Source organism: Kitasatospora sp. NPDC057015 (assembly GCF_042673745.1).
Lineage (GTDB): Bacteria > Actinomycetota > Actinomycetes > Streptomycetales > Streptomycetaceae > Kitasatospora.
The window spans coordinates 57,672-115,342 of sequence record NZ_JBHUSG010000030.1; the positions used below are offsets into that span (position 1 = coordinate 57,672).

At 75.9% G+C, this 57,671-nt stretch carries 36 protein-coding genes (2 of these 36 cut by a window edge); 27 read left to right on the forward strand and 9 right to left on the reverse strand.

Features of this window, described 5'->3' with window-relative positions:
* The 7 genes in view from ACFTWP_RS25250 to ACFTWP_RS25280 are tightly spaced (at most 43 nt apart) and all read left to right on the forward strand, a layout consistent with a single transcriptional unit that may run on beyond the window.
* Window positions 1-467 carry the 3' portion of a 3-oxoacyl-[acyl-carrier-protein] synthase III C-terminal domain-containing protein gene (locus tag ACFTWP_RS25250; protein WP_380267044.1) on the forward strand. It extends 463 nt beyond the left edge of the window, so only the last 467 of its 930 coding nucleotides appear in the window; its start codon lies beyond the left edge, outside the window; its stop codon occupies window positions 465-467.
* Between the two features lie 33 nt (window positions 468-500).
* Window positions 501-797 carry an acyl carrier protein gene (locus ACFTWP_RS25255; protein WP_380267045.1) on the forward strand — a complete coding sequence of 99 codons (297 nt, stop codon included), beginning with the start codon at window positions 501-503 and terminating at the stop codon, window positions 795-797.
* The gene (locus ACFTWP_RS25260) at window positions 794-1,807 is read left to right on the forward strand and encodes a hypothetical protein (RefSeq protein ID WP_380267046.1); all 1,014 of its coding nucleotides are present in this window, start codon (window positions 794-796) and stop codon (window positions 1,805-1,807) included. Before ACFTWP_RS25255 ends, ACFTWP_RS25260 begins: the two co-directional genes overlap by 4 nt.
* Window positions 1,804-2,922, forward strand: coding sequence for an alpha-hydroxy acid oxidase (locus ACFTWP_RS25265; RefSeq protein WP_380267047.1), 1,119 nt, complete (start codon window positions 1,804-1,806; stop codon window positions 2,920-2,922). Before ACFTWP_RS25260 ends, ACFTWP_RS25265 begins: the two co-directional genes overlap by 4 nt.
* A 14-nt stretch (window positions 2,923-2,936) precedes the next feature.
* On the forward strand, window positions 2,937-4,274 hold the full coding sequence (locus ACFTWP_RS25270; RefSeq protein WP_380267048.1) for a PLP-dependent aminotransferase family protein: 1,338 nt from the start codon (window positions 2,937-2,939) through the stop codon (window positions 4,272-4,274).
* Complete coding sequence (locus ACFTWP_RS25275) at window positions 4,271-5,017, forward strand: 4'-phosphopantetheinyl transferase family protein (protein ID WP_380267049.1); 747 nt, start codon at window positions 4,271-4,273, stop codon at window positions 5,015-5,017. Before ACFTWP_RS25270 ends, ACFTWP_RS25275 begins: the two co-directional genes overlap by 4 nt.
* Before the next feature lie 43 nt (window positions 5,018-5,060).
* Window positions 5,061-5,999, forward strand: coding sequence for an alpha/beta hydrolase (locus tag ACFTWP_RS25280; protein WP_380267050.1), 939 nt, complete (start codon window positions 5,061-5,063; stop codon window positions 5,997-5,999).
* A gap of 135 nt (window positions 6,000-6,134) precedes the next feature.
* Here ACFTWP_RS25280 and ACFTWP_RS25285 read toward each other — a convergent pair whose 3' ends face one another.
* The 4 genes from ACFTWP_RS25285 to ACFTWP_RS25300 form a co-directional block, all read right to left on the reverse strand.
* Window positions 6,135-6,380, reverse strand: a complete 246-nt coding sequence (locus ACFTWP_RS25285; RefSeq protein WP_380267051.1) for a hypothetical protein — start codon at window positions 6,378-6,380, stop codon at window positions 6,135-6,137.
* On the reverse strand, window positions 6,359-7,531 hold the full coding sequence (locus tag ACFTWP_RS25290) for an anion permease (protein ID WP_380267052.1): 1,173 nt from the start codon (window positions 7,529-7,531) through the stop codon (window positions 6,359-6,361). The genes ACFTWP_RS25285 and ACFTWP_RS25290 overlap by 22 nt, the downstream gene beginning before the upstream one ends.
* Before the next feature lie 213 nt (window positions 7,532-7,744).
* Window positions 7,745-8,491, reverse strand: coding sequence for an MBL fold metallo-hydrolase (locus ACFTWP_RS25295; protein ID WP_380267053.1), 747 nt, complete (start codon window positions 8,489-8,491; stop codon window positions 7,745-7,747).
* Window positions 8,492-8,705: 214 nt separating this feature from the next.
* On the reverse strand, window positions 8,706-9,683 hold the full coding sequence (locus tag ACFTWP_RS25300) for a GlxA family transcriptional regulator (RefSeq protein WP_380267054.1): 978 nt from the start codon (window positions 9,681-9,683) through the stop codon (window positions 8,706-8,708).
* A gap of 459 nt (window positions 9,684-10,142) precedes the next feature.
* Between ACFTWP_RS25300 and ACFTWP_RS25305 the strand changes: the two genes are divergently transcribed.
* From ACFTWP_RS25305 to ACFTWP_RS25325, 5 genes are all read left to right on the forward strand, one after another.
* On the forward strand, window positions 10,143-11,384 hold the full coding sequence (locus tag ACFTWP_RS25305) for a DUF1996 domain-containing protein (RefSeq protein WP_380267055.1): 1,242 nt from the start codon (window positions 10,143-10,145) through the stop codon (window positions 11,382-11,384).
* An 86-nt stretch (window positions 11,385-11,470) separates the two neighbouring features.
* A complete protein-coding gene (locus ACFTWP_RS25310) occupies window positions 11,471-12,079 on the forward strand; it encodes a DUF305 domain-containing protein (RefSeq protein WP_380267056.1) in 609 nt (202 codons plus the stop codon).
* A gap of 292 nt (window positions 12,080-12,371) precedes the next feature.
* Entirely contained in the window at window positions 12,372-12,623 is a 252-nt protein-coding gene (locus tag ACFTWP_RS25315; protein WP_380267057.1) for a hypothetical protein, read from the forward strand.
* Between the two features lie 190 nt (window positions 12,624-12,813).
* Complete coding sequence (locus ACFTWP_RS25320; RefSeq protein ID WP_380267058.1) at window positions 12,814-14,856, forward strand: glycosyl hydrolase; 2,043 nt, start codon at window positions 12,814-12,816, stop codon at window positions 14,854-14,856.
* Between the two features lie 189 nt (window positions 14,857-15,045).
* Window positions 15,046-15,813, forward strand: a complete 768-nt coding sequence (locus ACFTWP_RS25325; RefSeq protein ID WP_380267059.1) for an SDR family oxidoreductase — start codon at window positions 15,046-15,048, stop codon at window positions 15,811-15,813.
* A 71-nt stretch (window positions 15,814-15,884) separates the two neighbouring features.
* Here ACFTWP_RS25325 and ACFTWP_RS25330 read toward each other — a convergent pair whose 3' ends face one another.
* Window positions 15,885-16,214, reverse strand: a complete 330-nt coding sequence (locus ACFTWP_RS25330; protein ID WP_380267060.1) for a winged helix-turn-helix transcriptional regulator — start codon at window positions 16,212-16,214, stop codon at window positions 15,885-15,887.
* A gap of 340 nt (window positions 16,215-16,554) precedes the next feature.
* Between ACFTWP_RS25330 and ACFTWP_RS25335 the strand changes: the two genes are divergently transcribed.
* From ACFTWP_RS25335 to ACFTWP_RS25405, 15 genes are all read left to right on the forward strand, one after another.
* Window positions 16,555-19,659 (forward strand): ATP-binding protein, encoded by a 3,105-nt coding sequence (locus ACFTWP_RS25335; RefSeq protein WP_380267061.1) that lies wholly within the window; start codon window positions 16,555-16,557, stop codon window positions 19,657-19,659.
* 197 nt (window positions 19,660-19,856) lie between these two features.
* Window positions 19,857-20,264 (forward strand): hypothetical protein, encoded by a 408-nt coding sequence (locus ACFTWP_RS25340; RefSeq protein ID WP_380267062.1) that lies wholly within the window; start codon window positions 19,857-19,859, stop codon window positions 20,262-20,264.
* Window positions 20,264-20,656 (forward strand): hypothetical protein, encoded by a 393-nt coding sequence (locus ACFTWP_RS25345; protein WP_380267064.1) that lies wholly within the window; start codon window positions 20,264-20,266, stop codon window positions 20,654-20,656. The genes ACFTWP_RS25340 and ACFTWP_RS25345 overlap by 1 nt, the downstream gene beginning before the upstream one ends.
* Before the next feature lie 262 nt (window positions 20,657-20,918).
* On the forward strand, window positions 20,919-21,791 hold the full coding sequence (gene argB, locus ACFTWP_RS25350) for an acetylglutamate kinase (protein ID WP_380267088.1): 873 nt from the start codon (window positions 20,919-20,921) through the stop codon (window positions 21,789-21,791).
* Between the two features lie 109 nt (window positions 21,792-21,900).
* Window positions 21,901-23,256 (forward strand): lysine N(6)-hydroxylase/L-ornithine N(5)-oxygenase family protein, encoded by a 1,356-nt coding sequence (locus tag ACFTWP_RS25355; protein WP_380267065.1) that lies wholly within the window; start codon window positions 21,901-21,903, stop codon window positions 23,254-23,256.
* 62 nt (window positions 23,257-23,318) lie between these two features.
* Window positions 23,319-23,567, forward strand: coding sequence for a phosphopantetheine-binding protein (locus ACFTWP_RS25360; RefSeq protein ID WP_380267066.1), 249 nt, complete (start codon window positions 23,319-23,321; stop codon window positions 23,565-23,567).
* 90 nt (window positions 23,568-23,657) lie between these two features.
* Complete coding sequence (locus tag ACFTWP_RS25365; RefSeq protein ID WP_380267067.1) at window positions 23,658-24,668, forward strand: ABC transporter substrate-binding protein; 1,011 nt, start codon at window positions 23,658-23,660, stop codon at window positions 24,666-24,668.
* Between the two features lie 113 nt (window positions 24,669-24,781).
* Window positions 24,782-37,189: an amino acid adenylation domain-containing protein gene (locus tag ACFTWP_RS25370; RefSeq protein ID WP_380267068.1), complete on the forward strand. Its 12,408-nt coding sequence runs from the start codon at window positions 24,782-24,784 to the stop codon at window positions 37,187-37,189.
* Window positions 37,190-37,278: 89 nt separating this feature from the next.
* Window positions 37,279-46,935: an amino acid adenylation domain-containing protein gene (locus ACFTWP_RS25375; RefSeq protein ID WP_380267069.1), complete on the forward strand. Its 9,657-nt coding sequence runs from the start codon at window positions 37,279-37,281 to the stop codon at window positions 46,933-46,935.
* Between the two features lie 88 nt (window positions 46,936-47,023).
* A complete protein-coding gene (locus ACFTWP_RS25380) occupies window positions 47,024-47,248 on the forward strand; it encodes an MbtH family protein (protein WP_380262620.1) in 225 nt (74 codons plus the stop codon).
* 107 nt (window positions 47,249-47,355) lie between these two features.
* Window positions 47,356-49,209: an ABC transporter ATP-binding protein gene (locus tag ACFTWP_RS25385; RefSeq protein ID WP_380267070.1), complete on the forward strand. Its 1,854-nt coding sequence runs from the start codon at window positions 47,356-47,358 to the stop codon at window positions 49,207-49,209.
* A complete protein-coding gene (locus ACFTWP_RS25390; RefSeq protein ID WP_380267072.1) occupies window positions 49,202-50,995 on the forward strand; it encodes an ABC transporter ATP-binding protein in 1,794 nt (597 codons plus the stop codon). The genes ACFTWP_RS25385 and ACFTWP_RS25390 overlap by 8 nt, the downstream gene beginning before the upstream one ends.
* A gap of 109 nt (window positions 50,996-51,104) precedes the next feature.
* A complete protein-coding gene (locus ACFTWP_RS25395) occupies window positions 51,105-51,935 on the forward strand; it encodes a siderophore-interacting protein (protein ID WP_380267073.1) in 831 nt (276 codons plus the stop codon).
* The gene (locus tag ACFTWP_RS25400) at window positions 51,932-52,993 is read left to right on the forward strand and encodes a FecCD family ABC transporter permease (RefSeq protein WP_380267074.1); all 1,062 of its coding nucleotides are present in this window, start codon (window positions 51,932-51,934) and stop codon (window positions 52,991-52,993) included. The genes ACFTWP_RS25395 and ACFTWP_RS25400 overlap by 4 nt, the downstream gene beginning before the upstream one ends.
* The gene (locus ACFTWP_RS25405; protein WP_380267075.1) at window positions 52,990-54,105 is read left to right on the forward strand and encodes a FecCD family ABC transporter permease; all 1,116 of its coding nucleotides are present in this window, start codon (window positions 52,990-52,992) and stop codon (window positions 54,103-54,105) included. Before ACFTWP_RS25400 ends, ACFTWP_RS25405 begins: the two co-directional genes overlap by 4 nt.
* An 84-nt stretch (window positions 54,106-54,189) precedes the next feature.
* Here the strand turns inward: ACFTWP_RS25405 and ACFTWP_RS25410 are convergent, their stop codons facing one another.
* The 4 genes from ACFTWP_RS25410 to ACFTWP_RS25425 all read right to left on the reverse strand — a co-directional run.
* The gene (locus ACFTWP_RS25410; RefSeq protein WP_380267076.1) at window positions 54,190-54,672 is read right to left on the reverse strand and encodes a GNAT family N-acetyltransferase; all 483 of its coding nucleotides are present in this window, start codon (window positions 54,670-54,672) and stop codon (window positions 54,190-54,192) included.
* Entirely contained in the window at window positions 54,669-55,487 is an 819-nt protein-coding gene (locus ACFTWP_RS25415; RefSeq protein ID WP_380267077.1) for an ABC transporter ATP-binding protein, read from the reverse strand. Before ACFTWP_RS25415 ends, ACFTWP_RS25410 begins: the two co-directional genes overlap by 4 nt.
* Complete coding sequence (locus ACFTWP_RS25420) at window positions 55,484-56,116, reverse strand: isochorismatase family protein (RefSeq protein WP_380267078.1); 633 nt, start codon at window positions 56,114-56,116, stop codon at window positions 55,484-55,486. The genes ACFTWP_RS25415 and ACFTWP_RS25420 overlap by 4 nt, the downstream gene beginning before the upstream one ends.
* 126 nt (window positions 56,117-56,242) lie before the next feature.
* On the reverse strand, window positions 56,243-57,671 hold the 3' portion of the coding sequence (locus tag ACFTWP_RS25425) for a (2,3-dihydroxybenzoyl)adenylate synthase (protein ID WP_380267079.1). The gene runs 161 nt beyond the window's last position; the window shows 1,429 of its 1,590 coding nt (coding positions 162-1,590); its start codon lies beyond the right edge, outside the window; it ends in the stop codon at window positions 56,243-56,245.

Here is a 57,671-nt window from a genome sequence, read left to right on the forward strand (position 1 = left end):
TCCCCGACACCTCCTTCTTCGGCGAGGGCGCGTCGGCCTGCCTGGTCAGCCCCACCGGGGACCGCGACCGGGTGCTGTCCTACGCGGCCGACCTCAGGGGCGAGTTCGACAGCGACGAGCCGGAGCGGGCCCTGGAGTTCCAGCGGATCTACGCCGACGCGCTGGCCGAGGCGATCCTCGCCGCCGTCGGACGGGCCGGCCTGGCCATGGAGGAGATCGGGGTGATCCTGCCCCACAACGTCAACAACGTGGCCTGGCACCAGGTCTGCCGCACCCTCGGCTACCCCCGCGAGCGGGTCGTGCTCGACAACGTGGCGACCTCGGGTCACGTCTTCTGCGCGGACAACCTCGTCAACCACCGCACCGCGCGGGAGCGGGGGCTGCTCCGGCCGGGCGAGCCCTACGTGATGGCCGCCGCGGGCGCCGGACGCGGCGCCACCTTCGCGGCCATGGTCCTCCAGCACTGACCCGCCACCCCACCCACCACCGAAGGATCAACGATGACGGAGCGGGACACCGCACTCCCAGCCATCGACCCCGCCCTGCGCGAGCAACTGGTCGAGAACATCTGCGCCCTGCTCCCGCAGGTGCTCAAGCGCGAGGTGACCGGGGCCACCGCCGCGACCACGCTGATGGAGGCCCTCGGCATGAGCTCGACCAGCGGCCTCGAACTCATCCTGGAGCTGGAGGACCGCCTGGACGTGGAGATCAGCGTGGAGGAGCTCGGCCGGCACGACTTCGGCACGGTCGGCTCGCTGGCCGACTACGTCGCCGGAAACCTGCTCCCGGAAGCATGACGATGCGCACCTTCACCCCGGACGCCGGCACCCCCGCCGACGGACCGTCGCCGGCCTGGGGCATCCGCCGCGCCGTGCGGCTGGCCTTCCCCGAGCCGGCGGCGCTGGCCGGCGACCCCGTCCACACCGAGCGCCTGCGGCGCTACCTGACCGACCTGCTGCGCCCGTACGGCCGCGACCCGGGCCGGGGAGAACCGGCCCCGGAAGCGGGCGTCCCGGCCGTGGGCGCGCTGGAGACTGGTGCCCCGGAGACCGGTGCCCCGGACGTGGGCACCCTGGACGTGGGCGCCCTGGGGCGCGGCGGCCAGTCCTACGGCGAGATGGCCGAGGCGCTGATCCGGGCGACGCTCCCCGCCGGCGAGTCGGTCGACCTGCTGGTGCTGGCGCACTCGATCCCCGACATCACCCCGGGCCGCGCCACGTCCACCTACCTCAGCCACGTCTGCCCCGGCACCCCGATGGCCTTCGCGGTCAGCGACCAGGGCGCCGCGAGCGCGTTCACCGCCCTGCGACTGGTGGACGCCTACGCGCGCTCCGGCGGGCTCCGGCGGGCGCTGCTGCTGGTGGTCGAACAGTGCTCGCTGCCCTACGACCCCGGAGTACCGGTCAGCGTTCCGGCCGAAAGCCGCGGCGTGGCACTGCTGTTCGGCGAACCGCTGCCGGGCGAGCAGGTGGCCGGGGTCTCCGGGGTCGCCACGCACGCCCTGGCCGCGGACTCCCCCGCCGCCGCGCTGGCCGCCGAACTCGGCCGGCTCGGCGACGCTCCGGCGTCGCCGACCGTGATCATCGGCGCCACGGCGGCGGCCGGCTCCGCCCACGCGTGGCCGGTGCCGCCCGGGCTCGCCGACGCCGGGCAGCCCGGCACCGGCGTGTGGTGGGAGCTGGCCGGCGAGCTGGCCGGGCCGCCGGCCGGACCGCGCCGGCTGCTGCTGGCCGACTACGACGCCGGGCCGCGCCACCTCTCGCTGGCCACGATCGGCCTGCCCGGCGAGGGCGGGGTACCCGGGTGACCGCGCAGACGAACACCGCGCGCCCGCTCCGCGTCGAGGACTACCGGGACCAGGCACGGGGCCGACTCGACTCCCGGGTCTGGGACTTCATCGAGGGCGGCGCCGGCACCGAGCGCACGGTCGAGGCCAACCGGCGCGCCTTCGACCGGGTGACGCTGCGGCCGAGGGTGCTGGTCGACGTCTCGGCCTGCGACACCACGACGGAGCTCCTCGGCGCCCCGCTGGCCACCCCGGTGGGAGTCGCACCCACCGCGTACCACCGGCTGGCGCACCCCGACGGCGAGGTCGCCACCGCCCGCGGTGCGGGGGCGGCCGGCGCCCTCTACGTGGTCAGCCTCTTCGCCAGCCGCACCCTGGAGGACGTCGCCGCCGAGGCCGCCGGGCCGCTGTGGCTCCAGCTCTACTGGCTGCGCCGGCGCGAGGTGCTGGCGGGTCTGGTCGACCGGGCCGCCGCGGCCGGCTACCGCGCGATCGTCCTGACCCTGGACGCGCCGCGGCTGGGCCGGCGCCACCGGGACGCCCGCAACGGCTTCGCGATCCCGTCCGGCATCGGCGCCGTCAACCTCGACCCGGCGCTGATGGCGTCCGCGCACCGCTCCGACGCCGGCCGCTCCGCGCTGGCGGTGCACACCGCGGAGGCCGTCGACCCGTCGGTGACCTGGGCGGACCTGGCCTGGCTGCGCGGGCTCAGCCGGCTGCCGCTGGTCCTGAAGGGCATCCTCACCGCCGAGGACGCCGTGCTCGCCGTGGAGCACGGGGCCGACGCGATCGTGGTCTCCAACCACGGCGGCCGGCAGCTCGACGGCGCGGCGGCGAGCCTGGACGCCCTGGCCGAGGTGGTGGACGCGGTCGGGTCCGCGGCCTGCCCGGTGCTGTTCGACGGCGGGGTCCGCAGCGGCGCCGACGCCTTCGCGGCGCTGGCCCTCGGGGCCCGGGCGGTCCTGCTCGGCCGCCCGGTCCTCTGGGGGCTGGCCGCCGGCGGCGCCGGCGGCGTGGCCGGGGTGCTCGACCTGGCCACCGAGGAGCTCGCCCACACCATGGCCCTCACCGGACGGCCGGCCCTGCCGGCCGTCGACCGGTCCGCGGTCGCGGTCGCCCGCGACACGGGAATCTGAAAGGCGGTCGGACGATGCCGACAGAACTGGCACGCGAGGACCTGCACGCGGCGGTGTCCGACCCGGCGTCGGCGTCGATGAACTTCCTCAACGAGGTCTCGGCCCGCTTCCCCGACGCCGTCTCGCTGGCGGCCGGACGCCCCTACGACGGCTTCCACAGCACCGAGGACCTGGACCGCTACCTGCGGACCTACCTCGACCACCTGCGGCGGATCGGCCTCGATGAGGAGCAGCGGCAGCGCCAACTGCTGCAGTACGGGCGGACCAACGGCTACCTCGGCCCGCTGATCGCCCGGATGCTGTCGCTGGACGAGGGGATCGAGGTGCCCGAGCAGGCGGTGATGGTCACCACCGGCGCCCAGGAGGCGATGGTCGTCGCACTGCGCGGGCTGTGCGCGCGGCCAGGCGACGTGGTGCTCGCCGTCGAGCCCTGCTACGTCGGGTTCACCGGGGCGGCCCGGCTGCTCGGCATCGAGGTCGTCCCGGTGCCCGAGGCGCCGGACGGCCTCGATCCGGAGGCGGTGCTCGCCGTCGCCCGCGCCGTGCGGGCCGACGGCCGGCGACCGCGCGCCCTCTACCTGGTGCCGAACTTCGCCAACCCGTCCGGGGTCTCGATGCCGGTGCCGGCGAGGCGCCGGCTGCTGGAGGTGGCGGCGGAGGCCGACCTGCTGGTCCTGGAGGACGACCCGTACGGGCTGTTCGGGCTGGACGACGAACCCCGGCCCGCGCTCAAGGCGCTGGACACCGAGCAGCGGGTGGTCTACCTCGGGTCCTTCGCCAAGTCCTGCTTCCCGGGCGCCCGGATCGGGTTCCTGGTCGCCGACCAGGCCGTGATCGACGCCCGGGGTCGGCGCACGCTGCTGGCGGAGGAGCTGTCCACGGTGAAGAGCCTGCTCACGGTCAACACCTCGCCGGTCGCGCAGGCCCTGGTCGGCGGGTTCCTGGTCGAGTCCGGGGGCAGTCTCAGGGCGGCCGTCCGGGAGAAGGTCCGGTTCTACCGCGGCAACATGCGCACCCTGCTGGCGGCGCTGGAGCGCTCCTTCGCCGACGAGCCGAGGGTCCGTTGGAACGCGCCCGACGGCGGCTTCTTCGCGGTGGTCGAGGTGCCGTTGACCGCCGACGAGAGCCTGTTGGAGACCTCCGGCCGCGACTACGGGGTGCTGTGGACCCCGATGAGCTTCTTCCACAGCGGCGACGGCGGCCGGCGTGCCATCCGGCTGTCCTGCAGCGCCCTGGAGCCGGCGGAGATCGAGGAGGGGGTGCGCCGGCTGGCCCGGCTGGTCGGGGACCGCGCGGAGCCGCCGGACCAGCTGCGCCGCCCGGATCCCGCGGTCGCGGGGGTGACCGGATGACCGAGGCCCAGGACACCGTCCGGCTGTGGCTGGTGCCCGACCAGCGGTCCGGACGGGCCCCGGCGGAGCTGCTGGCCGTGCTGGACCCGGGCGAGCGGCTCCGCGCCGAGGCCTACCGCTCGGCCGTCGACCGCCGCCGCTTCGTCCTCGCCCACGCCGCCGTCCGCTGCATCCTCGCCCGGCGGCTCGGAGTCGGACCGGAGGAGATCCGCTGGCGACGCGGGCCGCACGGGAAGCCCGAACTGGCCGGTCGCTGCACCGGGGTCGAGGTCAACCTCTCGCACTCGGACGCCGTCGCCATGGTCGCGCTCTCCGCGTCGCGCCGGGTCGGCGTGGACGTCCAACGCGTGCTGCCCCGGCTGGACGCCACCGCCATGGCGGAACGCTACTTCCCGCCGGAGGAGGCCCGTTTCGTCCGGGCCGCGGCCGACCCCGACGCCCGGGCCGACCGCTTCGCCCGGCTCTGGGCCCGCAAGGAGGCCCTGGTCAAGGCCCACGGCGGCCGGCTCACCCAGGGCCTGCGGATACCGCTGCACGACAGCAGCACCGGGTCGGGCTCGCACCCCGACGACGACTGGTCCCGCGGGTACCGCGTCACCGACGTCCCCGCACCCCGCGGGTACCGGGCGGCCGTCGCGCTGTCCGGCACCGGGGCCTTCCGGGTGGCCCTGCACCGCTGGACCTGGCCCGACCGGAGCGGTCAGCCCGCCGACCCCACCCGCGCCCGCACCCGGAACACCTGAGCCGCACGGCACGCGACGAACCGACGATCGGAGCACCACCGCCATGCCCCTGGACCCCCAGCTGCGGACCCTGCGCGAGCAGCGCGCCCGCCGCGGCGCGGCCCCGCTCTACACCCTGTCGGTGGAGCAGGCCAGAGCTGCCGACCTGGCCTCGATCCGGGCCGCCGGCGGCACCCCCCGCGCGCTGTACGAGGTGATCGACCGCCACCTGCCGGGCCCCGGCGGCGAGTTGCCGGTACGGATCTACCGGCCGAGCGCCGAGCGGCCGCTGCCCGCGCTGCTCTACTACTTCGGCGGCGGGTGGACGCTCGGCAGCATCGACACCGCCGACGTGCTCTGCCGCGACCTGGCCGCGGAGGCCGGCTGCCTGGTCGTCACCGTCGGCTACCGGCTCGCCCCGGAGCATCCCTTCCCGGCCGCGGTGCACGACTGCCTCGCGGCCCTGCGCTGGGTCGCCGACCACGCCGGGGAGCTGGGCGTCGACCGGGCCGGGATCGCGGTCGGCGGCGACAGCGCCGGCGGCAACCTCGCGGCAGCGGTGACCCTGCTCGCCCGCGCGGACGGCGACCTCCCGCTGGCCGGGCAACTGCTGGTCTATCCCAACACCGACCAGCTGGCCGACGACGCGTCGATGCGCGACAACGCCGACCCGTGGCTGTTCAACCACCACTCGGTGGCCTGGTACGGCCGGCACTACCTGACCACGCCGCAGGACGCCGAGAACCCGCTGGCCTCCCCGCTCCGGGCGGCCGACCTGGGCGGCCTGCCGCCGGCCCTGGTCGTCACCGCCGAGTACGACCCGCTGCGCGACCAGGGCGAGGCGTACGCGGCACGGCTCGCCGCCGCCGGGGTGCCGGTGGAACTGACCCGCTACCCCGGCATGGCCCACGGCTTCTTCGCCATGGCGGGCGCCGTGGACGCCGCGCGCACCGCCAACCTGCAGGCCGCCCGGTTCCTGCGCGACCGCTTCGAGGGCCGCTGACGGCCCACGGGCCCCGTACCCGGCCGGGTGGACCGGGCCGGTGGACCGGGCCGACTCCGCCGGCCCGGCGGGGTCAGGTTCGGCGGGTCAGTCGGGAGAGGTCAGTCCGGAGAGGTCACTCCGGAGGGGCCACCGTCAACTGTGGTCGATGATGACGGCGATGCCCCAGCCGATCGCCGCGAGCACCACCGCGAAGCACAGGCCGGCCAGGGCGTAGCCGGCCGGCCCGGCGGTGGGCCGGCCGACCGCGGCGTCGCCCGCCCGGGCCGGCGGGTTGAGGACGCGCAGGCCGATCGCGAAGAGCGCGGGCAGGCCGGCGCCGGTGAGCAGGCCGACCACGGCGATCTTCCAGAGCGCGTTCAGGTTGATCCAGGAGTCCATGAGGTCGCCTCCTTCGACTCCGGTGCCGGGAGCACCGATCCGGTCCATTCGGCGTTGACGTTCGCCGGTGTCACCGCCGCGCGGCGGGAGGCGGCGAAGAAGGCGACCGAGGCCAGCACCAGCAGGACGAAGATCACCACGACGCCCTCGGTCCCGCCGATCCCGTGCGCCGTCCAGTACGCGAGCGCCCCGACCAGCGCGGCGGCCGGCAGGGTGAGCAGCCAGGCCGCCACCATCCGGCGGGCGACGTGCCAGCGCACCACGGCGCCCTTCTTGCCCACCCCCGCGCCCAGGATCGACCCGGTGGCCACGTGGGTGGTGGAGAGCGAGTAGCCGAAGTTGGTGGAGCAGAGGATCACCGCGGCCGAGGCCGACTCGCTCGCCATCCCCTGCGGCGACTCGATCTCCATCAGCCCCTTGCCGAGCGCCCGGATGACCCGCCAGCCGCCGAGGTAGGTGCCCAGCGCGATCGCCACCGCACACGAGACGATCACCCAGGTCGGGGCCTGCGCCCCGGACTCCAGGGTGCCGTTGGCGATCAGTGCGAGCGTGATGACGCCCATGGTCTTCTGCGCGTCGTTGGCGCCGTGGGCGAGCGAGACCATGGAGGCCGAACCGACCTGGCCGATCCGGAATCCGTGACCGCGCGGGCCCTCGGAGACCCCACGGGTGAGGCGGTACACCAGGTAGGTGCCGATCGCGGCGACCGAGCCGGCGATGAACGGGGAGAGCGCGGCGGGCACGATCACCTTGGACACCAGGCCCTGCCACTTGACGGCCGAGCTGCCGGCGGCCGCCATCGTGGCGCCCACGACACCGCCGATCAGCGCGTGCGAGGAGCTGGAGGGGATCCCGAAGAACCAGGTGGTCAGGTTCCACAGGATGCTGCCGGTCAGCCCGGCGATGACGACGGTCAGGGTCACGTCCTGACTGTCGACCAGGCCGCTGGCGATGGTCGCCGCGACGGCGGTCGACAGGAAGGCCCCGCCCAGGTTCAGGACGGCCGAGATGGCGACCGCGACCCGAGGGGGCAGGGCGCCGGTGACGATCGAGGTGGCCATGGCGTTTCCGGTGTCGTGGAATCCGTTGGTGAAGTCGAACCCCAGCGCGGTGACGACCACCAGCACCAGGACCGCATCGTTACTGGTCACACATTCGAACCTAGCCCGTCCGTCCGAGCGGCCACGGCCGACGACCACCCGGCGCGCCGGGCGCCGCGGGTCCGCCATCCGATCGGACCAGCCCGTTCCGTCCGCTCCACCCCGCCGCCGTCGCTCCGCCGCGTGACCGCACCCCCGCCGGCCTCCGGACCTTCACCCCGTCCGGACCTTCACCCGCTGCGGACCCTCACCCGCTCCGGGCCCTCACTCGCTCCGGCGGGCGAGGCGGCCGGCCGACTCCAGCCGGGAGAGACGCTCGTGCTCGCGCTCCGCCCAGCGCCGCACCCGGTCCGGGTCCAGCGCGACGCCGTGCCCGACGTGCAGTCGGCCGGGGCGGAGGGCGAGCATCGCGCGGAGGCTGGCGAGGTTCTGCCGGGGGTCGTCGTGGAAGGGCGGGTTCGCCGGCCTGCCGGGGATCAGGCCCATGAAGGAGTTGGCGACCAGGTCGCCGGCGACGAGGTCCCCCTCGTCGGTGAGGACGGAGATCGATCCGGCGGTGTGACCGGGGGTCGGCATGATGCGGCCCGCGATCCCGAACTCCTCCAGGCTGGTCTCGCCGGTGATCAGCACGCCGGGCTCCACGGGTTCGACCTGCTCGTGCAGCTTCCGGTTCCGGTCCATCAGGCGGCCCATCGGGCCGGTGGGCAGGTACGGTTCGCGGACCCGGCCGGTGCGCAGCGGCCCGAGGTCGGCCACGTGGCAGGCCACCGGCGCGCCGGTCAGTCGGTGCAGCTCGGCGGCGGAGCCGAAGTGGTCGAGGTGGCCGTGGGTGATGACGATCAACGCGACGTCGGCGGGGTCGACGCCGTGCGCGGCGACCTGCTCGTGGATCCGCCGGCCGCTGCCGGGCATCCCGGCGTCGACGACGACGGGCCGTCGGCCGAGCAGCAGGTAGGCGTTGACGGCGTGCCGGCCCAGGACGGGGATCGGGACGACCTTCGTACGGGACATGGTTCTCTCCGGGGTGTGGGTGGGACGGGCGGTGCCCGCGCGGGCATGACCGGGTGCCGCCGACGGCGGGGCCGGGGTGGACGGCGGACGGCGGACGGCGGACGGCGGACGGCGGACGGCGGACGGCGGGCGGCGGGCGGCACGAACGGGCAGGGCCACGGGGTGCCGGGGGCGGACGGCGCGGGTGGTGAGGGGGCCCGGGCGGCGCGGGCGGTCAGAAGCGGCGGCGGTACTCGGCGGGGGTGGTGCCCAGCCTGCGCTGGAAGGAGCGGTGCAGCGTCTCCACGGAGCCGAGACCGCTGGCGGCGGCGATCTCCGGCAGGCTGCGGTCGCTCTCCTCCAGGAGACGGCGGGCGGCCTCCAGTCGGGCGGCCTCCACGTAGGCGGCAGCGGTGGTGCCGGTGCGCTGCCGGAACAGCCGGGAGAAGTGGCGCACGCTCAGGTTCAGTCGGGAGGCGAGCGCCTCGGCCGACAGGTCTCCGGGCAGGTGCTCGGCGATCCACACCCGCAGTTCGTCGATCCGGTCGCCGGTGTCGGTCTGGACGGAAAGCGGGACGCTGAACTGGCTCTGCCCGCCGGAGCGCTTCACGTACATGACCATCATCCGGGCGGTGGCCAGGGCGAGGGCCTGGCCGTGGTCCTCGGCGACCATGGCCAGCGCCATGTCCATCCCCGAGGTGACGCCGGCGCAGGTCCACACCCTCCCCGACCGCACGAAGATCGGATCGGAGTCGACCCGGACCCGCGGGTGTTCGGCCGCCAACCGGGCCGCGGTGAGCCAGTGGGTGGTGGCGGGCCGGTCGTCGAGCAGCCCGGCCGCGGCCAGCAGGTGCGCGCCCGCACAGATCGATCCGATCCGGTGGGCCCGGGGCGCCGCCGTGCGCAGCCAGTCGGTGACCTCGCGGTCGACCACCGGCGCCACGCCGCCGCCGGACAGGTCGATCGCCCCGGAGACCAGCAGGGTGTCCACCTGCCCGTCCACCGCGTCGAGGGTGAGGTCGGCCAGCAGCCGGACGCCGCTGGAGGTGGCCACCGGTCCGCCGTCCGCCGTCGCGACCTGGACGAGGTAGCCGGGCCGATCGGAGCCGGCCACCCGGGTGGCGACCGAGAAGACCTCGGCGGGGCCGGTGACGTCGAGCAGTTCGACGCCGGGGAAGGCGGCGACGACGACGCGGTGGGGTGGCTGGGGCATGCCCCGATCATGTCGCCCGGCGCACGACGGCCGCAATGACGAGGTTCTGGCGGATCCGGCCATCGGTCGGCTCGTCACCGGGCCGCACAGCCCACCGGGGCCGACCGGACCGACCGTCAGCGGGCCGACCGGGCAAAGCCTGCCGGGGAGCGTTCTCCCCCGACCGTCCGCAGCGGCATCGGCCGAATTCCTCCGTTGACGGAGGACCGACAGAATGCCTTGACAGTCCCTGGCCCTGCTCCTAGCGTCGGAGAGCGCTCCCCAGCTTGTCCGGGCGCATCGTACGCACCCTCACCCACCCACCCTCACCTTCCGGCTCCTTCCCCCACCCGATTGGAAGCCATGAGGTCCTTCACCCGGTGGTCGCGCCTCCACCGTCTCGTTCCGCTGTCGCGTCCACAGAACCGTCCCCCCACGCACGCCCACCCGCGCCCCGGCGCGAGCCCGCTCCGCCGGCGGATGACCGGCCTGGTCGCCGCCGTCGTCACCGCCGGCGCGCTGCTCACCGGCACCACCGGCCAGGCCCAGGCGGTGGACACCCCGATCTCGCAGGGCCGACCGGTCACCGCCTCCTCGCTGGAGAACGCGGGCTACCCCGCGAACCTCGCCGTCGACGGCAACGGCGGCACCCGCTGGTCCAGCGCCGCCGCCGACAACCAGTGGATCCGGGTCGACCTCGGCGCCAACGCCGCGATCAACCGGGTCGTCCTGAACTGGGAGGCCGCGTACGCCAGTACCTACCAGCTCCAGGTATCGGCCGACGGCACCAACTGGGTCACCGTCCGCAACGCCACCGGCGCCGCCGGGCAGCAGACCCTGGACCTCTCGGCCACCGGCCGATACGTGCGGGTGCTCGCCACCGCACGGGCCACCGCCTGGGGCGTCTCGCTCTGGGAGTTCCAGGTCTTCGGCACGCTCGGCACCCAGGCCGTGCCGCCGGGGGCGGTCCGGGTCGCGGAGTTCCTCGCCGACTGCCCCTACAGCCACCGCCTGCCGGACGACCCGATCGTGCTGCCCGGCCTGCCCGGCGGCTCGCACATGCACAGCTTCTTCGGCAACAACGCCACCGACGCGTTCTCCGACCTCGGGCGGCTGGAGACGTCCGGCGGGACCTGCAACCCCGTCACCGACATCTCCTCCTACTGGGTTCCCACCCTGTACGCGGACAACGTCCCGGTCGAGCCGACCGGCACCACGTTCTACTACCTCGGCGAGGGCGTCCGCGACGACGTCATCGCCAACACCCAGCCGCTGCCCCGGGGTCTGCGCATCGTCGCGGGCAACGCCAAGGCGACCGGACCGGATGACAACACCATCTCGCGCTGGTCGTGCCTGCACGCCGGTGAGGTCAACCCGTCCCACAACTTCGTGAACTGCCCGGCGGGCACGATGCTGGAGTCGTACCTGGACTTCCCGCAGTGCTGGAACGGGAAGGACCTCGACTCGGCCGACCACAAGAGCCACATGGCGTACCCCGTGGGCGGCGCCTGCCCGGCCACCCACCCGGTGCCGGTGCCCAAGCTCCGCCAGGTGCTGCGCTACCCGGTCACCGGTGACCCGTCACGGCTGCGGCTGGCCTCCGGGCCCGGCTACACCATGCACGGTGACTTCTTCAACGTCTGGCCGGCCGCCGAGATGGAGCGGCGCGTGCGGGACTGCATCAACCCGATCGTGAAGTGCGGGGCCGACGGGCGCCCGTGACGCCCCGGTACTCCGGTTCACCGGCCCGGGCGGGCGGCGCACACGCCGCCCGCCCGGGCTCGCCGACCCCCTGGAAGGGCGCCCCGATGAGAAGAGCCTTCGTCGGCGCGGCGGTGGCCTCGCTCGCGGTCTGCGGCGCACTGGCCGCCGTCGCCCTGCCCGGCACCGACGCGGCGCCGGGCCCCGGCCGTGCCGTGTCCGGCGCCGTGTCCGCCCCGTCGGGGTCCGCGGCCGGCCCCGGCACGGAGGCCGGCTCCGCGTTCAACCCGACGGACGTCGCCTGGCTGCAACTGGCCGCACCGATGACCGAACAGGCCGTCCGACTGGCCGTGCTGGTGGCCGACCGGGCCGCCTCGCCGCAGCTGCGCGAGCTGGCCGCGGGCGTCGCCGTCGCCGACCGGGCCGAACTCGCCCGCCTGCACGCCCTCCTCGTGCGGGCCGGCGCCGACCAGGTCCGCCCCCACGAGGGCCACGACATGCCGGGCATGACCACCCTCGCCGAGTACGCCGCCGCCGAGCGGGAGAGCGGCGCGGCCTTCGACCGCCTGGTGAGCGCCCACCTGCGGGAGTACCTGGAGCAGTCGGTGCGGCTCGCCGGCTCCGAGGGCTCGGCGGGCCGCGAGCAGGCCACCCGCGACCTCGCCGCCGACGTCGGCCGCAGCCGCGCCGCCGAACTCGCCCGGCTCGAACCGTAGTCGGCCGGCTCGACCCGTAGTCGGCCGGCGCTCGCCGCCGCACGGACGACTGCCCCTTCCGCGCCCGTCCGGGACGCCGCTGGAGCCGGGCCGCGCACCGGCCCCCGCCGCGGAGCGGGACGGCCCCGAAAGTCGTCCGCCGGATTTCTGTTATCGGCGGCCCCCGGGCGCCGACTCCACCAGTGGGACGTACATTCCGGTCCGTCCCCGGTGGTCCGTCCGGCGGCCCGCCGCGACGAGGAGCGAGAGGCAGCATGTGCACGTTCGAGCCACGCCCGACCGTAGGGCCGGAATGAGCACCGCACCCCGACTCGGCCACCTGCCGGTGCCCGACCCCCAGACCCCCCTGCCGCCCGGTGCCCCGCTCGTACCGCGGCCGGTCACCCACCTGCCCTTCACCTCCTACCCGAACCAACCTCCCGTCGGGCCCGCCGAGGCCCTCCTGCGGGAGGCGCTGGAACGGGTGCTCGCCCTGGCGGAGCTGTGGGAGGAGACCGAACCCGACGCGCCGCACACCGTGGCCCTGTGGGAGGCGCTCGGCTAGGGCCCGTCCGAGGGCCCGACGGGTGGCGGGCGCGGGTGCGCGGGCGCGGGTGCCCGTACGCTCCGGACGTCCCGCCCCCGCGCCCGCGGGTTTCTGTTATCGGCACACCGCAGGTCAGGACTCCGACTGCGGGATGTACATTCCGGTCCGTCCGGCGGTCGGTCCGCCGCGACGAGGAGCGAGAGGCACCATGAGCACATTCGAGGACGGCGGCCTCACCGCGGCCAGGGTGGCGGCGGCGCAGCAGGGGGACGGCGCGGCGCTGGACGACCTGCTGGCCGTCAGCCTGCCGCTGGTCTACAACATCGTCGGACGGTCCCTGGGCCGACCCGGCGAGGTGGACGATCTGTCGCAGGAGATCCTGCTGCGGATCGTCGCCGGGCTGCCCCAGCTCCGCGATCCGTCGGCCTTCCGCAGCTGGCTGGTCGCCGTCACCGTCCGGCAGGTGCGCTGGCACCGGGCCGCCCAGGTGGACGCCGTCCCGTCCGCCGCCCTGGAGGAGGTGCCCGACCAGCCCGATCCGCAGGCGGACTTCGTGGATCTGTCGATCCTGCGGCTGGGGCTGACCGGCCAGCGCCGGGAGGTGGCGCTGGCGACCCGCTGGCTCGATCCGGCCGACCAGGAGCTGCTCGCCCTCTGGTGGCTGGAGGCCGCCGGGCAGCTCGGGCGGGCCGAACTCGCGGCGGCCGTCGGGCTCTCCACCGCGCACACGGCGGTGCGGGTGCAGCGGATGAAGCAGCAGCTGGACATCGCCCGGTCGGTGGTGCGGGCGCTGGAGAGCCGGCCGGGCTGTCCGGAGCTGGCCGCGCTCGCCGAGCCGTGGGACGGCGTGCCCGGGCCGCTCTGGCGCAAGCGACTGGCCCGGCACGTCCGCGACTGCGCGCAGTGCACGGCGGGCGCACGGGACCTGATACCCGCCGAGGGCCTGCTGGCCGGCCTGGCGCTGGTGCCGGTGCCGACCGGGCACTCGCTGCCGCCGGCGCCGGCCCCGACGGGCGGCGGCCCGGCGACCGACCCGCTCGCGGAGCCGGGCGCGCTCGCCGAGCCGGGCACGAGTACGAGTACGAGTACAGGCACGAGTACAGGCACGAGCACGAGCACGGTGTCCGGCACGGGAGCCGGCCGGCGGGCGGCCCGACTCGGCCGCCGGGCGGTGCGGGGCCGCGCCGCCGCCAAGAGCCTGGGCCTGGTGGTGGGCGCGGTGGCCGCCGTGGCGGCGCTGGGCGTGCTGGCGGCGACCCTGAACGGTGGCGACCCGCGCCCGGTCGCGGTCTCCGCACCACTGACCTCGGCCGCGGCCGGTGACTCGCCGTCGGCCGCGGCGCCGGAGCCGACCGGGCCCTCGGCGTCACCGTCCGCCGAGCCCTCCCCCGCGCCGTCCGCCGACCCGGGCGCCTCGCCCTCCGCCTCCGCCCGGCCCACCGCGGCGCCCTCGACCAAGCCCGCGCCGACGGCCTCGGCGCCGCCCGCGGCGCCCGCGGCCCAGCCGGTGCGCGGCCCCAAGAAGGGCGTCTCCACCTGGGCCTTCGACGGGGTCGGCACCGCGCTGACGGGGTCGGGAGCCTCCTGGTACTACACCTGGGGGCCCGACCACGCGGGCATCGCGGGGCCGGCCGGCGTCGACTTCGTCCCGATGATCTGGGGCGCGGCGGCGGTCGGCAACGGTTCGCTGGCCAAGGCCACCCAGCAGGGCAGCGGCACCCTGCTCGGCTTCAACGAGCCGGACCTGGCGGCCCAGTCCAACCTGACGCCGCAGCAGGCCCTGGACCTGTGGCCGAAGCTGATGGCGACCGGCCTCACTCTCGGCAGCCCGGCGGTGGCCTACGGCGGCGCCGATCCGGGCGGCTGGCTGGACCAGTTCATGCAGGGTGCCAGGAGCCGCGGGTACCGCGTCGACTTCATCGCCCTGCACTGGTACGGCTCGGACTTCCGGACCGCGGAGGCCGTCGGGCAGCTCCAGCGCTATCTGCAGGCCGTCCACGACCGCTACCAACTGCCCGTCTGGCTGACCGAGTTCGCGCTGATCAAGTTCGCCGGGGGCACCAGCTTCCCGACCTCGGACCAGCAGGTCGCCTTCGTCAGGGCCTCGACCGCCATGCTCCAGGGGCTGCCCTACGTCCAGCGGTACGCCTGGTTCGCCCTGCCCGCCACCGAACCCGGGGCGACGGGGCTGTTCCAACCCGGTGGCGCACCCAACGCGATCGGCTCCGCCTACGCGGCCGCGGGGCGCTGACGGCCGCGGGGGCGGGGCACCTCCGGGTGCTGACGGCCGCCGCGGGCGGTGCGGCGCGGGGCGCCGGACGGCTCCGGCGTCCGGCGCCGGTGCACTGACTTCGAGGTACGTACGCACTTCAACGTACGTACTTGATCATGTACAACGCCCGGGGTGATCCTGTCGGTACAGGCGACCGGAGGGGATTCCATGGGCAGGTACGCGGGCAAGAGGGCGGTCATCACCGGTGGGACGATCGGCATGGGCCTGGCGACCGCCCAGGCCCTGGTGGCGGGTGGCGCCGAAGTCCTGGTGACCGGCCGGAACGAGCAGAACCTGCAGGCCGCACGGGCCCGACTGGGGGCGGCTGCGCACGTCGTCCGCTCCGACACCGCGGACCTCGGTGACGTCGACGCCCTCGGGGGGATCGTGGCGGAGAGGTTCGGCCGGTTCGACTTCCTCTTCGTCAACGCCGGGTTCGCCCGGCTCGGGCCGTTCGGCCAGGTGACCGAGGAGGTGTTCGACCAGACGTTCAGCGTCAACACCAAGGGCGCGTTCTTCACGGCGCAGCGCCTCGCCCCGCTCCTCCACGACGGCGGGTCGATCGTCTTCACCACCTCGATCGCCAACGACTCGGGCAACCCGGGCATGGGTGTCTACTCCGCCTCGAAGGCGGCGGTCCGGTCGTTCACCAAGGTCATCGCCGCGGAGCTGCTGCCGCGCGACATCCGGGTCAACGCGGTGAGCCCCGGCTTCATCCACACCCCGACCGCCGGCATCACCGGCGCGTCGGCGGAGATGCTGGCGGCGTTCGAGACGGTCGGCGACCAGCTCACCCCGATGCGCCGGCACGGCTCCTCCGAGGAGGTGGCGAAGGCGGTGCTGTTCCTGGCCTTCGACGCGACCTTCACCACCGGCGAGGAGGTGAACGTCGACGGCGGTCTGGGTCAGCGGATCACCCGGCCGCAGCAGGCGTAGGCCCCGGTCGACCCGGCCCGGCCCGATCGCGAGGCCCGGCGCCCGCCGGCCGGCCCGGGAGCGGCGAACCGTCAGACCCGCCGCGGGCGGAACTCCCGTCCCCAGTCGCCGAGCGGCTTCAGGGCCTCGTCAAGTGCCAGGCCCTGCTCGGTCAGTGAGTACTCGACGCGGAGCGGAACGCCGTCGAAGCTCTCGCGCCGCACGATGCCGTCCGCCTCCAGCTCGCGCAACTGCTGGGCCAGGACCTTCTCGCTCACACCGGGCACCTGCCGCCGAAGCTCCCCGAAGCGCCGGGCCTGGTGGCGCAGGGCCCACAGGATCAGCACCTTCCACTTGCCGCTGACGACCTCCATCGCCGCGTCCAGACCGCAGTACGGAGGCCTCGCCCGCACACTCACCATCCCGCTCCTGCCGTCCCGGGAGCGCTCCGAGCACGCCCCGTCGTCCCACGCTAACCCAGCGCCGCCTGCGGAGGCAGGCGTTGCGGGAAGCCCGACGACCGACCCGGCCGGGGTCGACCCGGAGGGGTCGTTCGTGGCGGAACGGCACTTCGAAGGCAGGCCGGTTCACGGCCGGAGCCGCGGCTCTCGGAGCAGCGGCCCGCCGGGTCGAGGGCGCCCCCGTCGGCGTCGGACGGGCGCCCCGGCCCCCCTCTGGAAAACTGGAGGGGGACCCGCCCGCCAGGAACGGACGGGTCGGCGGCGGTCCCGGAGAACGGCCGCCGCGACGGGAGGACCGAGGATGCCCGGGTTTCCCTTCGTCGGACGCGCGGACGTGCTGGCCGAGCTCAGCGCGGCGCTGGCGGACGCCCGTGCGGGCCGCGGCGCCCTGGTCGCGCTGACCGGGGCGGCGGGCGCCGGCAAGACCCGGACGGCCGAGGAGACGGCGCTGCGCGCGGAGGGGTTCCGGGTGGTCTGGGTGTCCTGCCCGCCCGGCACGGCCGCGAACGCCCTGCGCCCCTGGTCGGTGGCGGCCCGCGAACTGGCGACCGGCGACCTGGCGGCCGGGCGGCTGGTCCGGGCGTCCCCGGTGCTGCGGGCGCTGGTCTCCGGCCGCGCGGCCGGCGGGCTGCGCAGTACGGCTCCGGAGGCGGACCGGCTGCGGCTGGCGGGGGACGTCGTCGAGCTGGTGCGCACGAGCGCCGCGGGGATTCCGCTGCTGCTGGTGCTCGACGACGTCCAGGAGGCCGACGCCTCCTCGGTCGGGCTGCTCCTGGAGCTGGCGGCCGGTGTGCGGACGGCGGCTGCCCTGCTGCTGGCCACCGCGCGGGACGACGCGGCGGCGTGGCGCGGGGCGCCCTCGGCGCGGGCGGCGCTGTTGCGCACCGCTCGGTGCCTGCCGCTGGGGCCGCTGGACCGGGCCGAGGTGAGCGCGCTGGCCGAGGCCGCGACCGGGGCGCGGCCGGATCCGGCGGTGGCCGGCGAGCTGCTCGTCCGCACCGGCGGGGACGCCTTCTTCGTCACCGAGCTGCTGCGCCACCGGCGCCCGGGCCGACCGGTGCCGCCCTCGGTCCGGGCCGCCGTCCAGGCCCGGCTGGCGGAGCTGCCGGCCGGGTGCGCGCGGGCGCTGGCGGCGGCCTCGGCGCTCGGCACGGACTTCCGGTTGGACCTGCTCGCGGAGGTCGCCGAGGTACCGCTCGGCGACCTGCGGGCGGTGCTGTCGGAGGCGGCCGCCGCGGGGCTGCTCGCGATGGTGGACCCGGGCTCGGCCGCCTTCCGGCACGACCTGATGCGGGAGGCGACGTACGCGGCGATGTCCGCGCAGGAGCGGGTGGGCTGGCACCAGCGCGCGGCGGAGGTGCTGACCGGGTTCCTCGCCCGCGGCCGGGACGTCGGACCGGCGCAGGTCGCCCACCAGCTGCTGCTCGCCGGGCCGGAGCGCGCCGGGGAGGCCGCGGTCTTCGCCCGCCGGGCGGGCGCCCGGGCGGCGGACCTGCTCGGGTACGAGGACGCCGCCCAGTGGTACGAGCGGGCCGTCGCCGCCCTCGGCGCGGCCGGCGCCCCGGACGAGGTGCTCGCCGAGGCGCTGGTGGAGCTGGGCACGGCCCGGGTCGGCGCGGGCGGGCGGGAGGCGGCGCGCGCGGACTTCCTGCGCGCCGCCGCCTGCGCCCGCCGCTGCGAGCGGAGCGACCTGCTGGCCGCCGCGGCGCTCGGCCTCGGGGCGGGGCCGGCCGGCTTCGAGGTCGACCTGCTCGACCGCGCCCAGGTCGACCTGCTGGTCGAGGCGCGGGCCGCACTCGCACCGCGGCGACCGGACCTGCTGGCGGCCGTCACCGCCCGGCTCTCCGTGGCGGCCACCCTCATCGAGGCCGGACCCGGCCGGCTCGCCCTGGCCGAGGAGGCCGTCGCGACGGCCCGCCGGAGCGAGGACTCCGCGACCCTCGCCTACGCGCTCTCCGCGCTCTGCGACGCCCGGGCCGGCCCCGCGCACTGCGCCGAGCGGCTGGCCTGGTCCGCCGAGATCACCGGCCTGGCCCGGGCGCTGCCGGACCTCCCGCTCGAACTGCTGGGCCGGCGCCTGCAGGTGGTGGCCCTGCTGGAACTCGGCGAGACGGCCCGGGCGGAGGCCGAGACGCTGGCCTTCCGGGCGGCCGCGCACGCGTTGCGGCACCCGCTGTACGCCTGGTACGTGCCGCTCTGGCAGGGGATGCGGGCGCTGCTCGAAGGCCGGTACGAGGACTGCCGGCGCTCCCTCGACCAGGTGGAGGAGCTCGGCCGCCGGGCCGGCAGCGGCAACGCCGCGCTGCTCGCCGCCACCCAGCGCTGGTGCCTGCTCACCGCCTCGGACGACCGGGCGGGCATCGCGGAGCTGATCGCCGGGAGTCCCGGCCTCGACGAGGTGCCGGACGTGTGGGCCAAGGTGACCCGGGCCCTGGTGGCGGCCCAGCTGGGCGACCTCGGCGAGGCCGAACGCCGGCTCGCCGCCGTGACGCCGCTGCTGGCCGGCGCCCCGCAGGACAGCGAGTGGCTGCCGATGCTCGCGCAGGCCGCCGAGACGGTCGCGCTCTGCGGACCGGTGCCGCCGGCCCGCCAGGTGTACGAGTGGCTGTCGCCCTACCGGGACCTCTTCGTGGTCGAGGGGGTCGGCGCGGCCGTGCGCGGCCCCGTGCACCGGCACCTGGGCCTGCTGGCCACCGCGCTCGGTGACCGCGGCGCGGCGCGGCGCCACTTCGACGCCGCGCTGGCGGCGGCCCGGGGCATCGGGGCGGCCGGGCTGGTGGAGCGGATCTCCCGGGAGGCCGGCGCACCGGCGCCCGGGCCCGCGGCCGGGCCCGGCGGGAACGTCTTCCGGCGGACGGGTGACCTCTGGCAGCTGGGCTACGGCGGCGAGCAGGCCACCATGGCGGACAGCAAGGGGATGCGCGACCTGGCCACCCTGCTGGCCCGCCCCGGCACGCCCGTCCCGGCGCTCGACCTCGTCACCGCCCGGGGCCCCGGCGCCCCGGGCGCCGCTGCGCGGTCCGGCGAGGCGCTGCGCGGCCCCGGTGACACCGGCGAGCTGATCGACGCCACCGCGCGCGGCGCCTACCGGGCCCGGCTGCGGGAGCTGGAGGGCGAGGCCACCGAGGCGGACGCGGCCGGGGACGCCGAGCGCTCGGCGCGGATCGCAGTCGAACGCGACGCCCTGGTGGGCCAGCTCTCCGCGGCGTACGGCCTGGGCGGGCGGGTGCGCCGGACGGGCTCCCCCGCCGAGCGGGCCCGGACGGCGGTCACCGCCCGGGTGCGGGCCGCGATCGACCGGATCGCCCACGCGCACCCCGTACTCGGACGGCACCTGGCCAACGCCGTGCACACCGGCACGCTCTGCGTGTACGAGCCGGAGCACCCGGTGGAGTGGCGGACCTGAGGGGCGGTGCCCGGCGCCCGCGCCCGGCTGGGCCCGCTCCACCGAGGGGGCCCGCGGTTCGGGTCGTCCGGCCGGGCCGGCGGGCAGTGTGCCGAGGAGATGTGCCGGGGAGGTGAGCCGCGACCTGACATCGTGCCGCCCGACCTCACGCCCTTCCGATGAAGGGGGACAGGGGAGCAACCACGAGGGAGACCGTCATGCCCCGCATCTCGAAAGCCGAGGCCGTGCTCACCGTCGACGAGCCGGTGATCGAGGGCCGATACGCCGAACTGGGCGGCTACACCGTCGGGTTCGAGACCCACAAGGCGGACGTCGACCCGGCGGCACTGTTCGCCGGACTGCCCGGGGACCGCTGCCAGAGCCCGCACTGGGGCCTGGTGCTGACCGGGCGGATCGTCTTCCGCTATCCGGACCACGACGAGGTCTACCAGGCCGGCGACGCCTACTACGGCGCGCCCGGCCACCTGCCGCTGATCTTCGCCGGCACCGAGCTGGTCGAGTTCAGCCCGACGGAGGCCCTGGAGCGGACGATGGCCACCGTCGGTCGCAACCTGGCGGCCACCGGGCAGCCGGCGGGCGCCGGCCCGCACCCCGGGAGCGCGTGATGAACGACGGGCTGGCGGACCGCCTGATCACCTTCCTGGAGACCGGTACCGCGCCGGACGGTCTGTTCCACCGGGCCGTGTTCTGTGACCTGACCCTGCCGCAGTGGCGGCTGCAGGCCGAGGGCGTGGAGGGCCTGCTGGCCCTGCGGCGGGCCGGCCACCCGGCGCCGGGCGTGGTGCCGCGCCACCGGGTGGACCCGACCCCGACCGGCTTCGTCCTGGAGGTGGAGGAGCGCTGGGAGCAGGACGGGCAGGCGTGGTACTGCCGGGAGTTGATGCGCGCGGACGTGGCGGCCGGCGCGATCGGCCGGATCTCGGTCTACTGCACGGGTGACTGGGACGAGAAGCAGCAGCGTCGGCATGCCGAGGAGGTGACCCTGCTCAGGCCGTGACGGCGGCGGTCGGGCCGTCGCGGGAGGGAGCTACGGGGTGGTGACGACCCGGCGGACGCAATGTAAGGTAACCCTTGCCTAAATTGACGGGACCACCTATGGGCCCGTCACCACCGGCCCGGTCCCCGCGCCGGGCCCCACCCGGGCCCACGCCGCGGCGCGGACATTCCCGACCCCAGGGGGACACGTGACCAGTCGCCTCGCCGAGCAACGCCACCCCTCGGGGCGGCGGCCCCCACGGCAGCGACACGATCCCCGTCCACTGGAGCACCTGGCCGGCCTGGAGCACCTGCGCGGCCGGACGGTGGTGGTGAAGTTCGGCGGCAACGCCATGGTCGACGAGGAGCTGAAGGCGGCCTTCGCGCAGGACGTCGTCCTGCTGCGCTACGCGGGCCTGCACCCGGTGGTGGTGCACGGCGGCGGCCCGCAGATCAACGCCCAACTCGGCCGGCTGGGGGTGGAGTCGTCGTTCACCGCGGGCCTGCGGGTGACCACCCCGGAGATTATGGACGTGGTCCGGATGGTGCTGGCGGGCCAGGTGCAGCGCGAGCTGGTCGGCCTGCTCAACGAGCACGGGCCGTTCGCGGTCGGCATGACCGGCGAGGACGCGCACACCATGACCGCGGTGAAACGCTTCGCCGTGGTCGACGGCGAGCAGGTCGACATCGGCCTGGTCGGCGACATCGTCACCGTCGAGGCCGGCGCCGTGAAGGCACTGATCGCGGACGGGCGGATCCCGGTGATCTCCTCGATCGCCCGCGGCGCGGACGGCCACGTGTACAACGTCAACGCGGACACCGCCGCCTCCGCGCTCGCGGTCGCGCTGGGCGCCGAGATGCTGGTCGTGCTCACCGACGTCGAGGGCCTGTACGCCGACTGGCCGCACTCCACGGAGGTCGTCGAGCACCTCTCGGCGCGCGAACTCGAAGCCCTGCTGCCCTCCCTGGCCAGCGGAATGCTCCCCAAGATGGAGGGCTGCCTGCGCGCCGTGCGCAGCGGTGTGCGCGCGGCGCACGTGCTGGACGGGCGGGTGCGGCACAACCTGCTGCGGGCCTTCGGCTCCGCGGCGCCCGGCACCCGCGTGGCGGCCGACGCTCCCCGGAGCGTCGATCGAGTGCCCACGAACCGAATTTGACCAACCCACCCCCGACCGGCAAGGTTAGGCAAGCCTTACCTTGCAAGGTGGGCAGGGCCGGGTGGGGTGTCAGGAATTCCCGGCAGGACAAAGCGATGGAAGGACGAGCGTGTCTCGACTGCAGCAGGACGACGTGCCCGACCGGGGCGACGGCATCGAGGACCTCGTCGGCATAGGCTTCGGCCCCGCCAACCTGGCGCTCGCCATCGCCGTCGGCGACCACAACGACCGCAACCCCCAGGACACCCTGCGGGCGAGCTTCCTGGAGCAGCAGGAGCGTTTCGGCTGGCACCGCGGCATGCTCCTCGAAGGCGCCACCATGCAGGTGTCCTTCCTCAAGGACCTCGTCACCATGCGCGACCCGCGCAGCCGCTTCACCTTCCTGACCTACCTCCAGGAACGCGGCCGGCTGGCCGACTTCATCAACCAGAAGTCGTTCTTCCCCACCCGCCTGGAGTTCCACGACTACCTCGAGTGGTGCGCGCAGGCGTTCGCCGGCTCGGTGGCCTACGGCCGCCGGGTCACCGCGGTCCGTCCGCTGCGCACCGACGGCCGGGTCACCGCCGTGGAGGTCACCGACGAGCAGGTCAGCGGCGGCGACCGGCGGACCGTCACGGCCCGCAACATCGCCGTCGGCACGGGACTGCGCCCCACCCTGCCCGAGGGCGTCACCGCCGGCGAGCGCGTCTGGCACACCCGCGACCTGCTGCTGCGCGCCCCGGGCCTGACCGAACTGCGCCACCGGCGCTTCACCGTGGTGGGAGCCGGGCAGTCGGCCGCCGAGGCCGTCGAGTACCTGCACCGCACGTACCCCGACGCCGAGATCTGCGCGGTCTTCTCCCGGTACGGCTACAGCCCGGCGGACGACAGCCCCTTCGCCAACCGGATCTTCGACCCCGCCGCCGTCGACGACTACTACGGCGCGCCCGAGTCCGTGAAGCAGGACCTGCTCGACTACCACGCCAACACCAACTACTCCGTCGTCGACGGCGATCTCATCGAGTCGCTGTACCGGACGGTCTACCAGGAGAAGGTCAGCGGGCGGGAGCGCCTGCGGATGGTCAACACCTCGCGCCTCACCGGCGTGGAGCACACCGCGGACGGCGCCCGCGCACTCGTCCGCAACCTCGCCACCGGCGAGGAGCTCGCCCTGGAGTCGGACGCGGTGGTCCTCGCCACCGGCTACACCCACGTCGACCCCCGTGAGCTGCTCGGCGCCTTCGCCGCCGACTGCCTCACCGACGCCCGGGACCGGCTGCGCGTCGACCGCGACCACCGGGTGCTGACCGCGGACCACGTCGACGTCGGCATCTACCTGCAGGGCGGCACCGAGCACACGCACGGCATCACCTCCTCCCTGCTCTCCACCCTCGCCGTGCGCTCCGGCGAGATCACCGACTCGCTGCTGCTGCGCCGCACCGGCCGCACCCTCGCCGCCGACCGGGCCACCGCCACCCACCCCTGACCGCCCGCCGCACCGCACGCACCCGCACGCACCGCACCCGGACCCGAACGGACGCCACGACCATGCCCGACGGCACCCCTGCCGGCCTCGACCTCGCCACCCTGCGCGCCGACCTGGCCGACGTCACCGGCGAGCGCCCGGAGGACATCGCGGACGACGACGACCTCCGCGACCTCGGCCTCGACTCGATCCGGCTGATGAGCCTCGTCGAGACCTGGCGGGCCCGGGGCGTGAAGGTCGAGCTCACCGACCTGGTCGAGATCGCCCCCGTGCCCACCCTGCGGTCCTGGGCCGCCCACCTGGCCCCCTGAGCCACCCCGAACGCCCCCCGCAGCACCCCCTGACGCACGCCGGCGGCACCCGCCGACGCCGGCCCGCCCGCACCACTCCCGAGGAGAACCATGCGCACCACCGCCCTGCCCCGGACCCGCCGTAGACTCGCCGCCGCCGTCCCGCTCACCGCGGCCGCCGTCCTCACCCTCGCGGCCTGCGGCTCCGACGGCGGCTCGAAGGACGCGGCGCCCGCCGCCGACGCCAAGGGCGGCAGCACCACCGCGGCCGGCCCGGTCGTGATCGAGGCCACCAACGGCAAGATCACCGTGCCCGCCGGCGTCAAGCGGATCGTCTCCATCTCGTACGCCACCGGCGCGCTGCTCGACCTCGGCGTGCAGCCGGTCGGCACCAGCACCCTCGACGACAACAACCCGGTCGAGCTGCTGCCCGCGCAGAAGGACGCCGCGGCGAAGATCGAGCCGATCGGCTCCGGCATCGAGATCAACATCGAGAAGGTCGCCTCGCTCAAGCCCGACCTGATCGTCGTCGAGGGCGCCACCGCCTTCGACTGGGGCGTGAAGAAGCTCGAAGGCATCGCGCCCACCCTCTACTTCGGCATCGAGACGCCCGTCGACCTGCTGAACGCCCAGGAGAAGATCGCCACCGCGGTCGGCAAGGACGCCGAGTTCAAGAAGCTCAAGGCGGACTACGACACCAAGGCCGCGCAGATCAAGAGCACCTACGCGACCAAGCTCAACTCGGTGAAGTGGACGATCGCCTCCTCCTACGGCGGCGGCGAGTTCCTCGTCGACACCAGCACCTCCTGGGTCGGCCGGGTGCTGAAGGACGCCGGCGCGACCTTCTCGCAGGCCTCCGCGGACGGCAAGGAGCACGAGGTCACCTACTCGACCGAGAAGCTCGACGTGCTCGCCGACGCCGACATCGTCCTGGTGCCGCGGACGGCCGCCACCGGCGAGGTCCCGCAGGACACCAAGGACCTCGACAAGCAGCCGGCCTGGCAGAACCTCAAGGCCGTGAAGGCCGGAAAGGTGCTGCCGGTCACCTACGCCACCAGCGACCGCTACGGCACCTCCATCGACGTCCTGAACCAGATCGAGACGATCCTCAAGGGCCTCTAGGGCCAGGGTCTGTCCCCCGGGCGGCCGCCGACGGCCGCCCGGGCCGTTCCACCAGCACACCGCACCACCCCCGCCGCGGCGGGCGGCGCACCGACGACCGGGAAGGGCCGACGATGCCTGAGGCGAGCACCCCCACACCGCAGCACCGGACGAGTGGCCTGACGGCCGCCCAGGCCGGTGTCCTGGCCGCCCAGCGGATCGACCCCGACAACCCGGCCTACAACGTCGGTCAGTACGTCGAGCTGGACGGCCCGCTGGACACCGCCGCCCTGGAGCAGGCGGTGCGCCGCACCCTCGGCGAGGCGGACGGCCTGCACGTGCGCCTCACCGAGCAGGACGGGCGCACGGTCGCCGAGCCGACCGGCTTCGACGCCGCCGGCTGGCGGCTGCCGAGCCTGGACACCCGCGGCGCCGCCGACCCGGTCGCCGCGGCCGTCGGCCTGGTCCGCGACCAGCTCGCCGTCCCGACGCCGTTGGAGGGCCCCGGCGCGGGCCCGCTGACCGGCTCGCTGCTGGTCCGCACCGGCGAGCAGAGCCACCTGTGGTTCCAGTGGTTCCACCACCTGGTGGTCGACGGCTACAGCGTCGCCCTGCTCACCCGCCGGGTCGCCGAGGTCTACACCGCGATCGTCCACGGCGAGCCGGTGCCGGCGAGCCCGCTGCGGCCGGCCGCCCTGCTGGCCGAGGCCGAGGCCGCCTACCTGGACTCCGAGCAGGCCGCCGCCGACCGGGCCTACTGGCTGGAGCGCTTCGCCGACCGGCCCGCCGCGGCCCGCCTCACCGAGCAGAGCGCGGCCGCCTCCGCGGTCTCGCTGCGCCACCGCGTCGAGCTGTCCGCCGAGGCCTCCGCGACCGTGCTCGACGCCGCCCGCGCCGCCCGCACCACCTGGGCCGAGGCCGCCGCGGCCGGGTTCGCCGCCTACCTGCACCGGATGACCGGCGCCCGGGACGCCGTCCTCGGCACGCACGCCATGGCCCGCACCGCCCCCGGCACGCTGCGGGTGCCCGGCATGGCCGTCAACATCCTGCCCGTCCGGCTGGCCGTCACCGGCGCCGACACCTTCGACGGCCTGCTGCGCCAGGCCGCCGAGGCGCTCAAGGGGCTCCGCCGGCACCAGCTGTACCGCGGCGAGGAGCTCCGCCGCGAGCTCGCCCTGGTCGGCACCGACGAGCAGCTCTACGGCCCGCTGCTCAACCTCAAGCCCTTCGACCTGGACCTGGATTTCGCCGGCGTGCCCGGACGGACCGTCAACCTGGCCTCCGGGCCGGTCGACGACGTCTCGCTGTCCGTCACCAAGGACCAGCACGGCCGCCTGGTACTGGAGTTCGACGCCAACCCGGCGCTCCACACCGCCGAGGAGCTGGCCGGCCACGCCCGCCGCTGCGCCGACCTGCTGACCCGGCTCGCCACCGCGCCCGACCGCCCGATCGGCGAGCTCCCGCTGCCCGCCGACGAGGAGCTCGCCGAGCTGCTGCACGGCTGGAACGCCACCGACCGCGAGGTGCCCGCCGGCACCCTGGTCAGCCGGATCGCCGAGCGCGCCGCCGCCACGCCGGACGCCGTCGCGGTGGTCTTCGAGGGCGCCGCACTCACCTACCGCGAGCTCGCCGGGCGCGCCGACGCGCTCGCCCGCACGCTGGTCGCGGCCGGCGCCGGACCGGACCGGATCGTGGCCGTCGCCGTTCCGCGCTCGGCCGAGCTGATGGTCGCCCTGCTCGGCGTGCTCAGGTCCGGCGCCGCCTACCTGCCGCTGGACGCCGACTACCCCGCCGAGCGCCTCGCGTACATGGTCGAGGACGCCGCCCCGGTCGCGGTGGTGACCGTCCCCCCGCTGCTGGAGCGCCTGCCGGCCGGGGCGCCGGTCCTGCTGCTCGACGGGCGGGACGCCCCCGGCACCGAGCTCCCCGAAGTGACGCCGGACCACGCCGCCTACCTGATCTACACCTCCGGCTCCACCGGCCGCCCCAAGGGCGTCGTCGTGACCCACCGCGCCATCGTCAACCGGCTCGCCTGGATGCAGCACGCCTACCGGCTGCGCGCCGACGACCGGGTGCTGCAGAAGACCCCGGCCAGCTTCGACGTCTCGGTCTGGGAGTTCTTCTGGGCGCTCTGCGAGGGTGCGTCGGTCGTCCTCGCCCGCCCCGAGGGCCACAAGGACCCGGCCTACCTCGCCGCGCTGATCGCCGAACAGCACGTCACCACGCTGCACTTCGTGCCCTCCATGCTGCGGGCGTTCCTGGAGGAGCCGTCCGTCGCCGCGCGCTGCGCCGGACTGCGCCGGGCCTTCTGCTCCGGCGAGGCGCTGCCCGGCGAGGTCGTCGAACGCTGGTACGCGGCGCTGCCGGGCGTCCCGCTGCACAACCTGTACGGGCCCACCGAGGCGGCCGTCGACGTCACCCACCACCGCACCGAGCCGTCGGCCGGGGTGGTGCCGATCGGCCGCCCGGTCTGGAACACCCGGCTGTACGTGCTGGACGCCGAGCTGCGTCCGGTGCCCGTCGGTGTGCCGGGCGAGCTGTACCTCGCGGGCGTGCAGCTGGCCCGCGGCTACCTGGGCCGCCCCGGCCTGACCGCCGGCCGGTTCGTCGCCGACCCGTTCGCCGAGGGGGCCAGGCTGTACCGCACCGGCGACCTGGTGCGCTGGGCCCCGGACGGCACCGTCGAGTACCTCGGCCGCACCGACGACCAGGTCAAGGTGCGCGGGTTCCGCATCGAGCTGGGCGAGATCGAGGCCGCCCTGGAGGCCCTGCCGGAGGTCCGGCAGGGCGCCGTCACCGCCCGTGAGCTCACCCCCGGCGGCGCCCGGCAGCTGGTCGGCTACGTCGTCCCGGCCCCCGCCGACCCGGAGGCGCTGCGCGCCGCCCTCGCCCGCACCCTGCCCGAGCACCTGGTGCCCACCGTGCTCCTCGGGCTGGACGCGCTGCCGCTCAGCCTCAACGGCAAGCTCGACCGCAAGGCGCTGCCCGCCCCCGTGCCGGCCGCCGACTCCGCGGCCCGGGCCCCGCGCACCGAGGCCGAGCGGGTCTTCGCCGACCTGGTGTGCGAGATCCTCGCCCTCCCCGCGGTCGGCGTCGACGACAACTTCTTCTCCCTCGGCGGCGACTCCATCTCCGCCATCCAGCTCGGCAGCCGGGCCCGCCGCGCCGGGTACCGGATCACCCCGCGGGTGGTCTTCGAGCGCCGCACCGTCGCCCGCATCGCGGCCGTCGCGGAGACCCTGCGCGCCGCCGAGGACGCGGCGCCCGCCGAGGACGCCGTCGGCGTGCTGCCGCCCACCGCCGTCAGCGAGTGGCTGCGCGGCCGCGGCGGACCGGTCGCCCGGTTCGGCCAGACCACCGTCGTCTCCGTGCCCGGCGGACTCGACCGGGCCCGGCTGACGGCCGCCCTGGACGCCCTCACCGACCGGCACGACGCGCTGCGGCTGCGCCTGCACGTCGCCTCCGACGGCGGTTGGACGCAGGAGGTCCGCCCGGCCGGCAGCGCGCCCGCCGCCGAGTGGCTGCGCCGGATCGCCGTCGCCCCCGAGGAGCTCACCGCCGCCGCGGCGCTGGAGCGGGAGGCCGCCGCCGACCGGCTCGACCCGGAGCGCGGCAGCGTGCTGCAGGCCGTCCACCTGGACGCCGGCGCCGGCGCCCCCGGCCTGCTCGTGCTCGCCGCGCACCACCTCGCCGTCGACGGCGTCTCCTGGCGGATCCTGCTGCCCGACCTGCGGGCCGCCTACGAGGGCCGCACCCTCGACCCCGTCGCCACACCCCCGCGGCGCTGGGCGCTCGGCCTCGCCGAGGCCGCCACCGGCGACGCCGTCCGCGCCGAACTCCCGCTCTGGCAGGCCGTGCTGGCCGACGGCGCCGGCCCGCTGCTCGGCGACCGGCCGCTCGACCCGACCAGGGACACCGCCGCGACCGCCCGGCGGTTGCGCCTCACCCTGCCCGCCGACCGCACCGCGCCGCTGCTCGCGGCGGTGCCCGCCACCCACCGGGCCGGCGTCGACCACGTGCTGCTGACCGGCCTGGCGCTCGCCCTGCTCGGCCGCCGCCGCACCGGCGCCGACCGCACCGACCTGCTGCTGCGACTGGAGGGCCACGGCCGCGAGGACCACCTGGTGCCCGGCGCCGACACCGCCCGCACCGCCGGCTGGCTCACCACCGAGTACCCCGCCCGGCTGGACCTCACCGGCGTCGACCTCGCCGACGCCGCGGCCGGCGGCGCGGCGGCGGGCCGCGCCCTCGCGCTCGTCAAGGAGCAGCTGCGCGCCCTGCCGAACGCCGGCGCCGGCTACGGCCTGCTGCGCCACCTCGACCCGGTCGCCGGCCCCGCCCTGGCCGACGCCGAGCAGCCGCAGCTGCTCTTCAACTACCTCGGCCGGTTCACCGCGACCGGCGCGCCGTGGACGCCGGCGGCCGGCGGCGACGCGATCACCGCGACCGCCGACCCCGGGCTGCCCGCCGCCCACGCGCTGGAGGTCGGCGCGTTCGTCCACGACGGCCCGGACGGCACCGCACTGTCCGTCACCCTGACCTGGCCGGACGGCGTGCTCACCGAGGACGCCGCCCGCGACGTCGCCGACCGCTGGTTCGCCGCGCTCGACGCCCTGGCCGCCTACGCCGACCGCCCGGGCGCGGGCGGGCTCACCCCCTCCGACGTGCCGCTCGCCGCCGTCACCCAGCCGTTGCTCGACCGGCTCGCCGCCGCCCACCCCGGCACCGAGGACGTCCTGCCGCTGTCGCCGCTCCAGGAGGGCCTGCTCTTCCACGCCGGCGAGCAGCGCGCCGAGGGCGCGGACGACCTCTACACCTCGCTCACCTCGCTGGAGCTGCGCGGCCCGCTCGACCCGGCCACCCTGGCCGAGGCCGTCGACGCGGTCGTCAACCGGCACACGGCGCTGCGGTCCGGCTTCACCGAGGACGGCACCGGCCGGCCGCTGCAGCTGGTCGCCGCGGCCGTCCGGGTACCGTGGACGCACCACGACCTGGGCGCCCTCGACGCCGACGGACAGCGCGCCGCGCTCGCCCGGATCGAGGACGACGAGGCCTCCCGCCGCTTCGACCTGGCGCGGCCCCCGCTGGTGCGCTGCGCGCTGGTGGTGCTCGGCCCGGACCACCACCGGCTGGTGCTGACCCGCCACCACATCGTGATGGACGGCTGGTCGACGCCCGTCCTGCTGCGCGAACTGGTCGCCGCCTACGGCGGCGCCGACGTGGCGGCGATGCCCGCGCCCACCCCGTACGCCGACCACCTGGCCTGGCTGGCCGGGCGGGACACCGCCGCGGACTCCGCGGCCTGGCGCACCGCCCTGGCCGGCCTGGCCGCCCCGACCCTGCTCGCGCAGACCCTGGGCACCGGGTCGGACACACCCGCGGCGGCCGGGCGGGAGATCGAGCTGCCGATCCCGGCGGAGCTGTCGGCCGCGCTGACCGCCACCGCCCGCCGGTACGGGCTGACGCCGAACACCCTGGTGCAGGGCGCCTGGGCGATCCTGCTCGGCCGGCTCACCGGCCGCACCGACGTGGTGTTCGGTGCCACCGTCTCGGGCCGCCCGGCGGACATCCCGGGCGTGGAGTCGATGGTCGGGCTGTTCAGCAACACCGTGCCCGTCCGGTTCGCGGTGGACGAGGACGAGCCGGTGGCCGAGGCGCTGGCCCGGCTGCAGGCCGCGCAGTCCGGGTTGCTGGACCACCAGTACCTGGGCCTCGCGGACATCCAGGCGCAGAGCGGCCACGGCACGCTCTTCGACACCCTGCTGGTCTTCGAGAACTACCCGGTGGACCCGGAGCGGCTGACCGCGCGCGGGCTGCGGGTGGCCGGCATCGGCAACCGGGGCGCGACGCACTACCCCCTGACGGTGCTGACCCTGCCGGGCGAGGCCCCGCAGCTGACCGTGGAGTACCGGCCGGACGCCTTCGGCGCCGAGCAGGCCGCCGCCGTCGGCGCCCGGCTGCTGCGGCTGCTGGCGGCGATGACCGCCGACCCGCAGGCGCCGGTGGGCACGCTGGAGATCCTGGGCCCCGACGAGCGCGAGACCCTGCTGGACACCTGGAACGCCACCGGGCGCCCCGCCCCCGGCGGCACCGTCGTGGACGCCCTCGAACGGCAGGCCGCGGCCACCCCGGACGCCGTCGCGGTGGTCTGCGGCGAGCAGCGGCTGACCTTCGCCGAGCTCACCGCCCGGATCGACCTGACGGCCCGCCACCTGGCCGCGCTCGGGACCCGGCCCGGGCAGGTCGTCGCGCTGGCGCTGCCGCGCTCGGCCGAACTGGTCGCCGCGCTGTTCGGCGTGCTGAAGGCCGGCGCCGGCTACCTGCCGGTCGACCTGGACCACCCGGCGGAGCGGGTCGCGCTGATGCTGGAGGACGCCGCGCCGCTGCTCACCCTGACCACCGGCGAGGTCGCCGCCCGCCTGCCGGTGCTCGCCGCGCACGGCCTGGGCACCGTCCTGGACGACGAGCTGGGCACGCGGGCCGCCGAGCCGGTCGCCCCGCACGCCGACGACCTGGCGTACGTGATCCACACCTCCGGCTCCACCGGCCGCCCCAAGGGCGTGCAGGTGCCGCACCGCGGACTGGCCAACATGCTGGAGCACCACGGCGGCACGGTGTTCGCCGACGCCGTGGCGGCGGCCGGCGGGCGGCGGCTGCGGGCCGCGCACACCGCCTCGTTCTCCTTCGACTCCTCCTGGGAGCAGCTGCTCTGGCTGGTGCTCGGCCACGAGCTGCACGTGTACGGCGAGGACCTGCGGCGCGACCCGCAGGCGCTGGCGGAGCGGCTGCTCGCCGACCGGATCGACACCCTGGACGTCACCCCGTCGTTCGGTCGCCAGCTGGTCGAGTGGGGCCTGCTGGACTCGGCCGAGCACCGCCCGCTGCTGTTCCTGGTCGGCGGCGAGGCCGTCGACCAGGCCCTCTGGACGCGGCTGCGCGAGACGCCGGGCGTGATCGGCCACAACTTCTACGGCCCGACCGAGTACACCGTCGACACCCTGGGCGCCGCCTGCGCCGACAGCGCGACGCCGTCCGTCGGCCGCCCGATCGGCAACACCCGGGCGTACGTGCTGGACGCCCGGCTGCGGCCGGTGCCGGCCGGCGTGCCCGGCGAACTGTACGTCGCCGGCCCGGGCCTGGCCCGCGGCTACGGCAACCGCCCGGCGCTGACCGCCGGCCGGTTCGTCGCCGACCCGTTCGCCGCGGGGGCCAGGATGTACCGCACCGGCGACGTGGTGCGGTGGCGCGCCGACGGCTCGCTCGACTACCTGGGCCGCGACGACGACCAGGTGAAGATCCGCGGCTTCCGGGTCGAGCCCGGCGAGGTGGAGGCGGCGCTCGCCGCCCTGCCCGGCGTGGCGCAGGCCGCCGTGCTGGCCCGCGGCGCCCACGGCGCCCGGCGGCTGGTCGGCTACGTCTCCCCCGCCACGGTGGACCCGGCCGGGCTGCGCGCGGCGCTCGCCGCCGAGCTGCCCGAGTACATGGTGCCCGCCGCGATCGTGCCACTGGCGGCCCTGCCGCTGAACGTCAACGGCAAGCTGGACCGGCAGGCCCTGCCGGAGCCGGACGCCGCCGCGTTCGCGGCGCCCGCCGGGCGCGGGCCGCGCGACGAGCGGGAGGCCGTACTGTGCGGCGTCCTCGCGGACGTCCTGGACCTGCCGCGGGTCGGTGTCGACGACGACTTCTTCGCCCTCGGCGGGCACTCGCTGCTGGCGACCCGGGTGGTCGGGCGGGTGCGGGCCGCGCTCGGCGTGACCGCCGCCGTGCGCGACCTCTTCGAGACCCGGACGGCCGCCGCGTTCGCCGCCCGGCTGGCCACCGCCGCCGCGGGCCGCCCCGGCCCGGCGGCCCGCCCGCGCCCGGAGCAGGTGCCGCCGTCCGCCGCGCAGGCCCGGCTGTGGTTCCTGCACCGGCTGGACGGCCCGAGCACCGCGTACACCATCCCGTGCGCGCTGCGGATCGACGGCCCGCTCGACCCGGCGGCGCTGGCGGCGGCGTTCGGCGACGTACTGGCCCGGCACGAGGCGCTGCGCACCGTCTTCCCCGACGTCGACGGCCGGCCGTACCAGCGGATCCTGACCCCCGAGGCCGCCGGGACGCCGTTCGAGGTGCGCGAGGTGACACCGCGGCAGCTCGACGCCGCGGTCGCCGAGGCCGGCGCCCACGCCTTCGACCTGGGCGTGGAGATCCCCGTCCGGGCGACGCTGCTCAGCGCCGGCCCCGAGCGGCACGTGCTGAGCGTGGCCCTGCACCACATCGCGGGCGACGAGTGGTCGGAGGGCGTGCTGCTGCGCGACCTCGACCTGGCGTACGCGGCCCGCACCGCCGGGCGGGCGCCCGCCTTCGCCGCGCTGCCAGTGCAGTTCGCCGACCACGCACTGTGGCAGGCCGAGCTGCTGGCCGCGCCGGACGGACCGGCCGCGACGCAGACCGCCTACTGGACGGACCGGCTGGCGGGCCTGCCCGCGGAGCTCGCCCTGCCCACCGACCGGCCGCGACCCGCCGAGGCCACCGGCCGGGGCGGCGCCGTCCGGCTGCGGCTGCCCGAGGCGCTGCACACCGCCGTCGGCGCGTACGCCCGGCGCAGCGGCGTCACGCCGTTCATGGTGACGCAGGCCGCCGCCGCGCTGCTGCTCGGCCGGCTGGCCGGCACCACGGACGTCGCGCTCGGCACCCCCGTGGCGGGGCGGTCCGACGAGGCCGTGGAGTCGGTGGTGGGCTTCTTCGTGAACACCCTGGTGCTGCGGCACGACCTCGCCCCCCGCGCCGCCGGGGACGCCCCCGCCGGCGCGCCGACCTTCGACGAGCTGGTGCGGCGCTCGCGGGAGACGGTGCTCGGCGCCCTGGCCCACCAGGACCTGCCGTTCGACCGGCTGGTGGAGATCGTCAACCCCGAGCGCTCGCTCGGCCGCCACCCGCTGTTCCAGGTGATGGTGCAGCACCGCCGCGAGGCGGGCGGTCTGGACGCGCTGCTGGGCGCCCGGACGGCGCTGCTGCCCGACCCGGTGCACGCGGCCCGCTTCGACCTGGCGTTCACCTTCGTGGAGTCCGCCGACGGCGCCCGGACCGACCTCACCGTGATCCACGCCGAGGACCTGTACGACCGGGCGACCGCCCGGCTGTTCGGAGCCCGGCTGATCCGGGTCCTGGAGCAGGCGATGGCCGCCCCGGACCGGCCCGCGGACCGGATCGAGCCGACCGCCGCCCAGGAGCGGCGCGGCCTGGCCGGCGAGTGGAACGCCACCGCGCGGGAGGTCCGCGAGGGCACCCTGGTGAGCCGGATCGCGGAGCGGGTGGCCGCCACCCCCGACGCGGTCGCCGTCGACTTCGAGGGCGAGTGCCTGACGTACCGGCAGCTCGACGAGCGCGCCGGGCGCCTCGCCCGGGTGCTGGCCGCGGCCGGGGCCGGTCCGGACCGGATCGTGGCCGTCGCCGTGCCGCGGTCGGCGGAGCTGATGGTGGCGCTGCTGGGCGTGCTCAGGTCGGGCGCCGCGTACCTGCCGCTGGACCCGGAGTACCCGGTGGAGCGGCTGACCGCGATGGTCGAGGACGCCGCGCCGGTGTGCGTGCTCTCCGTGCCCGGGCAGTCCGAGCGGCTGCCGCGGGTGGCCGGGGTGCCGGTGCTCGCCGTCGACGCGGACGGGCCGCAGGCCGAGCCGGTCGCGGCCGGCCCGGACCACGCCGCGTACGTGATCTTCACCTCGGGCTCCACCGGTCGCCCGAAGGGCGTCCTGGTGACGCACCGGGCGATCGTCAACCGGCTGGACTGGATGGGCGTGGTCTACCACGTCACCCCCGAGGACCGGATCCTGCAGAAGACCCCGGCCAGCTTCGACGTGTCGGTGTGGGAGTTCTTCCTGCCGCTGGTCAGCGGCGCCCGGGTGGTGCTGGCCCGGCCGGGCGGCCACCGCGAACCCGACTACCTGGCGGCGCTGGCCGCCCGGGCCGGCGTCACCGCCTGCCACTTCGTGCCGTCGATGCTGACCGCCTTCACCGCCGCGGCCGAGCAGGACCGGGCCGTGCGGGCCGGCTTCGCCGGGGTGCGCCAGGTGTTCTGCTCGGGCGAGGCGCTGCCGGCCGCGGCCGTCGACCGGTTCGCCGCGCTCTGGCCGCAGATCGAACTGCACAACCTGTACGGCCCCACCGAGGCCGCCGTCGACGTCACCTACCACCGGGCGTGGGCCGGCGCGGGCACCGTGCCGATCGGCCGCCCGGTCTGGAACACCCGGCTGTACGTGCTGGACGCCGAGCTGCGTCCGGTGCCCGTCGGTGTGCCCGGCGAGCTGTACCTCGCGGGCGTGCAGCTGGCCCGCGGCTACCTGGGCCGCCCCGGCCTGACCGCCGGCCGCTTCGTCGCCGACCCGTTCGCCGCGGGGGCCAGGATGTACCGCACCGGCGACCTGGTGCGCCGGCTGGTCGACGGCGAGATCGAGTACCTGGGCCGCACCGACGACCAGGTGAAGATCCGCGGCTTCCGGATCGAACTGGGCGAGGTCGAGGCCGCCCTCGCCGCCCTCCCGGGCGTCGGGCAGGCCGCCGTGACGGCCCGTCCGCTCACCGAGGGCGGGGCCCGGCAGCTGCTCGGCTACGTGGTGCCGCGGCCGGGCGCCGCGGTCGCCGGCGAGGCCGCCCGCGCGGCCCTCGCCGCGGCCCTGCCCGAGCACCTGGTCCCCGCCGTGGTCACCGTGCTGGACGCCCTGCCGCTGAGCGTCAACGGCAAGCTCGACCGCAAGGCGCTGCCCCTCCCCGGCCGGGGAGGGCCGGCCGCCGCACCCGCGGGGCAGGGGCCGGCCCGCGCGATGGCCCGGGTGTTCGCCGAGGTGCTCGGCCTGGCCGAGGTGGGCGAGGACGAGAACTTCTTCGCGCTCGGCGGCGACTCCATCGTCTCCATCCAGCTGGTCAGCCGGGCCCGCCGGGCGGGCTTCGGGCTGACCGCGAAGGACGTCTTCCAGCACCCGACGCCCGCCGCGCTGGCCGGCGCGGCCGAGGGCGGCCCGACCGGCGCCGCCGAGACCGCCACCGCCGCGGGCCCGGCGCCCGCACCGGCCCGCCCGGCGGACGGGCCGCTGCCCGCACTGCCGGTCGTGCACTGGCTGCGCGAACGCGGCGGACCGATCGACCGCTTCAACCAGTCGGTACTGCTGGCCGTGCCCGCGGGCCTGCGGGAGGACCGGCTGCGCCGGGCGCTCGCCGCACTGGCCGAGACCCACCCGGCGCTGCGGCTGCGCCTGCAGCGCACCGACGGCGTGTGGACCCAGGAGGTGCTGCCGGCCGCCCAGGCGCCCGCGGTCACCGACCCGGGGACGCTGCGCCGGGTCGGGTCGACCGGCGCCGACCTCGCCGCCGAGGCCGACGCCGCCGCGGCCGCCCTCGCCCCCGACGAGGGGCGGGTGCTCCGCGCGGTCTGGTTCGACGCGGGCCCGGAGCAGGAGGGCCGGCTGCTGCTGACGGTGCACCACCTGGCCGTGGACGGCGTCTCCTGGCGCACCCTGCTCCCGCAGCTGGCCGCCGCGTACGAGGGCCGCGCCCCCGAAGCGGAGGCGCACTCGCTGCGCGACTGGTCGGAGCACCTGCTGGCGCACGCCCAGGAGCGCCGCCGGGTCGCCGAACTCCCCTACTGGCGGGAGGCCCTGGCCGGCCCGGCCGGGCCGCTCGGGGCGCGCGCCGCCGATCCGGCCCGGGACACCGTGGGGACCTTGCGCACGCTGCGCCGCACGCTGCCCGCCGACCGTACGGCGCCGCTGCTCGCCGACGTGCCGCAGGCCTTCGGCGCCGGCGTGGACGACGTCCTGCTCGCCGGCCTGGTGCTCGGCGTGGCGGCCGCCCGCCCGGGCGCCGCACCCGCCGTCCAGGTCGACCTGGAGGGCCACGGCCGGGGCGGCCACGACGGCGACTCCCCCGACCTGGCCCGCACCGTCGGCTGGTTCACCACCGTGCACCCCGTCCGGCTGGACCTCGCCGGGCTCGACCCGGCCGTGGCGATGGCCGGCGGCGAGGCCGCCGGGCAGGTGCTCAAGCAGGTCAAGGAGCAGCTCCGGGCCGCCCCCGACAAGGGCCTCGGCTACGGCCTGCTGCGCCACCTCAACGCGCAGACGGCGCCGCTGCTGGCGGCCGGGCCGCGCTCCGAGGTGCTGTTCAACTACCGGGGCCGCACCGACGGCCGGGCGCCCGACACGGGCGGCTGGCGGTTCGCCCCGCCGCAGGAGCGGGCCGTGGTGGCCGCGGCGGCCGGGCCCGATCCGGCGATGGCGGCCGGGTACCCGCTGGAGATCGACGCGGTCGTCCAGCCCGGACCGGACGGCCGGCCCGAGCTGGCCGTCGAGTGGAGCTGGCCGCGGGCGCTGCTGACCGACGCCGAGGCGGCCGCCCTGGCGGACTCCTGGTTCGGCGCCCTGGACGCGATCGCCGCGCACACCCGGCTCGGCGGCGGTGGCGGTATCACCCCGTCCGACCTGGACCTCGTCGCGTTGAAGCAGGACCAGATCGACCGGCTGGAGGCCCGCATGCGCGGCGGCTCCCGGCCCACCCGGCGGCGGCGATGACCGGCCACCACGAGCAGCCCGCCGCGCCGTCCGCGCGGCGAACCGCGCACCAGCCCACCCGTCCGACCACACCCGGGACCGAGAACACCGTGACGCACCCCACCGACCCGACCGACCCGACCCGCCGGCCGCAGGCCGACCAGCCGCAGGCCGAGTCCCGGCTGGAGGACGTCTACCCGCTCTCCTCCCTCCAGGAGGGCCTGCTCTTCCACGCCCTCTACGACGACGAGGCCCGGGACGTCTACGTCGTGCAGTCCCACCTCGACCTCGCGGGCGCCGTCGACACCGCGCGGCTCGCCGCCGCGGTGGACGCGCTGCTGCTGCGGCACGCCAACCTGCGGGCCGGCTTCTGGTACGAGGACCCGGAGGCGATCGTCCAGTTCGTCCAGCGCACCGTGGCGACCCCGCTGCGCGAGCTCGACCTCAGCGGCGCCGACGCGCCCGACGAGGCCGTCCGGGCGACCATGGACGAGGACTGGCACCACCGCTTCGACCTCGGCGCCCCGCCACTGCTGCGCCTCACCCTGCTGCGCCTGGCCACCGGCCGGTCCCGGCTCGTCATCACCTGCCACCACCTGCTGCTGGACGGCTGGTCGATGCCGATCCTGGTCCGCGAGCTGCTGGCCCTGTACGGATCCGCGGGCGACGCCTCCGTGCTGCCCGCCGTCCGCCCGTACAAGGACCACCTGGCGCTGCTCGCCGGCCGGGACACCGCCGCCGCCGAGACGGCCTGGCGGACCGAGCTGGCCGGGTTCGGCGCCGCGCACCCGGTGGCGCCGGGCGCGGCGGCCGGCGCCGCCGAGGAGCCCGGCACGGTCGAGCTGACCGCCGGACCGGAGCTGTCCGCCGCGCTGGCCGCCGCGGCCCGCGGTCGCGGCCTGACCCTGGGCAACGTCGCGCACACCCTGTGGGGCGTGCTGGTCGGCTCGCTCACCGGCACCACGGACGTGGTCAGCGGCACCACCGTCTCCGGCCGCCCGGACGACCTGCCCGGCGCCGAGTCGATGGTCGGCCTGTTCATCAACACCGTGCCGGTTCGAATCCGGCTCCGCGCCGGTGCGACCCTCGCGCAGAGCGCCGCCGAGACGCAGACCCGGCAGGCCGAGCTGCTGGCCCACCAGCACCTGGGCCTGGGCGCCGTCCAGCGGGTCGCCGAGGTCGACGGCGCGCTCTTCGACACCCTGCTCGTGGTGGAGAACTACCAGGGCGGCGGCGACGCGCTCGCCGAGGCCCTGGGCTCCGTCGAGGGCCTGGCCGTGACCGGGCTCGGCGCCCGCGACGCCACCCACTACCCGCTCACCATGTCGGTGCTGCCCGGCGCCGACCTGCGGCTGGAACTCGGCTACCGCACCGACCTGTTCGAGGCCGCCGAGGCGGAGCGGATCACCGCCCGGTACCTCGCCCTGCTGGCCGCCTTCGCCGCCGACCCCGACACCCCGCTCGCCCGCCTCGACCTGCTGCCCGCCGACGAACGCGCGGCCCTCGCCCGGGCCGCCGCCGGCGACCCGCACGACGTGCCGGCCGGCACCGCCGCCGACCGCTTCGCCGCGCAGGCCGCCCGGACCCCGCGGGCCCGCGCCCTGGTCGGCCCGCTGCTCGCCGGCGACGGCGTCGAGGAGCTCGGCTACGCCGAACTCGACGAGCGCGCGGACCGGCTCGCCCGGCTGCTGCTCTGCCGGGGCCTCGGCCCCGACCGGATCGCCGCCCTTGCCCTGCCCCGCTCCACCACCACCGTCACCGCGGTGCTCGCCGTGCTCAAGGCCGGCGGCGCCTACCTGCCGCTCGACCTCGACCACCCCGACGAGCGGCTCGCCCTCGTCCTCGACGACGCCCGCCCGGCCGTGGTGCTGACCACCCGGGAGGTCGCCGACCGGCTGCCCGAGGTGCCCGGCGCCGTCACCCTGCTGCTGGACGACCCGGCCACCGCGGCCGCCCTCGCCGCGCTGCCCGGCGGACCGCTCACCGACACCGAGCGCGGCGGCCCGGTCGACCCGGCGGGCGCCGCGTACGTCATCCACACCTCCGGCTCCACCGGCCGCCCCAAGGGCGTGGTGATCCCGCACACCGGCCTCGCCAACCTGGTCCACGACCATCTGGAGACGGTCTTCGCGGACGCGCTGCGCGCCACCGGCCGCGAGCGACTGCGGGCCCTGCACACCGCCTCGTTCTCCTTCGACTCCTCGTGGGAGCAGCTGATCTGGCTGATCGGCGGCCACGAACTGCACGTCCTCGGCGAGCGGGACCGCCGCGACGCGGAGGCCGTCGTCGGCTACGTCCGCGCGCACCGCGTCGACACCCTGGACGTCACCCCGTCGTACGCGCAGCAGCTCCTCGACTCGGGCCTGCTCGCGGGCGCGCACCGGCCGCCCGTGCTGCTGCTGGGCGGCGAGGCGCTGCCCGCGCCGCTGTGGGCGCGGCTGCGCGCCGAGCCCGGGGTGACCTGCGTCAACTACTACGGGCCGACCGAGTTCACCGTCGACGCCCTGGTCGCCGACCTGGCGGACTCGGCGGAGCCGAGCGTCGGCCGCCCGCTGCGCGGCACCCGCGCGTACGTGCTGGACGCCCTGCTGCGGCCCGTCCCGGCGGGCTCCCCCGGCGAGCTGTACCTCGCGGGCGCCCAGCTGGCCCGCGGCTACCTCGGGCGCCCCGGCCTGACCGCCGGCCGCTTCGTCGCCGACCCGTTCGCGACCGGCGAGTCGATGTACCGCACCGGGGACCTGGTGCGCCGCCGGGCCGACGGCACGATCGACTTCCTCGGCCGGGTGGACGACCAGGTCAAGATCCGCGGCTACCGGATCGAGCTGGGCGAGATCGAGGCCGCCCTCACCGCCCTGCCGGGCGTCGCCCGGAGCGCGGTGCTGGTGCGCGGCGCCGCGGTGGACCGCCTGGTCGCCTACGTCGTGCCCGCCCCGGGCGCGGAGCTCTCCGCCGACGCGCTCGGCGAGGCGCTGGCCGCCCGGCTGCCCGAGTACATGGTGCCGTCCGCGTTCGGCGTGCTCGCCGAACTGCCGCTGACCGTCAACGGCAAGCTCGACCGGGCAGCCCTGCCCGAGGACGCCCTCGACTTCACCGGTCTCGGCACCGGCCGCGCCGCCGGCACCGAGACCGAGGAACTGCTCTGCGAGCTGCTCGCCGAGGTGCTGGGCCTGCCCGGGGTCGGTGCCGAGGACGACTTCTTCCGCCTCGGCGGCGACTCCATCTCCTCCGTCCGCCTGGTCGGTGCCGCCCGCGCCGAGGGGCTGTCGCTCAGCCCGCGCGACGTCTTCGAGCAGCGCACGCCCGCGGCCCTGGCCGCCCTCGCCGACCGGCGCGAGGCCGCCGACCGCGACCCCGCGCTCCCGGCCCTGCCGGCGCCGTCCGAGGAGCTGCTGGCCACGGTGCGGTCGGCCGTGCCGAAGCTGGACGTCGAGGACGTCTGGCCGGTGTCGCCGCTCCAGGAGGGCCTGCTCTTCGAGGCCGGCTACGACGACCGGGCGCTGGACGTCTACACCTCCCGCGACGTCGTCACCCTCACCACCCGGGTGCCGGCGGACGTCCTGCGCGCCGCCGTCGCCACCGTGCTGGAGCGGCACGCCAACCTGCGCGTCGGCTTCCTCCAGGACGGCCTGGAGCGCCCGGTGCAGTTCGTGCCGCGCGCCGTGGACGTACCCCTCACCGAGACCGACCTCGGCGCGCTCGACGAGGCCGCCTTCGCCGCCGAGCTGCACCGGATCAAGGAGGCCGAGGCGTTCACCCGCTTCGACCTCACCGCCCCGCCGCTGCTGCGCCTGGTCTCGGTGCTCGCGCCGGACGGCCGCCAGCACATCCTGATCACCAACCACGCGCTGCTGTGGGACGGCTGGTCCTCCGGCCTGTTCCTGGAGGAGCTGCTGACGCTCTGCCACGACGGCGCCGCGGAAGCCCCCGCCGGGCTGCCGTACCGCGACTTCCTCGGCTGGCTCGCCGCCCAGGACACCGCGCAGGGCCGGGCCGCCTGGCAGCGCTCGCTGGACGGCCTCGACGAGCCGACGCTCATCGCCCCGCAGGCCCGCGAGCGGGCCGCCGTGCTCCCCGAGGAGGTCGTGCTCGCCGCGCCCGCCGGGCTCTCCGAGCGCGTCGCCGCGTACGCCCGTGACCACGCCCTGACCCTCAACACCGTGCTGTCCGGCGCCTGGGCGCTGCTGCTGGCCGGGCTGACGGCCCGCCAGGACGTGGTGTTCGGCGCGACCGTCTCCGGCCGCCCGGCCGAGCTGCCCGGCATCGAGCGGACGATCGGCATGTTCCTCAACACCGTGCCCGTCCGGGCCCGGCTGGACTCCGCCGAGAGCGTCACCGCCTTCCTGACCCGGCTCCAGGCCGAGCAGGCCGAGCTGCTGCCGCACCACCAGGTGAGCCTGGGCGAGATCCAGCGCGGCACCGGCTTCAACCGGCTCTTCGACACCCTGCAGGTGCTGCGCAACACGCCCGCCGACGACGAGCTCCGCGACCGGATCCGCACCGCGCTCGGCGTGCAGCAGGTCACCGACGTCGACGCCACGCACTTCCCGCTGATCTTCATCACCAACCCGGGCGACACCCTGGGCTTCGAGTGGAAGTACCGCCCCGACGTCTTCGACCGCGACACCGTCGAGCAGCACGCCGAGCGGCTGGTCTCCCTGCTGGAGCAGATCACGGCGCCGGGCGGCCTGCTGGTGCGCGAGGTCGACGTGCTGACGGAGCGGGAGCGCGGGCTGATCCTCGGCGAGTGGGCGGACACCGCCCGCGAGCTCCCGGACGCCTCGGTCGCCGACCTGCTCGCCGAACGCGCCGCCCTCGTGCCCGACGAGACCGCCCTCGTCTTCGGCACCGACACCTGGACCTACGCCCAACTCGACGCCCGCGTCAACAAGCTCGCCCGGCTCCTCACCGCCCACGGCGCCGGCCCCGAGAAGGTCGTCGCCCTCGGCCTGCCCCGCTCCCTCGACATGGTCGCCGCCCTCTTCGCCGTCCTGCGCGCAGGAGCCGCCTACCTGCCCCTCGAACTCGACTACCCCCGCGAACGCCTCGCCTTCATGGTCGAGGACGCCAACCCCGTCTGCCTCGTCACCGACTCGACGGCGGCGGCGCTGATGCCGGAGGCGGCGCACGTCCTGCTGCTGGACTCCCCCGAGGTCCGGGCCGAGCTCGCCGAACTGCCGGGCGACCGCTTCGCGGTGCCGTACACCCCGGACGCGCCGGCGTACGTGATCTTCACCTCGGGCTCCACCGGCCGCCCCAAGGGCGTCGTCACCCCCTACCACGGCCTGACGAACATGCAGCTCAACCACCGCGAAGCCATCTTCGACCCGGTCGTCGCCGCCGCCGACGGCCGACGCCTGCGCATCGCCCACACCGTCAGCTTCTCCTTCGACATGTCATGGGAGGAACTCCTCTGGCTCGTCGAAGGCCACGAAGTGCACGTCCTGGACGAGGCACTGCGCCGCGACGCCCAGGGCCTCGCGGACTACTGCGCCGCGCACGCCGTCGACGTCATCAACGTGACGCCCTCCTACGGCCAGGCCCTCGTGGAGTGCGGCCTGCTGGACGAGGACCGGCACCGCCCCGTCCTCGTCCTGCTCGGCGGCGAAGCCGTCGCCGAAACCCTCTGGACCACCCTGCGCGACACCCCCGGCACCACGGGCTACAACCTCTACGGCCCCACCGAATACACCATCAACACCCTCGGCGGCGGCACCCTCGACAGCCCCACCGCCACCGTCGGACGCCCCATCTGGAACACCATCGCCCACGTCCTCGACCACCACCTCCGACCCGTCCCCATCGGCGTCCCCGGCGAGCTCTACATCAACGGCATCGGCCTCGCCCGCGGCTACCTCGACCGCCCCGCCCTCACCGCCGAACGCTTCCTCGCCGACCCCCACGGCAACCCAGGCGACCGCATGTACCGCACCGGCGACATCGTCCGCTGGCGCACCGACGGCCTCCTCGACTTCCTCGGCCGCGCCGACGACCAAATCAAAATCCGCGGCTACCGCATCGAACCCGGCGAAATCGAAGACACCCTCACCACCCACCCCCACATCACCCACGCCACCGTCCTCGTCCGCGAAGACACCCCCGGCATCAAACGCCTCACCGCCTACCTCGTCCCCACCGACCACACCATCGACATCCCCGCCATCCGCAACGACCTCGCCGGCCGACTCCCCGAATACATGGTCCCCACCGCCTTCGTCGTCCTCGACACCCTCCCACTCACCGTCAACGGCAAACTCGACCGCAAGGCACTCCCCGCCCCCGACAACACCGGAACCGGCACCGGCCGGGCCCCGCGGGACGCCCGCGAGGAGATCCTCTGCGGTCTCTTCGCCGAGGTCCTCGGCCTGGCCGAGGTCGGCCCCGAGCAGCACTTCTTCGACCTCGGCGGGCACTCACTGCTCGCCACCCGCCTGGTCGGCCGGGTGCGCTCGGCACTGGGCGTGCAGCTCGCCGTCCGCGACCTCTTCGAGGCGCCGACCCCGGCCGGACTCGCCCACCGCGCCGCCGCCGGCGGCGACCCGCGCCCGGCGCTCACCCGCCGCGAGCGGCTGGCCGAGCTGCCCCTGTCGCACGCCCAGCGCCGCATGTGGTTCCTGCAAAACCTCGACGACTCGGGCGCCGCGTACAACGTGCCGCTGGTGGTGCGGGTCTCCGGCCCGCTCGACCTGGACGCGCTGCGCGCCGCCGTCCGCACCGTCTCCGAGCGGCACGAGAGCCTGCGCACCGTCTTCACCGAGCAGGGCGGCCGCGTGTTCCAGCAGGTGCTGGACGCCGACGGCACCGTGCACGTGGTGGCGTCCGCCGAGGAGCGGCTCGCCGCGGACGTGCAGGCCGCCGTCCGGTACGGCTTCGACCTCGCCGTGGAGCGCCCGCTGCGGGTCACCGTGCTGGAGCTCGGCCCGGCCGACCACGCCCTCGTGCTGCTCTTCCACCACATCGCGGGCGACGAGTGGTCGATGCTGCCCTTCATCGACGACCTGACCGCCGCCTACGGCGCGCACACGGCCGGACCGACACCCGCCCGGGCACCGCTGCCCGTGCAGTACGCCGACTACACCCTCTGGCAGGAGGACCTGCTGGGCACCGGCGACGACCCGCAGAGCCTGCAGAACCGTCAGATCTCCTACTGGAGGCAGGCCCTGGCCGGGCTGCCGGAGGAGCTGGCCCTGCCGACCGACCACCCGCGCACCCCGGCCGCCGGGTACCGCGGCGACACCGTGCACGCCCGGGTCGGCCCGGAGGTGTACCGCGGGCTGCGGGACGCCGCCCGGGCCACCGGCACCACCACCTTCATGGTGCTGCAGGCCGCGGTGGCGACCCTGCTGCACCGCCTCGGCGCCGGCACCGACATCCCGCTCGGCGCGCCGGTCGCGGGCCGCTCGGACACCGCGCTGGACGGGCTGGTCGGCTTCTTCGTCAACACCCTGGTGCTGCGCAACGACCTCGCCGGCGACCCGACCTTCGCCGAGCTGCTCACCCGCACCCGGGACACCGACCTGGCCGCCTTCGCCCACCAGGACCTGCCGTTCGACCGGCTCGTGGAGGCGGTCAACCCGCCGCGCGTGCCCGGCCGCCACCCGCTGTTCCAGGTGATGCTCGGCTACCAGCACAACGACGGGGCGGCCGGCCGGCTGCTCGGCCTGGAGAGCCGGATCCTGCCGTTCGAGCTGGGCGCCGCCAAGTTCGAGCTGGACTTCAACTTCGAGGAGACCTCCTCCGCGGAGGAGATCGACATCGCCTTCGAGTACGCCGCCGACCTGTACGACCGGTCGACCGCGGAGGCGCTCGTGGAGCGGCTGCTCACCGTGCTGGCGCAGGTCGCCGCCGACCCGGCCCGCCGGATCGGCGCCCTGGACGTGCTGACGGAGCGGGAGCGCGGGCTGATCCTCGGCGAGTGGGCGGACACCGCCCGCGAGCTCCCGGACGCCTCCGTCGCCGACCTGCTCGCCGAACGCGCCGCCCTCGTGCCCGACGAGACCGCCCTCGTCTTCGGCACCGACACCTGGACCTACGCCCAACTCGACGCCCGCGTCAACAAGCTCGCCCGACTCCTCACCGCCCACGGCGCCGGCCCCGAGAAGGTCGTCGCCCTCGGCCTGCCCCGCTCCCTCGACATGGTCGCCGCCCTCTTCGCCGTCCTGCGCGCAGGAGCCGCCTACCTCCCCCTCGAACTCGACTACCCCCGCGAACGCCTCGCCTTCATGGTCGAGGACGCCAACCCCGTCTGCCTCGTCACCGACGCCACCGCCCTCGGTCGGATGCCCGAGCACCCCGGCCTGTTGCTGCTCGACGCGCCCGCCGTGCAGCAGGAGCTGGCGTCCCTGCCCGGCACGCCGTACACCGTGCCCTACCGGCCGGACGCGCCGGCGTACGTGATCTTCACCTCGGGCTCCACCGGCCGCCCCAAGGGCGTCGTCACCCCCTACCACGGCCTGACGAACATGCAGCTCAACCACCGCGAAGCCATCTTCGACCCGGTCGTCGCCGCCGCCGACGGCCGACGCCTGCGCATCGCCCACACCGTCAGCTTCTCCTTCGACATGTCATGGGAGGAACTCCTCTGGCTCGTCGAAGGCCACGAAGTGCACGTCCTCGACGAGGCACTGCGCCGCGACGCGGAGGCGCTGTCCGCGTACTGCGCCGAGCACCGGATCGACGTCATCAACGTCACCCCGTCCTACGCACAGGCACTGGTCGAGCAGGGCCTGCTGGACGAGGACCGGCACCGCCCCGTCCTCGTCCTGCTCGGCGGCGAAGCCGTCGCCGAAACCCTCTGGACCACCCTGCGCGACACCCCCGGCACCACGGGCTACAACCTCTACGGCCCCACCGAATACACCATCAACACCCTCGGCGGCGGCACCCTCGACTCCCCCACCGCCACCGTCGGACGCCCCATCTGGAACACCATCGCCCACGTCCTCGACCACCACCTCCGACCCGTCCCCATCGGCGTCCCCGGCGAGCTCTACATCAACGGCATCGGCCTCGCCCGCGGCTACCTCGACCGCCCCGCCCTCACCGCCGAACGCTTCCTCGCCGACCCCCACGGCAACCCCGGCGACCGCATGTACCGCACCGGCGACATCGTCCGCTGGCGCACCGACGGCCTCCTCGACTTCCTCGGCCGCGCCGACGACCAAATCAAAATCCGCGGCTACCGCATCGAACCCGGCGAAATCGAAGACACCCTCACCACCCACCCCCACATCACCCACGCCACCGTCCTCGTCCGCGAAGACACCCCCGGCATCAAACGCCTCACCGCCTACCTCGTCCCCACCGACCACACCATCGACATCCCCGCCATCCGCAACGACCTCGCCGGCCGACTCCCCGAATACATGGTCCCCACCGCCTTCGTCGTCCTCGACACCCTCCCACTCACCGTCAACGGCAAACTCGACCGCAAGGCACTCCCCGCCCCCACCGCGGCGGACTTCACGGCCGCCGGGCCGCGCCGGCAACCGCGGTTCGCCACCGAGCGGACCGTGCACGCCGCCTTCGCGGACGTGCTCGGGCTGCCGGAGCTGGGGATCGACGAGAACTTCTTCGAGCTCGGCGGGCACTCGCTGCTGGCGATGGCCCTGCTGCAGCGGGTGCGCGCCGAGTTCCACGGCGAGCTGTGCCTGGCCGACCTGCTGGCCCGGCCCACGGTGGCGGCCCTCACCGGGTTCCTCGTGGAGAACCTGGTCGACAGCGCCCTCGGCCTGGACGGCGCGGACCGGGCACCGAGCTGCTCCGACTAGCACCGGCCCCGGCCCCGCCCCGGGCCTCCACCGACCCCTCCCCATCGAATCCCCATCGAACCGACCGACCACCGAGAAGGACGACGACATGAGCACCACCAACCCGTTCGAGGACGACGACGCCCGCTACTTCGTGCTGGTGAACGCCGAGAACCAGCACTCGCTGTGGCCCGCCTTCGCCGAGGTACCGGCCGGCTGGACCGTCGTCCACGGCGAGGACAGCCGTCAGGCCTGCACCGACTACGTGGACACCCACTGGACGGACATGCGCCCCGCCTCCCTCATCGCCCGCACCGCGGCCACCACCACCTGACCGACCCCCGGGGGCGGCGCCACCGCACCGCCCCCGGCCCCGGCCCCCGAGGCCGCCGGACCCACCCGGTCCGACGCCCCGACCGCAACGAACAGACGGACCGAAGCGTGAGCACCCATCAGACGGATCCACCCGGCGCACCGGACGACGGCATGACCGCCGAGCGTCTCGCGGACGAGGACCTCGACCCCGGAGCGCTCTCCCCCGAGCGCCGCCGCCGGGCCCGGGCCCTGCTGCGCGGCTCGCTGCGCCCGCACCGGGCCCTCGTGGCCGCGGCCATGATCGCCGCCGCCGTCCGCCAGGTGGCACTGCTCGCCGTGCCCTGGTGCGTCGAGAAGGCCCTCGACGAGGGCCTTCAGAAGCACGACCGGCAGGCGCTGCTGGCCTGGTGCGCGGCCACCGCGGGCGCCGCGCTGGTGCAGTTCGCCGGCCTGTACGCCTGGCAGTACTGCGCCGGGTACGCGGATGCCAAGGTGGGCGCCGACCTGCGGTCCCGGCTGCTGCGCCACCTCGCGCTGCTCGACCGGGCGGCACTCGGCTCGCGCGGCCACGGCGACCTCGCCATGCGGGCCACCCGCGACACCGACCTGGTGCGCGAGTGGGTCCACGGCCTGGCGATCTGGGTGGTGCTCGGCACCACCTTCGTCGTGGTGCTGCCGGCCCTCGCCGCGCTCGACCTCAGCCTGCTGCTGGTGGCGCTCGGCACCCTGCCGTTCCTGGTCTGGGTCAACCTCCACTTCCCCAAGCGGTTCGCGGCGGCCAGCGGCGAGCTGTCCCGCGCGCACGGCGTCCGCGCCGACGCCGTGGCCGACCTGCTCCAGGTCGGCACCGGGCTGCGCGGCACCGGCGGGCACCGCCCGCTGGTCGACCGGCACCACACCGCGAGCGCCGAGGTCACCGCCCGTACCGTCGACGCCGCCCGGATCGAGGCGAGTTGGGCGGCGATCGCCCCGTTCGTTCCGCGGCTCGCGGTGGCGGCGGGCGTCGGGATCGGCGGACTCGCCGTCCTGGACGGCCGGCTCGGCATCGGCGGCCTGGTCGCCTTCACCTCCTGGATGGCGATCATCACCCTGGCCACCCGGGTCCTGGTCGACCGGATGCTGGAGCGCGGCCAGGCCGACGTGGCCGCCGCGCGCATCGACGAGGCGCTGTCCCTGCTGCCCGAGGTCGCCGAGCCGGCCGCCGGCACCGCCCGGCCGCTGCCCGCCACCGGCGCGCTCACCCTGGCGGGCGTCAGCGCCGTCCGGGACGGCCGCACCGTGCTGGCGCCGCTCGACCTGACCGTCGCGCACGGCGAGTTCGTCGCCGTCAGCGGCGCCACCGGCTCCGGCAAGTCCACCCTCCTGCGGCTGCCCGTCCGGCTCGACGACCCGGCCACCGGCACCGTCGCCTACGGCGGTACCGACCTGCGCACCGCCGCGCTGGACGAGGTCCGGGCCCGGATCGCGTACGTCGCCCAGCGGCCGGTCCTGCTCTCGGGCACGGTCGCCGACAACCTGCGGCTCGGCCGGGACCTCGACGAGGCCGCGCTGTACGAGGCCTGCCGCACCGCGGGCATCCACGACCAGCTCGCCGCCATGCCGGACGGCTACGCCACCGAGCTGGGCGAGGGCGGCACCGCGCTCTCCGGCGGTCAGGTGCAGCGCCTGGCGATCGCCCGCGCACTGCTCGGCGACCCGAAGGTGCTGCTGCTCGACGACGCCACCTCCGCACTGGACACCGCCACCGAGCAGCTGGTGCTGGACCGGCTCCGGGCCTGGGCCGCGGACCGGACCCTGGTCTTCGCCACCCACCGCACCGCCGTGCTCGCCGCCGCCGACCGGGTCGTCCGGCTCGGACCGCCGCCGGAGCGGCCGGAGCAGCCCGAAAAGCCGGCCCCGACCGACCGGACCGACCAGGCCGACCAGGCCGACGCCGCCGGCATCCCGCAGACGACCCCCGTGGAGGTGGGCCGTGGCTGAGCAGCCGCTGCTGAACGACGAGGCCGACGAGCGCGCGGTCCTGCGCCGCGCCGCACCGTACCTGCGCCCGCACCGCACCCGGCTGGCCGGCGCGCTCGCCGTGGGCCTGGCCGACTCGGCCGCGCTGGTGGCCGTCGCCCCGCTGATCGGGCTGGCGGTGACCGCCGTCCGCGACGGCGACCGCGCGGGCCTGGGCCTGGCCGTCGCGCTGCTGGCGGCCCTCGGCGCGGCCCAGCTGCTGTTCGCCCGGGCCGGCGAGCTGATGCTGATCCGGGCCGGCGAGGAGGTGGTCCGCGGGCTGCGCGAGCGCGCCGTCGAACACCTCGCCACGGCGCCGTTGCGGTTCCTGGAGACGCACCGCAGCGGGGAACTGCTGCGCCGGGCGACCGGCGAGGTCGCCGAACTGGCCGCCTTCGTCCGGCTGCACCTGCGCAACCTGGTGGCCTCGACGGCCACCCTGGTCTTCACCCTGGTGGTGCTGGGCTGGTACTCCTGGCTGCTGCTGCTGGTGCAGCTGGCCGTCTTCCTGCCGCTGACCCTGCTGGTGACGCGCTGGTTCCAGCGCGACGCCTCGGCCGCGTTCGGCGGCAAGGCGGGCGCGGAGGCGGCCGTCGCGGCCACCTTCACCGAGACCCTGACGGCCCGTGAGGCGCTGCAGACCGCCCGCGGGCTGGCCGGCTGGACCAGGCGCTTCGACCGGGAGAACGCCCACGCGGTGCGCACCGCGGCCCGGGCGCTGCGGGTGGAGAACCGGATCGACCTGGTCAGCCTGATCGAGGGGCTGGCCCTGGTGGTGCTGCTGGTCGTCGGCGGCTGGCTGGTCACCGAGGGGCGGCTGCCGCTGGCCACCGTGGTGGTCTTCGTGGTGGCCAGCCGCAACCTCTTCGACTCCTTCACCGACCTCTCGCAGCTCGTCGGGGAGGCCCAGACCGCGCGGACGGGCCTGGCCCGGCTGCTCGACCTGCTGGCGGCGACCTCGCCGGAGGAGCCTGCGGCGGCGACCGAGCGGCTTCCGCTCCGCGGCGAACTGCGCTGCGAGGCAGTCGAGTTCGGCTACCGAGCCGAGGGCAGTGCGCTGCACGCCGTCACCCTCGCCTTCCCCGCCGGCAGCCGGACCGGCGTGGTCGGCGAGACGGGTTCGGGCAAGACCACCCTGTCGAAACTGCTCTGCGGGCTGTACCGGCCGGACGCCGGGTCGGTGCGCTTCGCCGGGGCCGACCTGCGGGGGATCCCGGAGGAGGAGCTCCGCCGCCGGGTGGTGCTGGTGCCGCAGGAGGTCCGGCTGGTGTCCGGCACGGTCGCGGAGAACCTGGCGCTGGTCCAGGGCGCACCCGACCGGGCCACGATCGAGCGGACGGTCGATCAGCTGGGCCTGCGGGAGTGGATCGCCGACCTGCCGGACGGGCTGGACACCGAGGTGGGCCAGCGCGGGGGCCGGCTGTCCGCGGGCGAGCGGCAGATCCTGGGCGTGGTGCGGGCGGTGCTGGCCGACCCGGCGGTGCTGGTGCTGGACGAGGCCACCGCGGACATCGACCCGGTGACCGCCGGCCGGTTGGAGCACGCACTGGACGAGCTGCGCGCGGACTGCACCCTGGTGGTCATCGCGCACCGGCCGGCGACCATCGCCCGGCTGCCGCGGGTGGTCCGGCTGGACGGCGGGCGGCTGGTTCCGGGCGACGCCGACGGGTGGCCGGCTCCGGACGACGCCGACGGCGGGGCCGTGGAGCGGCCCGGGTCCGGAGCGGCCGCGCGGCGGGCACCCTCTGGTACGCCCATCGCAGGTTAGGCTAACCTAATGTCCGACGAGTGCCCCCGCACCGCCGGCCCGTCACCGGGCCCGCGGCCCGGGGGCACTGGTCCAGGCGGCGCCACACCTCACCGGATAGGGCTGAACGATGACCACCGAGACCGCACCACCGCGCATGCGCATCGTCCGCCACCCCCTCAGGTACCGCCTCCTGGAGGTCCGGCGGGTCCACCGGGTGACGCCGGGCACCGTCCGGGTCACCTTCGCCGGCCCGGCCCTGGAGGGGTTCTGCGAGCAGGCGCCGACCGACCACGTCAAGCTCTGCTTCCCCGAGCCCGGTGCCGAACTCCCCGTCGAGCCGGTGGTGGAGAACGACACCTGGATGGACGCCCCGGTCGAGCCGATCACCCGTGACTACACGATCCGCCACTACCGGCGCGACGTGCAGGAGTTGGACATCGACATGGTGCTGCACGGCACCGGCGTCGGCTCCGGTTGGGCCGCCGCGGCCCGACCCGGGATGCGCCTGGGCGTGTTCGGCCCGCGCGGCTCGGAGGAGATCCCCTTCGTCCACGACTGGTACCTGCTCGCCGCGGAGGAGACCGCGCTGCCCGCCCTCGCCCGCTGGCTGGAGATGCTGCCCGCCGGCGTCCGGGTGATCGCCTTCGCCGAGGTCCCCGGCCCCGCCGACGAGCAGGTCGTCGAGACCGCCACCGACCTCACCCTCACCTGGCTGCACCGCGGCGACGCCGCCCCCGGCAGCACCGACCTGCTGGAGCGCGCCGTCCGCGCCGCCGAACTGCCCGAGGGCACCGGGTTCGCCTGGATCGCCGGCGAGGCCAACACCCTCCGGCCGATCCGCCGCCACCTGCGCAACGAGCGCGGCCTGACCAAGGACCAGGTGGACGTCGACGGGTACTGGAAGCGGGGCGTGGCCAACCACGACCACCACGAGGACGAGCACACCGACCACGCATGAGTACCACCGCACTCCACCCGGCCCCCCGCGCGGCCGACGGCCCGCCGAACCGCGCGTACCGCACCCGCCGCAAGCTCGCCTGGCTGCTCGGCGGCCTGGCCCTGCTCGGCGTCCTCGCGGTCGCCGGCATCGCCGTCGGCTCGCGGTACATCCCGCCCGCCCAGGTCCTGCACGTGCTGCTGCACCGCGAACCGACCTCGGACGACTGGATCGTGGTGCACCACGCCCGCATCCCGCGGACCCTGCTCGGCATCGCCGTCGGTGCGGCGCTCGGCCTGGCCGGCGCCCTGATGCAGGCCATGACCCGCAACCCGCTCGCCGACCCCGGCCTGCTCGGCGTCAACGGCGGCGCGGCGGCGGCCGTCGCCTGCGCCACCGCGCTGCTCGACCTGCGCAGCTTCGGCGCGTACGTCTGGTTCGCCCTCGCCGGAGCCGCCGTCACCGCGCTCGTGGTGCACGTCCTCGGCTCGGCCGGGCGGTCCGCCGCGACACCCGTCCGCCTGGCGCTCGCCGGTACGGCGGTCACCGCCGTGCTGACCGCGGTGGTCAACGGCCTGATCCTGCTGGACCCGCTCACCCTGAACCGGTTCCGGTACTGGCAGGTCGGCACGCTGGCCGGGGTGGACGCCGCCGTGCTCGGCCAGGTGCTCCCGTTCCTGGCCGTCGGCGGTCTGCTCGCCGTCGCCCTGGCCCGGCCGCTCAACGCCCTCGCCCTCGGTGACGACGCGGGGCACGCCCTCGGCGCCCGCCCGGCCCGCACCCGGGCGCTGGCCATGGTCGCCGTCACCCTGCTCTGCGGCGCGGCCACCGCCGCGGTCGGCCCGATCGCTTTCGTCGGGCTCGCCGTGCCGCACCTGGCGCGGTACGTCTGCGGGCCGGACCAGCGCTGGATCCTGCTGCTGTCGGCCGTCCTCGCCCCCGTCCTGCTGCTCGGCTCCGACATCGTCGGCCGGATCGCGCTGCACCCGGCCGAACTCCAGGTCGGCGTCGTCACCGCGCTGATCGGCGCACCGCTCTTCATCGCCCTGGTCCGAGGCCGGAGGATCGCCCACCTGTGAACAGCCGCACCGCCGTCGAACTCCCCCGGGGCGCGTCCGCCCGGCCCCCCGAACCGGCTCCCCGCCGACCGGTGCCGCTGGCCGCCGTCCGGCTGCCCGGCGGCCTCTCCGTGCGGCTGCACCGGCGGGCCGCCGCGGTCTGCGCCCTCGTCCTGGCCGTCCTGCTCGGCGTGGCCGTCTGGACGCTGACCCTCGGCGACTTCCCGATGCCCGCCGCCACCGTGGTCGACGTCCTGACCGGCGGCGGCAGCCGGGCCGAGCACTACATCGTGATGGAACTGCGGATGCCCCGGCTGCTCACCGCACTGCTGGTGGGCGCCGCGCTCGGACTGGCCGGGGCGCTCTTCCAGACCCTGGCACGCAACCCGCTGGGCAGCCCCGACGTGATCGGCTTCACGGTCGGCTCGGCGAGCGGCGCGCTGGCCGTGATCCTGCTGATCGGCGGCAGCGCCGCGACGGTCGCCGGCGGCGCCGTCGTCGGCGGACTCGTCACCGCCGCGCTGGTCTACCTGCTCTCCCGGCGCGGCGGCACCCAGGGCTACCGGCTGGTGCTGGTCGGCATCGGCGTCAGCTCGCTGCTCTCCTCGGTGAACGCCTACCTGATCGCCCGGGCCTCGTTCAGCGACGCGCAGAGCGCCGCCGTCTGGCTCACCGGGAGCCTCAACGCCCGGGGCTGGGAGCACGTCGTGCCGATGACGGCGGCGCTCGTCCTGCTGCTGCCCGCCGCGCTGCTGCTGGGCCGGCCGCTTCGGATGCTGGAGATGGGCGACGACGCGGCCTGCTCGCTGGGGGTGCGCGCCGAGCCGGTGCGGATCGGGCTGGTGCTGGTCGGCATCGCGCTGACCGCGGCCGCCACCGCCGCCGCCGGCCCGATCCCGTTCGTCGCCCTGGTCGCGCCGCAGGCCGTCCGGCGGCTCACCCGCGCCACCGGGCCGAACCTGGTCGGCTCGGCACTGCTCGGCGCCGTCCTGCTCGCCGCCTCCGACATCGCGGCGCAGCGGCTGCTGGCCCCCACCCAGCTCCCGGTCGGCGTCTTCACCGGCATCGTCGGAGGCGGCTACCTGGTGTGGCTGATCGCCGGTCAGTGGCGCAGCGGGCGGGCCGGATCGTAGGCGGCCCGGACGGGCCGGCGGCGCCGGAACGGCAAGCGGCGCCCGCGCGGGAGAGCGCGGGCGCCGAGTCCGGGCGGGGCCGTCTCAGGCCGCCGGCAGCGCCAGCCGGTACACCGTGGAGGCCCGCGCCGGGTCGAGCGCCGCGGCCCACCCGGTCGGGGCGAGGGCGGGCGGGACCTCCCGGAACCCGTACCGGACGAACAGCCGGCCGTCGCCGGTGGTCGCGGTGAACACCTCCCGCAGGCCCTGCCCGGCGGCCTCGGCGAGCACTCCCTCCACCAGGCGGCGGCCCAGCCCGGCGCCCTGCCGGCCGGCCCGCACGCACAGGTTGTAGAGCACTCCGGCCGCCGGGTGCGCCGGTTCGGCCGGCAGCGGGCGCAGCGCCACGCAGCCGTCCGGGCCGAGCACCCCGGGTGCCACCAGGAAGGCGCCGACCGCCGACCGGTAGTCGGCGATCGTGCGGCGGCGCAGCGCGCCGCTGCGCGCGAACGGCTCGGAGAGCCGGAAGAGGGTGTCGGCGTCGGCCTCGGTGGCGCGCCGCACCCCCTCCCGGACGGCCTGCGTCACCGGCGGGCGCCCGCGTGCCCGGGCGCCATCGGCACCACCAGCGGGGTGCCGGTCTGCGGGTCCTCGATGACCTGGCAGGGCAGGTCGAAGACCCGCTCGACCAGGTCGGCGGTGACGATCTCGGACGGCGGTCCCTCGGCCACCACCGCGCCGTCGCGCATCGCGATCAGGTGGGTGGCGTAGCGGGCGGCCTGGTTGAGGTCGTGCAGCACCGCCACCAGCGTGCGGCCCTGCTCCCGGTGCAGACGGGCGCAGAGGTCGAGCACCTCCACCTGGTGGGCGATGTCGAGGAAGGTGGTGGGCTCGTCCAGCAGCAGCAGCGAGGTCTGCTGGGCGATCGCCATCGCCAGCCAGACGCGCTGGCGCTGACCGCCGGACAGCTCGTCGACGTACCGGTCCGCCAGTTCCTCGACGTTCGTGGCGGCCATCGACTCGGCGACCACCCGCTCGTCCTCCCCGGACCACTGCCGGAACAGGCCCTGGTGCGGGTAGCGGCCGCGGGCGACCAGGTCCGCGACGGTGATGCCGTCGGGCGCGTTGGAGCTCTGCGGGAGCAGGCCGAGCCGGCGGGCGAGCTCCTTGGAGGGCAGTGCGCTGATCCGCTCGCCGTCCAGCAGCACCCGGCCGGCGGCCGGCTTCAGCAGCCGGGCGAAGGCCCGCAGCAGCGTCGACTTGCCGCAGGCGTTCGGCCCGACGATCACGGTGAAGGAGCCGTCCGGCACGGCCACCGACAGGTCGGTGGCGATGGCCCGCTCGCCGTAGCGCAGGCTGACGTCCTCGGCGACCAGGCGCCCGGCGGCGGGCTCGGTGCTCACTTGCCCTCCAGCAGCTGATCGGTGCCGACCACGACGGCGCACTTCTCGGCGGCCCAGCGCAGGGCCTGGTGGTGGCGTTCCTCGTCGAAGTCGGCGACGGCGTCGGCCACGACGAAGGCCTGGATGTCGCGCATCCACGCGTCGCAGGCGGTCATCAGGACGCCGATGTGGGCGTAGACGCCGACGATCACCAGCTGGTCGCGGCCGGCGGCCGCCAGCTGCTCGGCGAGGTCGGTGCGGACGAACGCGCTGTACTTCCACTTGGTCAGCATGATGTCGCCGTCGGCCGGGGCCACGATGTCCGGCACGGCCTGCGCGTGCTCGTCGGCCGGCAGGCCGGGGCCCCAGAAGTCCTGCTGGAGGCCGCGCTCGCGGGGGCTCTGGCCGCCCCGCTGGTGCGAGTACACCACCGGTACGTCGAGCCCGCGGGCCCAGGCCAGCAGCCGGGCGGTGTTGTCCAGGGCGGGGGCCAGCGGCGGGGCGTCCGGGGTGAACGCGGCCAGGAAGTAGTTCTGCAGGTCGTGCGCGAGCAGCACAGCGCGGGCCGGGTCGACCTGCCAGGGCACCTTCGGCGCGGGGATCGCCTCGGGGCCGGGCAGCGGGTAGGGGGAGATGCGGGGAAGTGCCATGGGTTCGTCTCTCGGGGCTCCGGGCTGCTCCTGGGGGCCAGGCGCAGGGCGGGTGCGGATGATGGGGGCGGGCCGGCGGGCGGCACGGTCGCGCCGGGCGTGACCGTGCCGGGGCCGGGGCCCGTCCTAGGCCGTGCGGAGGTCCTTCTTGCTGACCTTGCCGATGCCCGTCTGCGGGAAGGCGGTGACGAACTCGACCCGGTCGGGCACCTTGTAGTCGGCCAGGCCCGCGGCCCGGACGAAGGCCTTCAGCTCGACCGGCCGCGGGCGTTCGGCGTCGGGCCGCAGGATGACGTACGCGCAGCTCCGCTCGCCCAGGTAGTCGTCCGGGGTGGCCACCACCGCGGCGTCGTGCACCGCGGGGTGCGTGAGCAGGACGTTCTCGACCTCCTCCGCGGCGACCTTCTCGCCGCCGCGGTTGATCTGGTCCTTGGCCCGGCCCTCCACCACCAGGTGGCCGGTCGGGGTGCGGCGGACCACGTCGCCGGTCCGGTAGAAGCCCTCCGGGGTGAAGGCGCGGGCGTTGTGCTCGGGTGCGTTCCAGTAGCCGCGGATGGTGTACGGGCCGCGGGTGAGCAGGTGGCCGGTGCCGCCCTCGGGCACCTCGCGGTCCTCGTCGTCGACGATCCTGATCTCGTCGTCGGGTGAGATCGGGCGGCCCTGGGTGGTGAGCACGGTCGGCTCCGGGTCCTCCGGGCGGGTGTAGTTGACCAGTCCCTCCGCCATGCCGAACACCTGCTGGAGGCGGCAGCCGAGGGCCGGGCCGAGCCGGCGGGCCGCCGCCTCGCTGAGCTTGGCGCCGCCGACCTGCAGCAGCCGCAGGCTGGAGAGGTCGGCGCCGATCGCGGGGGCGGCGTCCGCCCAGGCCAGTGCCAGCGGCGGGACGAGGCCGGTCAGCGTCACCCGCTCGCGCTCGATCAGCGGCAGCGCGGTGCCCGGGCTGGGGTCGGGGGCGAGCACGACCCGGCCGCCCGCCCACAGGGTGCCGAGCGTGCCGGGCGAGCTGAGCGGGAAGTTGTGCGCGGCGGGCAGCGCGCACAGGTACACCGTGTCGGGCCCGAGTTCGCAGATCCGGGCCGACTCGCGGACGCTGTAGAGGTAGTCGTCGTGGGTGCGCGGGATCAGCTTCGGCAGGCCGGTGGAACCGCCGGAGAGCTGGAGGAAGGCCAGGTCGGAGGCGGCGGGCGGGGCGGGGAGGGCGGCGCCGCGCCCGGCGGCGCGCAGCGCCTCGACGGGGGTGTACGGCCCGGGGTCGCCGGTCACGACCACCTCGCCCAGCCCGGGTACGGCGGCGAGCACCTCGGCGGCCAGCGCGCGGTGGTCGAAGCCGGCGTGCCGGTCCGGGACGAACAGCGCCCGGGCGCCGGTGAACTCGCAGAAGTACGAGAGTTCGGCGCGCCGGTGCGCGGGCAGCGCCATGACCGGGACGACGCCGGCCCGCAGGGCGCCGAAGAACACCTCGAAGAACTCAACGGTGTTGGGCAGTTGGAGGACGATCCGGTCCCCGCGGTGGATCCCGCGGGCGACCAGTCCGGCAGCCAGCGCGTCCGCCCTG

What these genes read in the sequence shown, in the direction of transcription:
- ACFTWP_RS25320 (WP_380267058.1), top strand. Translation starts at nt 12,814, where the DNA reads ATGAGCACATTCGAGGACGGCGGCCTCACCGCGGCCAGGGTGGCGGCG.
- ACFTWP_RS25330 (WP_380267060.1), bottom strand. Translation starts at nt 16,214, where the DNA reads ATGGTGAGTGTGCGGGCGAGGCCTCCGTACTGCGGTCTGGACGCGGCG.
- ACFTWP_RS25370 (WP_380267068.1), top strand. Translation starts at nt 24,782, where the DNA reads ATGCCTGAGGCGAGCACCCCCACACCGCAGCACCGGACGAGTGGCCTG.
- ACFTWP_RS25255 (WP_380267045.1), top strand. Translation starts at nt 501, where the DNA reads ATGACGGAGCGGGACACCGCACTCCCAGCCATCGACCCCGCCCTGCGC.
- ACFTWP_RS25260 (WP_380267046.1), top strand. Translation starts at nt 794, where the DNA reads ATGACGATGCGCACCTTCACCCCGGACGCCGGCACCCCCGCCGACGGA.
- ACFTWP_RS25280 (WP_380267050.1), top strand. Translation starts at nt 5,061, where the DNA reads ATGCCCCTGGACCCCCAGCTGCGGACCCTGCGCGAGCAGCGCGCCCGC.
- ACFTWP_RS25420 (WP_380267078.1), bottom strand. Translation starts at nt 56,116, where the DNA reads ATGGCACTTCCCCGCATCTCCCCCTACCCGCTGCCCGGCCCCGAGGCG.
- ACFTWP_RS25325 (WP_380267059.1), top strand. Translation starts at nt 15,046, where the DNA reads ATGGGCAGGTACGCGGGCAAGAGGGCGGTCATCACCGGTGGGACGATC.
- ACFTWP_RS25285 (WP_380267051.1), bottom strand. Translation starts at nt 6,380, where the DNA reads ATGGACTCCTGGATCAACCTGAACGCGCTCTGGAAGATCGCCGTGGTC.
- ACFTWP_RS25345 (WP_380267064.1), top strand. Translation starts at nt 20,264, where the DNA reads ATGAACGACGGGCTGGCGGACCGCCTGATCACCTTCCTGGAGACCGGT.
- ACFTWP_RS25270 (WP_380267048.1), top strand. Translation starts at nt 2,937, where the DNA reads ATGCCGACAGAACTGGCACGCGAGGACCTGCACGCGGCGGTGTCCGAC.
- ACFTWP_RS25315 (WP_380267057.1), top strand. Translation starts at nt 12,372, where the DNA reads ATGAGCACCGCACCCCGACTCGGCCACCTGCCGGTGCCCGACCCCCAG.
- ACFTWP_RS25395 (WP_380267073.1), top strand. Translation starts at nt 51,105, where the DNA reads ATGACCACCGAGACCGCACCACCGCGCATGCGCATCGTCCGCCACCCC.
- ACFTWP_RS25360 (WP_380267066.1), top strand. Translation starts at nt 23,319, where the DNA reads ATGCCCGACGGCACCCCTGCCGGCCTCGACCTCGCCACCCTGCGCGCC.
- ACFTWP_RS25400 (WP_380267074.1), top strand. Translation starts at nt 51,932, where the DNA reads ATGAGTACCACCGCACTCCACCCGGCCCCCCGCGCGGCCGACGGCCCG.
- ACFTWP_RS25335 (WP_380267061.1), top strand. Translation starts at nt 16,555, where the DNA reads ATGCCCGGGTTTCCCTTCGTCGGACGCGCGGACGTGCTGGCCGAGCTC.
- ACFTWP_RS25295 (WP_380267053.1), bottom strand. Translation starts at nt 8,491, where the DNA reads ATGTCCCGTACGAAGGTCGTCCCGATCCCCGTCCTGGGCCGGCACGCC.
- ACFTWP_RS25300 (WP_380267054.1), bottom strand. Translation starts at nt 9,683, where the DNA reads ATGCCCCAGCCACCCCACCGCGTCGTCGTCGCCGCCTTCCCCGGCGTC.
- ACFTWP_RS25340 (WP_380267062.1), top strand. Translation starts at nt 19,857, where the DNA reads ATGCCCCGCATCTCGAAAGCCGAGGCCGTGCTCACCGTCGACGAGCCG.
- ACFTWP_RS25275 (WP_380267049.1), top strand. Translation starts at nt 4,271, where the DNA reads ATGACCGAGGCCCAGGACACCGTCCGGCTGTGGCTGGTGCCCGACCAG.
- ACFTWP_RS25305 (WP_380267055.1), top strand. Translation starts at nt 10,143, where the DNA reads ATGACCGGCCTGGTCGCCGCCGTCGTCACCGCCGGCGCGCTGCTCACC.
- ACFTWP_RS25310 (WP_380267056.1), top strand. Translation starts at nt 11,471, where the DNA reads ATGAGAAGAGCCTTCGTCGGCGCGGCGGTGGCCTCGCTCGCGGTCTGC.
- ACFTWP_RS25365 (WP_380267067.1), top strand. Translation starts at nt 23,658, where the DNA reads ATGCGCACCACCGCCCTGCCCCGGACCCGCCGTAGACTCGCCGCCGCC.
- ACFTWP_RS25380 (WP_380262620.1), top strand. Translation starts at nt 47,024, where the DNA reads ATGAGCACCACCAACCCGTTCGAGGACGACGACGCCCGCTACTTCGTG.